The following is a 56,400-nucleotide window of genomic DNA, read 5'->3' as shown; positions in this document are numbered from 1 at the left end:
TCGAACCAGTGCCCGGTGCGCCCCACACCCGTCTGGACCTCGTCGAGCACCAGGAGGGTGCCGGTCGAGCGGGTGATCTCGCGCGCCGCTTCGAGATATCCCCTGGGCGGGACGACGACGCCGTTCTCCCCCTGGATGGGCTCGACGACCAGCAGCGCGGTCTCCTCGGTGACGGCGGCCCTGAGCGCGTCGGCGTCACCGTACGGGACGTGGGTGACCTCACCGGGCAGGGGCGCGAACGGCTCCCGCTTGCCCGGCTGGCCGGTCAGCGCGAGCGCGCCCATCGTGCGGCCGTGGAAGCCGCCGTCGGTGGCGACCATGTGACGGCGGCCGGTGAGCCGGCCGATCTTGAACGCGGCCTCGTTCGCCTCGGCGCCGGAGTTGCAGAAGAAGACCCGGCCGGGGCGGTCGGCGAGGGCGATGAGCCGCTCGGCGAGGGCGACGGGCGGGGCCGCGACGTACAGGTTCGACACATGCCCGAGGGAGGCGATCTGCCGGGAGACGGCCTCGACGACGGCGGGGTGCGCGTGTCCGAGGGCGTTCACGGCGATACCGGCGACGAAGTCGGTGTACGCGGTGCCGTCGGCGTCCCAGACGGTGGCCCCGTCGCCGCGCACCAGGGAGAGCGGCGGGGTGCCGTAGTTGTCGGCCATGACGTGCCGCCAGCGCCGCGTGAGCTCCTGGTTGCTGTCGCCGGTCATGACGCCTCCCCTTCCGTGAGCGGTACGGACCCGGCCGGTTCGGCCCGCTCCCGGCCGTCCGGGACGACCATCGTGCCGATGCCCTCGTCGGTGAAGATCTCCAGCAGGATCGAGTGCGGTACGCGGCCGTCGAGCACGCGGGCGGTGTTGACCCCGTTGCGTACGGCGAACAGGCAGCCCTTCATCTTGGGCACCATGCCGCTGGACAGCTCGGGCAGCAGCTTCTCCAGCTCGGTCGCGGTGAGCCTGCTGATGACGTCGTCGTTGTTCGGCCAGTCCTCGTACAGGCCCTCGACGTCGGTGAGGACCATCAGCGTCTCGGCCCCGAGCGCCGCGGCGAGCGCGGCGGCGGCGGTGTCGGCGTTGACGTTGTAGACGTGTCCGTCGTCGGCGCTGCGCGCGACGGAGGAGATGACGGGGATACGGCCGTCGGCGAGCAGTGCCTCGATGGCGCCCGTGTCGATCGCGGTGATCTCGCCGACGCGCCCGATGTCCACGAACTCGCCGTCGATACGCGGCCGGTGCCGGGTCGCCGAGATGGTGTGGGCGTCCTCGCCGGTCATGCCGACGGCGAGCGGGCCGTGCTGGTTGAGCAGTCCGACCAGTTCACGCTGGACCTGTCCGGCGAGCACCATCCGTACGACGTCCATGGCCTCGGGCGTGGTGACCCGCAGCCCGGCCTTGAACTCGCTGACCAGCCCGTGCCGGTCGAGCTGGGCGCTGATCTGGGGGCCGCCGCCGTGCACGACGACCGGCTTGAGACCGGCGTGGCGCAGGAAGACGACGTCCTGGGCGAAGGCGGCCTTGAGGTCCTCGTCCACCATGGCGTTGCCGCCGAACTTGATGACGACGATCCTGCCGTTGTGGCGGGTGAGCCAGGGCAGCGCCTCGATGAGGATCTGCGCCTTGGGCAGGGCGGTGTGCTTGCGCGCGGTCATGAGCTGTACGCGCTGTTCTCGTGGACGTAGTCGGCGGTGAGGTCGTTGGTCCAGATGACCGCGGACTCCGGGCCGGCCGCGAGGTCGGCGGTGATCCGTACCTCCCGGAAGCGCATGTCGACGAGGTCGCGGTCGTCGCCGACCGAGCCGTTCCGGCAGACCCAGACGTCGTTGATGGCGACGTTGAGCCGGTCGGGGTCGAAGGCGGCGGAGGTCGTACCGATCGCGGAGAGCACCCGGCCCCAGTTGGGGTCCTCGCCGTGCAGTGCGCACTTCAGGAGGTTGTTGCGGGCGATGGAGCGGCCCACCTCGACGGCGTCGTCCTCGGTCGCCGCGTTGATCACCTCGACGCGGATGTCCTTGCTGGCGCCCTCGGCGTCGCCGATGAGCTGGCGGCCGAGGTCGTCGCAGACGGAGCGGACGGCTTCGGCGAACTCCTCCTGGCCGGGCGTCACATGAGAGGCGCCGGAGGCGAGGAGGAGCACGGTGTCGTTCGTGGACATGCAGCCGTCGGAGTCGACCCGGTCGAAGGTGGTGCGGGTGGCGGCGCGCAGGGCCGAGTCGAGCGCGGGGCTGTCGACGTCGGCGTCGGTGGTGAGTACGACGAGCATGGTGGCCAGACCGGGGGCGAGCATGCCCGCGCCCTTGGCCATGCCGCCGACGGTCCAGCCGTCGCCGCTCACCACGGCCGTCTTGTGCACGCTGTCGGTGGTCTTGATGGCGATGGCGGCCTTCTCGCCGCCGTGCGCGGAGAGTTCGGCCGCCGCCTTCTCGATGCCGGGCAGGAGCTTGTCCATCGGGAGGTTGATGCCGATGAGCCCGGTGGAGGCCACGGCGATCTCGCCGGGGCTGTGGGTGTCGCGGCCGGACCCGTTCAGCACCTCGGCGGCCTTCTCGGCGGTGGCGTGGGTGTCCTGGAAGCCCCGGGGGCCCGTACAGGCGTTGGCGCCACCGGAGTTGAGGACGACGGCGGAGATCCGGCCGCCCTTGACCACCTGCTCGGACCAGAGGACGGGGGCGGCCTTGACGCGGTTGGAGGTGAAGACGCCGGCGGCGGCGCGGCGCGGGCCGGTGTTGACCACGAGGGCCAGGTCCGGGGTGCCGCTGTCCTTGATCCCGGCGGTGATGCCCGCCGCCGTGAATCCGCCTGCTGCCGTGACGCTCACTGCATCTCCTTGTTCGTGACGGGTGGGTGGGTGGCCTGGTTCACGGCGCGACGCCGGTGGCCGGGAGCCCGGTCTCCTCGGGCAGGCCGAGCGCGATGTTCATGCTCTGCACGGCGCCGCCCGCGGTGCCCTTGGTGAGATTGTCGATGGCGCTGACGGCGATGACGCGGCGGGCGCTCTCGTCGAGGACGACCTGGACGTGCACGGCGTTGGAGCCGTACACGGACGCGGTCGCCGGCCACTGGCCCTCGGGCAGGAGCCGGACGAACGGCTCGTCGGCGAAGGCCTTCTCGTACGCGCCGCGTACGTCGGCCGCGTTCACGTCCGGCCCCGCCTTCGCCGAGCAGGTGGCGAGGATGCCGCGTGACATGGGGGCGAGCGTGGGCGTGAAGGAGACGCCGACGCGCTCCCCGGCCGCCGCGCTGAGGTTCTGGATCATCTCGGGGGTGTGCCGGTGTCCGCCGCCGACGCCGTACGGGCTCATGGAGCCCATCACCTCGGAGCCGAGCAGATGGGGCTTGACCGCTTTGCCCGCCCCGGAGGTCCCGGTGGCGGCGGTGATGACGGCCTCGGGCTCGACGAGCCCGGCGCCGTACGCGGGAAAGAGCGCGAGCGAGACGGCCGTCGGATAGCAGCCGGGCACCGCGACGCGCCTGGACCCCGCCAACGCGGCGCGCGCGCCCGGCAGTTCGGGAAGCCCGTAGGGCCAGGTGCCGGCGTGGGGGGAGCCGTAGAACGCCTCCCAGTCGGCGGCGTCCGCCAGCCGGAAGTCCGCGCCCATGTCGACGACGAGCACGTCGTCGCCGAGCCGCTCGGCGACGGCGGCGGACTGCCCGTGCGGCAGCGCCAGGAAGACCACGTCGTGCCCGGCGAGGACCTCGGTGGTGGTGGGCTCCAGCACGCGGTCGGCCAGCGGCCCGAGGTGGGGCTGGAGGGCACCGAGAGGCTGACCGGCGTTAGAGTTGCCGGTCAGGGCGCCGATCTCGACTCCGGGGTGCCCCAGGAGCAGCCGGAGCAATTCCCCGCCGGCGTATCCACTGGCTCCCGCCACCGCTGCACGTACCGCCATCGAAGCCCTCCTCGTCGATGGCATGACTATACGTAGCTCCGCAGCTTTATGCAATGACTTTCTTGCCGGAGGCAGTGCCGGGGCGGCGTACGAGACGGATTCCCGGGGCGGCGTACGCGAGCACGCGAAGGCCCCCGGGCGGGCGGCGCGGCTCCGGGCGCTCTCCGCCGGACTCACGGGCGTCGACCCGTTCGCGGCGAGGGGCCGAGCGGTCCGGAGGTGACCGGCGGCTCGGAGGGCCGCGCCGACAAGCGGCCCGGGTCACGACGCCCGCGCGTCCAGGCGCAGGCTCCAGCGACCCGGACTTCCCATGAGGGTGACCGTGGACAGGGGGCGGACGTCCACCTTCCAGAAGGCCGGGGCGGGGGCGTGCAGGGCGTACACGAGCGCCGCCCTGATGACGGCCGGTTCGGCGACGGCCACGATGGCGGAGATGTCGTCGGCCGGCCGCGTGTCCAGCCAGCCGCCTATCCGGGAGATGAACGTCAGCAGTGGTTCGCCGCCGTGCGGGGCCGAGCGCGGGTCGGCGAGCCAGGCGTCCACGGCGGCCGGTTCACGGGAGGCGACGTCCGCGAAGGTGCGACCGCGCCAGCGGCCCATGTCGCAGTCCCGCAGGGCCGGCTGGACCAGGGGCGCGTAGCCCAGGGCCTCCCCGGTGGCACGGCTGCGCGCGGTGGGCGAGCAGTAGCGCAGATCGGCGGCGGCGAGTGGCACGAGCGCGTGCGCGAGGAGTTGCACCTCGTGCCAGCCGGCCTGGTCGAGGGGACGGTCGTCGTCGAAACGTTCGGCAAGTGGGGCTGAGCTGCGCGCGGCGGCGACCAACGTGACCCGAACACTCATGCCGGGATCGTGAGCCCGAAAGCCGCACGGGTCAAGAGGGCGGCCGAAGGTCCAGAGTCATCCACATCAGGGGGTTTTCGAGCGGTGTGAACCCCACCCTCGCGTAGACGCCGTGGGCGTCTTCCGTGGCCAGCATCACGCGCCGCAGCCCCAGTGTGGCGAGGTGGTCGCGGGCGGCGGTGGCCAGTTCCGTGCCGAGCCCCCTGCCACGGGCGACCGGGGCGACGTACACGTCGCAGAGCCAGGCGAAGGTGGCGTGGTCGGTGACGACGCGGGCGTAGGCGATCTGTTCGCCCGACGCGGTGTCGTAGGCGCCGAAGTTGAGCGATCCGGCGATCGCCCTGTCCTGGACGTCGCGGTCCCGGCCGAGCGCCCAGTAGGCGTCCGTCGACAGCCAGCGGTGGATCCGCCCGGCGTCGAGACGCCCGGGGTCGGTGGAGATCTCGTACGCGGCGGGGGTCGTCGTCTCGGTCATGGCGGAAGGCTGCCAGCCGGGGCACCGGTTGTCAGTGGTGGGTGCCACGATCGCCTCATGTGGTCAGCCGAGCACTTCGTCGCAGGCGGTACGCAGCCGCCGCACGCCGTCGGCGATCTCCTGCGGTCCCGCGACGGCCGCGTAGCCCAGCCGCAGATGACCGGCGGAGGGTTCGGCGCAGAAATACGGGCGGCCGGGGGTGACGGCGACCCCGGCGCGCAGGGCGGCGGAGGTGAGGGCCTGTTCGTCGGTGCCGTCGGGCAGGCGCAGCCACAGGTGGTAGCCGCCGGGCGGGATGTAAGGGAGCGCCAGTTCGGGGAGGTGCCGGCGGACGGCGGCGGCCATGGTGTCCCTGCGGTTCTTCAACTCCCTTGAGATGGACCGCAGATGGCGGTTCCAGGCGGAGGATCCGACCAGTTCGAGCGCCGCTTCCTGGAGGGGGCGGGCGACGAAGAAGCAGTCGACGACATGGATGGCGCGCAGCCGCTCCAGTACGGGGCCGCGGGCTGCCAGCACCCCCACCCGGAGGCTGGGTGAGGTGGCTTTGGTGAGGGAGCAGACGTGGACGACGACTCCGTCGGGGTCGTCGGCGGCGAGGGGGCCGGGCAGCGGGCCCGCGTCCTCGTGGACGAGACGGCGTACGAAGTCGTCCTCGACGACGAAGGCCCCAGCCTCGCGGGCGATCCGCAGAACCTCGGGCCGCCGGGCGGTGGAGAGGATCGCCCCGGTGGGGTTCTGGATGAGGGGCTGGCAGACGAACACCCGTGCTCCGGTGGCGCGGAAGGCGGAGGCGAGGAGTTCGGGGCGTACGCCTTCGGGGTCGACGGGGACGGGGACCGGGCGCAGTCCGGAGGCCCGCGCGATGGCGAGCATGCCGGGATAGGTGGGCGATTCGACGAGGACGGGCGCGCCGGGCGGGGCGAGCGCGCGCAGGGCGGTGGTCAGCGCGCTCTGGCCGCCGGAGGTGACGAGCACGTCGGCGGCCGTCCAGGTGTCGCCGATGCCCCGGGCGAACCACTCGCGGAGTTCGGGGAGCCCGTCGGTGGGCGGGCGGCTCCAGGCGCCGGGACGTCTGCCGGCGCGGGCCAGGGCGGCGGCCATGGCCCGCTCGGGCTGGAGGGAGGAGTGCAGATAGCCGCCGTTGAACTCGATCACTCCGGGGGCGGGCGCGGCGAGGGTGGTCAGGACGGCGGACGAGTCGACGCTGCGCGGGACGAGTTCGGTGGCGGCGTCGGCGCTGAGCGCGACCTCCTGCCAGGAGGTGTCACCGGCTCGCGGGGTGCCGGGCCTGGCCGGTGCGCGGAAGGCTCCGGCGCCGGGGCGGGTGACGACCAGCCCTTCGGCGGAGAGCTGGGCCAGTGCGCGGGAGACGGTCACCGGGGAGACCCGATGGCGCTCGACCAGCTCCCTGCTGGACGGCAGCTTTCCACCTGGCGAGTAGCGGTCGAGCTCCCGGCGCAGAGATTTCACCAACTCGGCCACGCTGCTACGCTCTTGCATGACAGCACAGGATAGCGCTACTCACCCGGTACCGATAGCGGTCACCGGTGGCACCCTACTCGCGTCGGCGGGTGTCCTCGCCTTCTCCCTCACCTTTCCGGCGACGGTCTGGGGACTGGAGAGTTTCGGTCCCTGGTCGCTGGTCGCGGTGCGCAGCGTGCTCGCCGCGCTGATCGCGGGCGGCTTCCTGCTGGCGATGCGCGTACCGCTCCCGGAGCGCCGGCACTGGGGCGCCGTCGCGGTGGTGGCGGGCGGTGTGGTGCTCGGCTTCCCGATGCTCACGACCCTGGCCCTCCGGACGTCGACCACGGCGCACGCGGCCGTGGTCGTGGGGCTGCTGCCGCTGAGCACCGCCGCGTTCTCGGCGCTGCGTACCGGCAGGCGCCCGTCGGTCACGTTCTGGTGCGCGGCCGTCGCGGGCGCCGCCGTGGTGATCGCCTTCACCCTCCAGCAGAGCGGCGGGGCCGTCTCGACGGGCGATCTGTATCTCTTCGGCGCGCTGCTGGTCTGCGCGGCCGGGTACACGGAGGGCGGCAGGCTGGCCCGGCTGATGCCCGGCTGGCAGGTGATCGGCTGGGCGCTGGTGGCGTGCCTGCCGCTCAACCTGGCCGTCTCGGCGGTCGCCCTGTCCGTCGAGCCGGTACGGCTGACGGCCCAGGGGGTGACCGGCCTGGTGTGGGTGGCGGCGGGGTCGACGTTCTTCGGGCTCTACGTCTGGTACCGGGGCATGGCGTCGATCGGGGTCGAGCGGGCCAGTCAGTTGCAGCTCGCCCAGCCGCTGCTGACGCTGGTCTGGGCGGTGCTGCTGCTCGGGGAGCGACTGGCGACCGCCGCGCCGCTGGCGGCCGTCGCCGTACTGCTGTGCATCGCGGTCACCCAGCGCGCCCGCGCGTAGGGCGTGTGGCGCAGGCCCCGTCCGGCTCACGACGCCCGGCACGCATGCCGCGGGCCGGACCGGGACCGCCGAGGGGCGGGCCGACCCGTGGACCGGGCGAGCGCCGCGGGGCGGGCCTAGGCGGTGTCTGACAAATCCCGCCTGGCCCGCGGCGCCTGGTACGGCACCTCGCCGCGTTGCCGGACCCGGCCGAGTACGCCCGGTACGAGTCCGATCCTCCGCCTCGCGACGCACCGCACCAGCCGCCGCGAGCCCCGCCCTACGGGCGGACGGCGCCATTCGTCAGACACCGCCTAGCCCTGGCGGGGCGGGCGCACCCGGGACTGGTAGTGGTCGGCCACGGCCCTCGCGAACGCGCCGTTCCTGTCGTTCACACACTCCAGCGCGGAGAAGTAGCAGTGTCCCCGCACCTCCGGGTACTGCTTGGCGAAGGTCAGATGGCGGGACACCTCCGCCACGTCCTGCCACGGCGCGGGCTGGGCCGGGTCGCCTGCCTTGTAGAGGGCCTCACCGATGTAGAGGCCGACGCCGGTCCCCCTCACCACCTCGCTCCACCAGGGCACGAGCTTGGCGTAGTCGGCGGCGGCGAAGCCGATGTTCCAGTAGACCTGGGGGGTGATGTAGTCGATCCAGCCCTCCTTGACCCACTTCCTGGTGTCGGCGTACAGGTCGTCGTAGGTCTGCACGCCGGCCTTGGTGTCGGAGCCGGTCGGGTCGGTGGCGATGTTGCGCCACACGCCGAACGGGCTGATGCCGAAGGCGACGTGCTTCTTGATCTGCTTGATCCGCTGCGACATCTCGCGCACCAGCCGGTCGGTGTTGTCCCGCCGCCAGGACGCCTTGTCCGGGAAGCCGGCGCCGTACCGCTCGTACTGCGCGTCGTCGTCGAAGACCTGACCGGCCACCGGGTACGGATAGAAGTAGTCGTCCCAGTGCACGGCGTCGATGTCGTAGCGCCGCACGGCGTCGAGCATCGCGTCCTGCACGAACTTCCTGACCTCCGGGATGCCCGGGTTGTAGTACAGCTTTCCGCCGTACGGGAGGACCCACTCCGGGTGCTTGCGCGCCGGGTGGCCCGGGACCAGCCGGGAGGGGTCGGTGTGATTGGCCACGCGGTACGGGTTGAACCAGGCGTGCAGTTCCAGACCGCGCTTGTGGGCCTCCTTCACCGCCGTGCCCAGCGGGTCCCACCCCGGGTCCTTGCCCTGCACGCCGGTCAGGCACTCGGCCCAGGGCTCCAGCGGCGAGGGCCACAGCGCGTCGGCCGTGGGCCGCACCTGGAAGACGACGGTGTTCAGCTTCCGGGCGACCGCGGTGTCCAGGAACTTGAGCAGTTCGGCCCGCTGTTCGGCCACCGGCAGTCCGGGCTTCGACGGCCAGTCCCGGTTGACGACCGTCGCGAGCCACATGCCGCGGTGCTCACCGTGTGCGCTGTGCCGGCCTCCGGAACCCCCGGCGGCCCCCGCACCCGCCGCCGCTCCGGACCCACCGGTCGTCCCGGCCGGCCGCGCCGCCCCCGGCGCGGCGACGGCGTCGCCCGCCATCGCCAGTGATGTGAGCGCGCCCGTCGTGACCGCCACGAACCCTCTTCTACCGATTTGCCGCATGTACTGACCTCTCACAGGTGAAATTCGGACTGGCGTTGCCGCAGAGCATGCCCGCCCCGGCCCACGGTGCACACACCTGCGCGGAGTAACGTCGAGGGCCGTAGCGGGTACCGGAATCACACGGCGCCCCGCAGAACCGGGACCAGCGAAAGGCACGATGTGACCGACATCGAACGCGTCGGAGTGGTGGGCTGCGGCCAGATGGGCGCAGGCATCGCGGAGGTGTGCGCCCGAAGCGGCCTTGAGGTGATGGTCGCCGAAACCACCGGCGAGGCACTGGAGATAGGGCGTACCCGCCTCTACAACTCCCTCTCGAAGGCGGCCGAACGCGGCAAGATCACCGAGGAGGACCGCGACGCGACGCTCGGCAGGCTCAGCTTCACCACCGACCTCGGGGAGTTCGCCGACCGCGATCTGGTCATCGAGGCCGTCGTCGAGAACGAGCAGGTCAAGACGGAGATCTTCCAGGTCCTCGACCAGGTCGTGACGCGCACCGACGCGATCCTGTCCTCCAACACCTCCTCCATTCCGCTGGTGAAGCTGGCCGTCGCGACGTCCCGTCCCGACCAGGTCATCGGCATCCACTTCTTCAACCCGGCACCGGTCCAGCAGCTCGTCGAACTGATCCCGGCGCTGACCACGTCGGACGACACGGTCAAGCGCGCCGAGGCCGTCGTCCGGGACGTGCTGGGCAAGCACGCGATCCGCGCCCAGGACCGGTCCGGTTTCGTGGTGAACGCCCTGCTCATCCCCTATCTGCTCTCGGCGATCCGGATGTTCGAGTCCGGTATCGCCAGCCGTGAGGACATCGACAACGGCATGGAGATGGGCTGCGCCCACCCGATGGGCCCGCTCAAGCTCGCCGATCTGATCGGTCTGGACACGGTGGCCTCGGTCGCCGATTCGATGTACGCCGAGTACAAGGAGCCCCTGTACGCCGCTCCCCCGTTGCTTCAGCGCATGGTGGACGCGGGGCGCCTGGGCCGTAAGTCGGGCTCGGGCTTCTACCCGTACGGCTGAGTCCTCGGAGACCGGGCTCGTCCGGGCGCTACGCGGCGCCGCCCAGTCGCAGGTGATGGAGCATCAGCAGTCCGGCCGCCATGTTGGCGGCCGGCACCTGGCCGCGCGCGATCATCCCCGGGACCCGTTCGAGCGGAATCCACTCCCGGCGCGAGGACTCGAAGTCGTCCTCGGGGTGGCCGGTGTAGGTGGCCGCGTCGGACCAGTACAGATGGTGCCGGGAGTCGGTCAGGCCGTTGGACGGCTCGACGGTGAGCAGGTGGCGGAGGCGGCCGGGGCGCCAGCCGGTCTCCTCCTCCATCTCCCGCGCCGCCGCGCTCTCGACGGACTCGCCGTCCTCGACGACGCCCGCGGCCAGTTCCCAGCCCCAGCTGTCGGTGATGAAGCGGTGCCTCCAGAGCATCAGCACCTCGTTGGCCTCGTTGACCGCCGTCGCGACGGCGACCGGGCGGAGCCGGATGAGGAAGTGGTCCAGATGCCTGCCGTCGGGAAGTTCGACGTCCGCCAGGTTCACCCGGAACCAGCGATTCTCATACACGGTCTGTTCGCTTAAGTTCGCCCACTGCACGGTAATGCCACCTTCCGGTTGGGAGTTGGCAATATGGCAGCAGGCGCCTCCTCACAGGGGAACGCGCAGGGCCCGTGCGACGTATCCCGCCGCTTCCGTCGCCTCCGCGCTGCCGCTCTCCATCAGACCCACCCGCACCGCGCCCATCCGGTCCCTGAGCCGCAGCGACTCCATTCCCCGGGCCCGCTCGGCCATCTGCCGAGCCGTACCCGCCGCCCGGTCCGCGTCGCCCTGCCGCAGCTCGATCTGGCTGAGCATCGCGAGCCGGTGCACCCGCCCCCGCTCGTGCGCCGGAGCGTCCACGGCCTCGGCCGCGTGCGTCCGCGCGGCCGACAGATCGCCGAGGCCGAACAGGGCCTCGGCCACCTGCACATTGACCAGACCCGGCTCCACGTAGCCGGTCTCCTCCGGCTCCTGGCCCGGGGTGATCCGGTCGGCCTCGGCCTCCGCCCGCCCGATGCACACCCGCGCCGCGCGCCCGTCACCGAGCAGGGCGTACGACTTGGCCTGCATCGCGTACAGGTCCGCGGCCAGCGCCGGGGTGATCGCCCGCCCCGCCGTACGGAGGGCGGCCTCGGCGAAGGCCACCGCCTGCCGGTACTCGCCCATGAACAGCGACTGGTTGACGAGCAGCGCGATGGCGTACGCGCCCAGCCCCGTGTCCCCGCTGGCCTTCGCCAGCCGCAGCGCCTGGTGGAAGTAGCGCTGCGCGAGACCCTGCGCGTCGGAGTCGTACGCGCAGATACCGGCCACCGCGACCAGTCCGCCGGTGGCACGGTGCAATTGGCGGCCCATCGCGTCGCTGTAGCCGCCGCGCAGCATGGGCGCCGTCTCGGCGTTCAGGAAGCCGACGACCCGCGCGTGGGTGGCGAGACCGCCGGCCCGGCGATACATCAGCTCGTAGTGCGTCCTGGCGGTCCGCAGCAGCTCGATGTCCGCCGGGCCGACGCGGCTGTGGCCGACGCGTGAGACGTCCGCGTCCTGCGGCGGGTTCTCCCACTCCCAGACGGGCATCACGGCGTGCGTACCGGTGACGGCGGGCGCCGCCACGACATGGCCCCGCTGCTGCTGGTCGGAGCGCCACAGCGCGGTGGCACGCTCCACGAAGACCGACAGGGTGGCGTCACGGCTCGGCGCTCCGGGGGCCGGGCCCAGGCCGATGTCGTCCAGGGTGAGGGTGCGCCCCAGCCGGTCGCCGAGCACCTGACAGATCAGCTCGGGCACCGGGCCACGCGGTCGCTGCCCCCGCAACCACCTGAGCACCGAGGTGTGTTCGTACCGCAGACCGAGTCCGCGCGCCTGTCCCGCCCGGTTGACCCGGGCGGCGAAACCGGCGTGGGACATGCCCGCCTCGTCGATCAGTGAATCCAGCTGGGTGTTGGGCTGCATGTGCCCCTCCGGAAGGTAGGGAGCGTCTTGCCGATCCTGCCGGGGCGTGCGCCCCGGTGCCGCGCGGCGGGCGCTCCCTGTACGGCCTGGTCGACGAGACAGCCCCTGGGCAGCCTCAGATTAGTGGCGCAACGCACGGGGTGTGAACGTAATGCCCGGATCGATCCGTTGTGCGCCCTGCCGCGCAGGTCACCGCACCGGTTGACTGGGTCGCCTCGCAAGGAGCGGCCGGGCCGCCGCACTCCCCCTCGTGCGGTACGGCGGCCCACACCCCGTCGTCCGTCCCGTCCACCTGCCGGACACTCCGCGGGCGGGACGGACGACACGGCCGCACGACCCTATGCCGGCAGCGGCGAACAGGAGGTTGCGAGGCGGATCTACGGCGCAGTGTTCGCCCCCCGGCCTGCGCCGTATCCGCGTTTTCCCCCTGCGCGACCCGACGTGAGCCGATGAGACCGGCGTACGGACACGGCCGAGGGGCGGGCCCGGACCTGAATCCGGACGCGCCCCTCGGTCGTTCGGCTTTCCCGCGCACGGGTCTCACGCCGCACGGCTGTCCCGCGGCCCGGCCTCCCGGGCGCCGGGCGCCGGGCGCGCCCGGCCGCGCTCACGCCCCGCGCAGCACCGCCCCGGTGCGCTCGGCGGCCAGCGCCACCGCGGTGTCGCGCGCGGCGGACGCCTCCTCCACGGTCAGCGTCCGGTCCGCGGCGCGGAACCGCAGCGCGTACGCCAGGGACTTCCTGCCCTCGCCGAGCTGCTCGCCGGTGAAGACGTCGAACAGCCGGATGGACTCCAGCAGTTCACCCGCGCCCTCGTGCAGCGCCCGCTCCACGTCCGCGGCCGGCACGTCCTCGGCGACGACCAGCGCCACGTCCTGGGTGGCGACGGGGAAGGTCGAGATCCGCGGCGCCGTCAGCGCGCCGGTGCCCGCCCGCTCCACGAGATCCAGTTCGATCTCCATGGCGCAGGTGCGATCCGGCAGGCCGTACGCCTTGATGACCCGCGGGTGCAGCTCGCCCGCGTGACCGACGAGGGTCCGCCCGCCGTCCACGGTGGCGTACAGCGCCGCACAGCGGCCCGGGTGCCACGGCGCGTGCTGGTCGGCCTCCACCGCCAGCTCGACGCCCGCCTCGGCGGCGACCGTACGGGCCGCCTCGACGGCGTCCGCCCAGTCGGCCGGGCGGCCCTTGCCCCACCAGCCGGCCTGCTCGCGCGCACCGGCGAGGACGACGGCGGCCCGGCGCGGCTGCCGGGGCAGCGCCGCGTCGAGCGTGGCGATCTCCTCGTCCGTGGGCCGCCGGTCGACGGGCAGCCTGACCGGCGCGCTCTCCTCGCCCGTGGGCCGGAAGACGAGCCCCGTCTCGAACAGCGCCAGATCGTGCGAGCCGCGGCCGTCGTTACGGCGCAGCGCGCCGAGGAGACCGGGCAGCAGTGTCGTGCGCATCGCGGGCTCGGTGTCGGCCAGCGGGTTGGCGAGCGTGACCGTACGGCGCCGGTCGTCGTCCGCGGCCAGTCCGAGCTGGTCGAGCTGTGCCTCGCCTACGAACGGGTAGTTCGGCGCCTCGACGTAGCCCGCGCCGGCCAGCGCCCGGCCGACCCTGCGGTGCAGCCTCTGCCGCCCGGTGAGCCCGCGCCCGGACGCGGGCCGGGGCAGCGTGGACGGCAGGTTCTCGTAGCCTTCGAGCCGGATGACCTCTTCGGCGAGGTCGTTGATCTCGCGGAGGTCGGGCCGCCAGCTCGGGACGGTGACGATCAGCTCGTCCTGCCCGGAGACGTCGCAGCCGATCTCCTGGAGACGGCGTACGACGGTCTCCCTGCCGTATCCGACACCGGCCACCCGGTCGGGGTGGCCCGCGGCCATGGTGATGGTGTGCGGTCCGGACGGCGCGACGACCTCGGTGACGCCGGCCTCCGCGGATCCGCCCGCGAGCAGCACCAGCAGATCGACGGTGCGCTGCGCCGCCGCCGCCGCGGCGTGCGGGTCGACGCCGCGCTCGAAGCGCCGGGACGCCTCGGACGACAGCTTGTGCCTGCGTGCGGTGCGGGCCACGCTGACCGGGTCGAAGTGCGCGGCCTCCACGACGACCTCGGTGGTGCCGCGCGCCGCGCGGTCGGCGGCTGACGAGGAGAGCGGGCTCGCCACGATCTCGCCGTCGGCGATCTCGGTGTCGGCGCCGCCCATCACACCCGCGAGACCGATCGGCCCGCGCTCGTCGGTGATGACGAGGTCGGCCGTGTCCAGGACGCGCTTGACGCCGTCGAGGGTGATCAGCTCCTCGCCCTCCTCGGCGCGGCGCACGCCGATGGTGCCGTCCACGAGCTTGCGGTCGTAGGCGTGCAGCGGCTGGCCGATCTCCAGCATCACGTAGTTGGTGATGTCGACGGCCAGCGAGATGGGGCGCATCCCGGCCTTCTGGAGCCTGCGCTTGAGCCAGATCGGGGAGCGCGCCTCGGGGTCGAGCCCGGTGACGGTGCGCATGGTGAAGTGGTCGCAGCCGACCGGGTCGGCGACCCGCACGCGGTGGCCGAAGGAGTTCGGCGCCGGGACGTCGATCAGCGCCGGGTCGCGGAGCGGGAGCCCGTACGAGATGGCGGTCTCGCGCGCGATGCCGCGCATCGAGAGGCAGTAGCCGCGGTCGGGTGTGACGGCGATGTCGAGGACCTCGTCGACGAGCTGGAGCAGCTCGACGGCGTCCGTGCCGACCTCGTGCTCGGGCGGCAGGACGATGATGCCGCCGCTGCCGTCGTCGCCCATGCCCAGCTCGGCGCTGGAGCAGATCATGCCGTGCGAGGTCCTGCCGTACGTCTCGCGCGCGGAGATCTCGAAACCGCCGGCCAGCACGGCGCCGGGCAGGACGACGACGACCTTGTCACCGACGGAGAAGTTCCGGGCACCGCAGATGACCTCCTGCGGCTCGCCGGTCCCGCCCCCGGAGCCTCCGGCCCGGGAAGTGGCCCCCGCGTCGCCGATGTCGAGGGTGACGAAGCGGATGGGCTTCTTGAACCCGGTCAGCTCCTCGATGGTGAGGACCTTGCCGACGACGAGGGGGCCCTTGATGCCGGCGCCGACCTGTTCGACGGTCTCGACCTCCAGACCGGCCGAGATGAGTCTGGCCTGCACGTCGCGACCGGTCTCGGTGGCCGGCAGCTCGACGTACTCGCGCAGCCAGGAAAGCGGGGCGCGCATCAGATCTCCATCCCGAACGGCCGGGTGAACCGGACGTCACCCTCGACCATGTCTCGCATGTCCTCTACGTTGTGCCGGAACATCAGCATCCGTTCGATGCCGAAGCCGAAGGCGAATCCGCTGTACCTCTCCGGGTCCACACCGCAGGCGACGAGCACCTTCGGGTTGACCATGCCGCAGCCGCCGAGCTCGATCCAGCCCTCGCTGCCGCAGGTGCGGCAGGGCCGGTCGGGGTTGCCGACGGACTCGCCGCGGCACACGTAGCAGACCATGTCCATCTCGGCGGACGGCTCGGTGAAGGGGAAGAAGTTCGGCCGCAGCCGGGTCTTCATGCCCTCGCCGCCGAACAGCGCCTGGACCATGTGGTCGAGGGTGCCCTTGAGGTCGGCCATGGTGAGGCCCTCGTCGACGGCGAGCAGTTCGACCTGGTGGAAGACGGGGGTGTGCGTGGCGTCCAGCTCGTCCGTGCGGTAGACGCGCCCGGGGCAGATCACATAGACGGGCAGCTCACGGCCGAGCAGGGCGCGGGCCTGCACCGGCGAGGTGTGCGTACGCAGGACGAGGCCGGAGCCGTCGTCCGCGCCGTCCGCGCCCGCGCCGGTCTCGACGAAGAAGGTGTCGTGCTCGCCCCGGGCCGGGTGGTCCGGGCCCATGTTCAGCGCGTCGAAGTTGAACCACTCGGTCTCGATCTCGGGACCCTCGGCCACCTCGTAGCCCATGGCCACGAAGATGTCCTCGATGCGCTCCGAGAGCGTGGTGAGCGGGTGCCGGGCGCCGGGGGGCGTGCGGTCGTGGGGCAGCGTGACGTCCACCGCCTCCTCGACCAGCACCCGCGCGTCCCGCTCCGCCTCCAGCTCCGTCTGCCGGGCCGCGAGCGCCTTGTTCACGGCGCCGCGGGCCTGGCCCACGCGCTTGCCGGCCTCGGCCTTGGCCTGCGGCGGCAGTGCGCCGATCTCGCGGTTGGCGAGCGAGAGGGGCGAGGTGCCACCGGCGTGCGCCGTCTTCGCGTGAGCGAGTGCGTCGAGGTCGCCCGCGGCGGCGAAGGCGGCGAGCGCCTCGTCCCGCATGCGCTCGATCTCTTCCGGTTTCAGCGCCTCGACCTCGACTGGGTCGTACGACTTGTTGGGTGCCGACATCTGTTCCCGTGCTTCCGGTTGGCTGGGTCCATTTCAGGTCGGTCCTCGCGGGCCCGCGAAGACCGATCGGACAGGGCCCAGGCGAAAACGACCCCGCTCGATGGCCGAGGACGCGAAGGTGCCAAGGGTCGAGTCTAAAGGCCGTACGGACTGGAGAAGCCCGTGGGCGGTCAGGCCAGGTAGGCCGGGGCGCCGACGGGCAGGATAAATCGGAACTGGGCCCCGCCGCCGGGTCCGCGGCCCACGGTGATGGTCCCGCCGTGCGCCTCGACGATGCCCTTGACGATGTACAGCCCGAGGCCGGTCCCACCGCGCTTGCTCCCCCGCCAGAAGCGGGTGAAGACACGGCCCATCGACTCCTCGGGGATGCCGGGGCCTTCGTCGCTCACGGTGACCGCCGTTCCTTTCGCGCCGCCGTCTGCGTGGGTGTGCTCCGCGCCGGGGCGCTCCGCGTGCCCGCCGTCGGCATGTTTGACATGGGCGGGTGCCACTTCGATGGTGACGGTTCCCTCGCCGTGGCGCACCGCGTTTTCCAGCAGGTTGCCGAGTATCTGGTCGATCTTGTCGGGATCGGCCCACAGTGCGGGCAGCGGCTGCTGGATCCGTACCAGGAAACGGTCCGGGGACTGCCCGGAGGCGGTGAACGACTGGACGTGGCGTCCGACGGCGGTACCGATGTCGACCGGCTGACGGCGCAGTTCGAGTCGGCCGGAGTCGATCCTGGAGATGTCGAGCAGCTCGGCGATCAGCCGGGTCACGCGGTTGGCGTCGGCGTCGACGGTCTCCAGCATGAGCCGCTTCTGGTCGTCGGTGAAGCGTTCCCACTTGGCGAGCAGCGTCGCGGTGAACCCCTTCACCGAGGTGAGCGGGGAGCGCAGCTCGTGCGCGACCGTCGCGATCAGCTCGGCGTGGCTGCGTTCGGTACGGCGGCGGGCCTCGGTGCCGCGGATGCTGACGACGAGCCTGCGTACGGGCCCCTGGGGGGACGTGCGCACGTAGCGGGCGGAGACCAGGACCTCACGGCCGCCGGGCAGCAGCAGATTGCGCTCGGGCTGGCCGAAGCGGGTGCGCAGGCCGCCGTACGGGTCGGTGAGCGCCCACCAGCGGCGGCCTTCGAGGTCTTCGAGGGGCAGCGCGCGCTCCAGCGGGCTGCCGAGGGCCTCGGCGGCGGTGACGGCGGTGATCCGGGCGGCGGCTGCGTTGAAGCAGATCACCCGGCCCGTCTCGTCGGCGACGACGAGCCCGTCGGGGAGGTCGTCGGGATCGATTCCGAAGTCCTGCCCGAGGTCCCCTCCGGGGCTGCTCGTGGGGCCACCGGGGCCGCCGGGGGCGGATTCGCCGGGACCGGGCCTGACGGGTCCCCGTGTGATGGCCGACCCGCTCGCCCCGACCGTCATGCCCGCATCCCACCTCTTCCGAAGAGCACAGTGGGCCCCCGAGTTTCCGCTCACCCTACTAGCTCTCATCGCTCAAGGTGACTGCGCGGACCCCCTCAGCTCGCGGTGCGGACGCGCTGCGCCCGAGCCGAGGCGTAGAGACATACGGCCGCGGCGGTCGCCAGGTTCAGACTCTCGGCCCTGCCGTGGATCGGCACGCGGACGACGGCGTCCGCCAGTGCCCGTGTCTCGGCGGGCAGCCCCCATGCCTCGTTGCCGAAGATCCAGGCGGTGGGGCCGCCCATGGTGCCCGCGTCGAGTTCGTCGTCGAGGTCGTCCTCGCCCGCGCCGTCGGCGGCCAGCACCCGTACTCCCGCTCCCCGCAGGCCCGCCACGGCCTCCTCGACGGGGACGCCGACGGCGACCGGCAGATGGAAGAGCGAACCGACCGACGCCCGGACCGACTTGGGGTTGTAGAGGTCGACGGACGCGTCGGTGAGGACGACCGCGTCGGCGCCCGCCGCGTCAGCGCAGCGCAGCACGGTGCCGGCGTTGCCCGGATCGCGTACGTGCGCCAGGACGGCGACGAGACGGGGCCCGGTCCGCAGGATCGACTCGAACGGCGAGTCCAGGAAGCGGCAGACGCCGAGCAGGCCCTGCGGGGTGACGGTCTGCGAGAGGTCGGCGACGACCTCGGCTCCCGCGTGGTGCACCCGTGCCCCGGCGGCGCGGGCGGCCGTCACGATGTCGGCGTGGCGCTCGGCCGCCTCGGCGGTGGTGAACAGCTCGACCAGCGTCGGGGCACCGTCCTCGCCCCGGTGCTCGACCGCCTCGCGCACGGCCTGCGGTCCCTCGGCGATGAACCGGCGTTCCTTGCCGCGGAAGGCCCGTCTGGCGAGCCGCCGGGCGGCGACGACGCGCGGGGAACGCGGAGAGATCAGCTCGGGGGTGCCCATGGGCGGCGGCTCGCTTCTCGTGCGGACGTGGGCGTGCGCGGAATGACGCGCGCGGTCACGTGCTTGCGTGTACGGGTGGAACGCGCCGGACCCGCAGGCTCTGTGCCTGCGGGTCCGGCGGGAAGTGTCGCGATCCGTGATCCGGCTGGGGATCAGGCGGCGGCCTTCGGGGCGTTGACGTCGCTCGGGAGCGCCTTCTGGGCGACCTCGACGAGCGCGGCGAACGCGTTGGCGTCGTTGACCGCGAGCTCGGCCAGGATCTTGCGGTCCACCTCGATGTTGGCGGCGTTGAGACCCTGGATGAGGCGGTTGTACGTCATGCCGTTCTGGCGGGCGGCGGCGTTGATCCGCTGGATCCACAGCCGGCGGAAGTCGCCCTTGCGCTTCTTGCGGTCGTTGTAGTTGTAGACCAGGGAGTGGGTGACCTGCTCCTTGGCCTTGCGGTACAGGCGTGAGCGCTGGCCGCGGTATCCCTTGGCCTGCTCGAGGATCGCCCGGCGCTTCTTGTGGGCATTCACTGCCCGCTTGACGCGTGCCACTTCTTAACTCCTTGTAGCTGGGTCACGGGCGTTGACGTGACCCGAGAACGGCGTGGTCGGTATGGCGGCTGGGCCCCGCCCGGCGGGGCTCGCGCCTACAGGCCGAGAAGCTTCTTGGCCTTCGCGGAGTCACCGGGAGCAAGCTCCACCGTGCCGGCGAGACGGCGCGTCAGGGTGGACGGCTTGTGCTCCAGGTAGTGGCGACGGCCCGCACGCTGGCGAAGGATCTTGCCGGAGCCGGTCACCCGAAAGCGCTTCTTCGCACCGCTGTGCGTCTTGTTCTTCGGCATAGCGCCGTTCTCCTCATCAGTGGCACTCCCCGGCCGGCCGGAACCGGCGCACGGGAGCGTCAGATTGCTGTGTATGAAATCCGGGGCGGGATTCCGGGGGCCGCCTGGCCGGCGGCCCGTGGACCACACCTCGGAGAGCTACTCGGCCGGAGCCTCGGCGTCGGCGTCCGTGCGATCCGCGGCGCCCGCGGACGTGTTCGCGCCGTCGTCGGCCGTGTGCCCCTGGCGCTCCGCCTTGCGGGCCGCCTGGGCCTCACGGGCCTCTGCCATGGCTTCGGTCTTCTTCTTGTGCGGGCCGAGCACCATGATCATGTTCCGGCCGTCCTGCTTCGGGTTCGACTCGATGAAGCCGAGCTCCTCGACGTCCGAAGCGAGCCGCTGGAGCAGCCTGAAGCCCAGTTCCGGGCGGGACTGCTCACGACCACGGAACATGATCGTGATCTTGACCTTGTCACCCTGCTTGAGGAACCGGACGACGTGACCCTTTTTGGTGTCGTAGTCATGCGGGTCGATCTTCGGCCGGAGCTTCATCTCCTTGATGACCGTGTGCGCCTGGTTCTTGCGCGCCTCACGGGCCTTCATGGCCGACTCGTACTTGAACTTCCCGTAGTCCATGAGCTTGCACACGGGCGGACGGGCGGTCGCCGCGACCTCGACCAGGTCCAGGTCGTACTCCTGCGCGAGCTCCAGGGCCTTCGCAAGCGGCACGATGCCGACCTGCTCGCCGCTGGGGCCGACAAGGCGGACCTCGGGAACACGAATCCGGTCGTTAATGCGGGGCTCAGCGCTGATGGATCCTCCTCGGTAGCACCACACGGCTGTCTGGCAGGCAGCCGCGTAACGTCTGTTTCCTCAGACCAACCGCGCGGAGAATCGAAAAATGCCCCGGACGGGACACAGGCGGGAGCTCCATGAATACCGGAACACCGCCGCGTCGAACCGCGGGGCGAATCGGGCGGCTCCATCGTCCGTACGGAACGATGGGGACCGCCTGACCGGTGACCCGCCACCCCGAGGGGCGGCCAGGTGGGAGAACGGAGCCTCCACTTGCGGGTCGGGCACACACGTGTCCGACCGGTCGTTACACAAGGTTAGCAGCTCCGGTCCGCGTGGGCTAACCAGCTGTCCCCTCCTTCCGCGCCTGGGCATATCGTGTGCCGAATGAGCGACACGACCTCCCCCCAGGAACCAGCCGACTTCGACGCCATGACCCGCGACATCGCGGAGGTACCGGCCGTCGAAGTGATCGTCACGGTCGCCGTCAATCTGATGAGCGCCGCCGCGGTGAAGCTCGGTCTCACGGAGGACGGCGACGCCCACAAGGACCTGGACGAGGCCCGCAAGCTGGTGCACGCGCTGGCCGGGCTGCTCGACGCGAGCACGACGGAGATCAGCTCCTTCCACGCGGCTCCGCTGCGCGACGGGCTGAAGTCGCTCCAGCTGGCCTTCCGCGAGGCGTCGCTGGTCCCGGACGGGCCGGGGCAGGGGCCCGGCGAGAAGTACACGGGCCCGGTGTACGGCTGATCCGGGGCCTGGTCCAGACGCCGGGCCGGGCCGTGTCTGACAAATCCCGCCTGGCCCGCGGCGCCTGGTACGGCACCTCGCCGCGTTGCCGGACTCGGCCGAGTACGCCCGGTACGAGTCCGATCCTCCGCCTCGCGACGCACCGCACCAGCCACCCATCACCCGCGTCAAGAACCCTGCGGGTCAATACACCTAGGGACGTTCCCGTACGAAGAGGGGCTCGCCCGGGGGTGTGGCGCCGGCCGGCAGCAGTGCCAGGTCGAGACCGCGCACCAGGCGGGCCCTCAGCACGTCGTGCGCCGCCAGCGCGCCGGCGATCCGCCGCACGGTGTCCGCGGGGGCCGCGTCCGGCAGCAGGACCAGCGCGAGGGTGCCGTCGGCCTCCCCCGGACCGAGATGGGCTCTCAGTACGGAGGGCTCGGCGGCGGCCACCTCCCTCACCGCCGCGACGACGGCCGGGTCACCGAGCGGGTCCGTGCTGGTGCGGCCCTCGGCGAGCGCGAAGAGGGCCGGTCCCGCGAGTTCGTACGGCACCGGCCCCGCGAGGTCGATGACGACCGTGTCGGCCTTCTCGTGCGCCGCCGCGCTCAGTGCCTGGTGCAGCGGTACGGCGACGGGGCGCGCGGCGGGGTCCCAGCGGGCCAGCGAGGCGGTGGAGGTGAAGGCGGGCAGGGCGCGCCGGCCCCCGGCGCGAAGCGTGGGGACGGCCATGTCGCTGTTCTTCTCGCGCCGCAGCCCCCGCTCGTCCTCCTCGGTCTCACCGAGCACGGCGACGACGGGAACGAGCAGCCGGGCGTCCTTGAGCGCGGCGAGCACGCGCGGCTCGGCGGTCCGATCGGCCGACCAGGCGGCGAGTGCGTCCATGAGGACGGGGTCGGCGGCGCCGTCGTCGTCGGAGAAACCGGAATCGGGAATGTTCTTGAGAGCCACGGGGCGAGCCTAGTGGGCGGGCCGGCCCCACCCGCCGGGCGGGCGAGGCGTCAGCGGGGCCGGCGGCCCACGACCGGTCCGCCGCGCCAGAGCACCACCGCGCCGGCCAGCAGCAGTGCGCCGAGGCCGCCCGCGACCGGGGCGAGCCAGGCGGCGGGCTCGGAGGCGCCCCGGGTGCTGTCGGGGCCGCGGCCGAAGTACTGCTTGGTGTAGCCGGCCGCCTTGTCGTCCGGCTCGCCCTTGCTGGTGCCCACCCGGCCGCCCGCCTTGATCGCGGCGGCCGGATCGACGATGCCGTAACCGGTGGCGTCGTCGCGGCCGTCGCCGGGGGCGTCGCGCGCGGTGTCGGTGAGGAGCTTCTTGATCTGGGCGGGCCGCAGGTCGGGGTGGGCCGCGCGGACGAGGGCGACGGCGCCGGAGACGAACGCGGAGGCGGCGCTGGTGCCCCAGCCTTCGTAGTAGCGGCGGTCGGGGTCCGCTATCACCACGTCGACACCGGGCGCGCTCACGGTGGCGTACCAGCGGCGGGTGGAGAAGGCCGCGTGCGTGCCGTAGCGGTCGACGGCCGTCACGGCGATCACGCCGGGGTACGCGGCCGGGTAGGAGATGCGGTCGCCCTTCTCGCCGCCGTTGCCGGCCGACGCGACGACGGCGGCGCCCTTGGCGAGCGCGTACTGGACGGCGGCGTCCTCGCCGGGCTCCGGGTGGGCGGACTCGCTGTCGTCGCCGAGCGAGAGGTTGATGACGTCGGCGCCGTTGTCGGCGGCCCAGCGGATGCCGTCGGCGAGTGAACCGCCGCGTGACTTGCGGGCCTTGGCCCGGTCCGGGTCGGTGCCTTCGAGGATCACGCGGACCGGCAGGATCTTGGCCTCGGGGGCGATGCCGAGGACTCCGTCCTCCCGGCCGGGGCCGTGTCCCCGGCCCGCGATGATGCCCGCCATGGCCGTGCCGTGACGGGCCCAGGCGCGGTCGCCGCTCTTGGCACCGAAGCCGATGAGGTCCTTGCCGGACAGGACCTGCCCCGCGAGGTCGGGGTGGGTCGGGTCGACGCCCGTGTCGAGTACGGCGACGGTGATGCCCTCGCCCTTGGTGGTGCGCCACGCCTCGTCGGTGTGCATCGCTTCCAGGGCCCACTGCTGGGCGCGGATGACGTCCGCGTGCGCGGGTGTCGCCGAGACGGCGAGCAGGAGGGAGGCGGCGGCGAGCGTGGCCGCGAAGGGGTGGGAGAGGGACCGGAGGAGTCGTGGCGTCCGTGCTGCCGGGGCCGGTCCCGCCGCCGCTGTCGCCACCGGCGCCACTGCCGCTGCCGCTTCCGGTGCCGCTTCGGGGGGCGTCGTCATCGGGGCTTCTCCGTTGCCATGCTGACTGTCGTACGAAGACCGCGTTCCACCCGGTCGGCGATGCCCTTGGCGTCGTGGCCGAGCCCCGACTGCGCGGCGGCCGTCTTGGCGCCCTCGGCGGTGGCCCTGGCGACCGGCTGCGGGTCGGCGACCGCGCGGCCGTCGGCGAAGCCGGAGACGGCGTACACGACGACGGGGGCCTCGGTGAGGACGTTCACGGTCCAGCTCGCGCGCTGTCCGTCGCCGAAGCCCGCCGCCACGGTGCCCTTCACCGGGTAGGTGCGGGGCATGAGGTCGCCGCGCCCGGTCAGCTTCTCCTCGGTGAAGCGGTTGCCGAGCGCCTCCATGGCCGACGGCTCGCCTTCGGTGAAGACGAGGCCGACGGTGGTGACGGTGCTGCCGGTGGCATCGGCGTAGGTCGCCCGCAGGACCCGCTCGCAGCCGACGGGGCGCAGCGTCTTCAGGAGGAGCGGGTCGAGCGCGCCCGCGCAGTCGGTCTCCGGTGACACGGCGACCCGGGCCCAGGTGCGGTCGGCGCCGCCGGGGCCCGCGCCGTCGCCCTTGAGCGTGCCCGGGAAGAAGGTGTCGACGGGGGTGCTGTGCCAGAGCGCCCGCAGCGGTGCGTAGCCGCCGCCCGAGGCGGCGGTGGCGGACGAGTCGCCGGTCAGATAGCTGCCGGTGACGGCGCCGCCGATGAGACCGAGACCGAGGACGACACAGACGACCGCGGCGGCCGTCCTGCCGGGGTGACGGGCGGGTGCGGGGTGCGGGCCGGTGGCCGTCCCGGCCGGGAACCCGGCGGGCTCGGCCGGGAAGCGGTACGACGGAGGGGCCGGGGGCGGTCCGCCGGGCGGTGTCGGGCCGGGTCCAGCGGTGCCGGGTCCAGCGGTGCCGGGTACCCGGTGAGCAGGGGCGGGCGGGGCGTCCGGGCGGCGCGGGGCGTCGTGGGCGACTTCGTAACCGGGAGGGGGTGGCGGCAGCCGGGTGACGGTCCCCGTGGACGTGAAGGTGGGCGCCGTGGGCGGTGGCGGGGCCTGGGCCCCGGTGGGCCGGGGCGGGGCCGTACCGGCGGGCGGGGCCGGGGGGACGGGACGGAGGCGGGCGGTGTCCTCGTCGGGGGGCACGGTGGAGCGCGGTGCCGGGGGTGGAGCCGTTCGCCGGGGAGGGGGTCCGGCCGGGCGCGGGGGTATGCCCGGTTTCCCGCCGGACGACCGGCCCGCCGTCCCGCCGGGCGGGGTGGCGGGCGTCGCGGGCGTGACGGCCGGTGATCGCGCCGGCGGCTCGGTGGTCCGGCTCTCCGGGGGCCGGGGCGGCTTCGTGGCCGGGGGGCCTGGCGGGGGTCCCGCCTCCGTACCGGCGGCTGTCGCGTTCCCGTCGCCGTGGCCCTCGTGGTCGGCGGGTGCGGGCCCGGTGTTCCGGGCGGGGTCCGCGTGGGGCGGCGCGGGGGGCTGTGCGTTCGGGAAGCCCGGCGGTGGGGGCGGGGGTGGGCCCGCGGGCCGGGGTGGTACGGGCGCGCGCCGCGCTTCGGTACTCATCCGCCCCCCTGTGATCATGGCCGTGTCCACGCCGGATCGCCGTCCGGGGCAGGCCCGTTCGTCGCCGCGTGGGCGTCACTCTACGGGCTGGGGAGCGCACCGCGGGAACAGGTCCGCAGGTCGGCGGCGGATCTGACCAGAACATCCCCCTACCGTCGGGTAAGCCCGTCTGGCAAGCTCGGACGATGACTCCCCGCGCCGCCGACCGGGCCCGTTACGACCGGGCCACCGCACATCTCGACGCTCCGCTGGCCGTGGTCGATCTCGGCGCGTTCGACGCGAACGCCGACGACCTCGTCCGCCGGGCCGGGGGCAAACCGATCCGGGTCGCGAGCAAATCGGTGCGCTGCCGCGCCCTGCTGGAGCGGGTCCTGGCGCGCGAGGGATTCGCGGGCGTGATGTCGTTCACCCTGGCCGAGTCGCTGTGGCTGGCCCGTGCCGGTTTCGAGGACGTGCTGCTGGCCTATCCGTCGGTGGACCGGGGTGCGTACGCCGAACTCGCCGCCGATCCGAAGCTGGCGGCGGCCGTGACGGTGATGGTCGACGATCCGGCTCAGCTGGATCTCGTCGATCTCGCGCGGGCGGGCGGCAGGGAGGAGATCCGGGTCTGTCTGGAGCTGGACACCGCGTTGCACCTGCTCGGCGGACGGGTGCGGATCGGGGCCAGGCGCTCGCCGCTGCGTGAGCCGGCCCAACTGGCCGAGCTGGCCCGGTCGATCGCCCGCAGGCCGGGTTTCCGGCTGGTGGGGCTGATGGCGTACGAGGGGCATGTGGCCGGTGTCGGCGACTCCGTCGCGGGACGGCCGCTGCGCTCGCGTGCGGTGCGGCTGATGCAGTCGGCGGCGCGCGGGGAGCTGGCGGAGCGGCGCCGGGCCGTGGTGCGCGCGGTGCGGCTGGTGGCGCCGGAGCTGGAGTTCGTCAACGGTGGTGGCACGGGCAGTGTGCAGCACACGGCGGCCGAGGACTCGGTGACGGAGATCGCCGCCGGTTCGGGGCTGTACATGCCGCGGCTGTTCGACAACTACACGTCGTTCAGGGGCCGTCCGGCCGCGCTGTTCGCGCAGCCGGTGGTGCGCAGGCCGGGCGTCGGCGTGGTGACCGTCCTCGGCGGCGGCTATCCGGCGTCGGGCGCCGCGGGCCGGGACCGGCTGCCGGAGCCGTATCTGCCGGAGGGGCTGCGCTACGACTCCCAGGAGGGCGCCGGGGAGGTGCAGACACCGCTGCTGGGGTCCGCCGCCGACGATCTGCTGATCGGCGACCGGGTGTGGTTCCGGCACGCCAAGGCCGGTGAACTGTGCGAGCGCTTCGACGAGTTGCTGCTGGTCGAGGGCGACCGGGTGACGGCGACGGTGCCGACGTACCGGGGCGAGGGCCGTACGTACCTCTGAGGACGTGCCTCCGGGAGCCCTGCCGGGGTCGGGACCCGGGCGGTCTCAGGAGGGGCCGATGGAGCTGCCGACGCCGCCCGTCGTGTCGCCGATCGCGCGAATGCCCTTGGTGATCGTGTCCATACCGCCGAGCGGCGGTCCCTCGGGCCCGGCGTCGAAGGCGAACCGGATGACGACCAGGGATTCGGCGCCGATGGTCGAGGGGAAGGCCAGCGACTGGACGTGACCGCCGGGGCCCGAGCCCGTCTCGACCTTCCAGCGCACGAGATAGCCGGTGCGTCCGGCGACGGTGACCGCCCCGGACTTGACGACGGTGTGCGACTTGACGCCTCCGTAGTAGGAGTTGCCGATGGAGTCCTCGTCGTACAGGGCGTCGGACGCGTCCTGGATGTCCTCCTTGGCGAGGGCTTCCGCGGTGGCCGCGTCGGTCTGGGTGGCGGTGGCGGAGGTGACCCGGCCGTAGTGGCAGTACCGGCTGGTCTGGCCCGGGCACTCGTAGTCCGCCACCGTCGTCATGGTGACCGCGCGGTCGACCATGCTGTCCGACTTCTCCCAGTCGTCGGGGATGGGCAGGGTGATGCCGTTGAGCTGGTCGACGAGCACGTCCGGGTCGGCGCCCGGCTCGGCGGTGGGACTCTCCTCGCCGTCGCCGTCACCATCGGCGGCGGGGCCGGAGGCGGGCTCCCCGGTGGTCGGCGCGGACCGGGGCACGGTCCGCGGCTCCTCGTCGCCGAACAGCGTGACGCCGGCGACGACCGTGGCGACGAGCACGAGCCCGGCGGCGACGCCCCCGAGGACCACACTCCGGCGGCGGGTCGCCGGCTCCGGCCGCCCGGTTGCCGGTCGGTACGGCGGCTGCTGACCCTGCTGGTGGGCGGCGGTGGCGGCGAACGGCCGGGTGTGCGCGGTCCAGCCGTTCCCGTCCCACCACCGTTCGCTCCCGGGCACACCCGGATCCGCGTACCAGCCGGGCGGGGTAGTCATGCTCATCCCGCCACCCTAAGCGGCGCCTCGGACACCCGCACACGAGTTCGCCGCCCGGTCCCTTCCCGGGCGCGTCCTACAGCGGTGTCACGTACGCCCCTCCGATGCCGCCGTCCACCATGAAGTCCGTCGCGTTGACGAACGACGCGTCGTCGCTGGCGAGGAAGGCGACCGCCGCCGCGATCTCGTCCGCCTCGGCGAAGCGCCCGCCCGGGATGTGGACGAGGCGCCGTGCCGCGCGCTCGGGGTCGCTCGCGAACAGTTCGCGGAGCAGGGGGGTGTTGACCGGACCGGGGCAGAGCGCGTTGACCCGGATGCCCTCGCGGGCGAACTGGACGCCCAGCTCGCGTGACATCGCGAGCACGCCTCCTTTGGAGGCGGTGTAGGAGATCTGGCTGGTGGCCGCGCCCATGGTCGCGACGAACGACGCGGTGTTGATGATCGAGCCGCGCCGCTGCTGCCGCATGTAGGGGATGACGGCCTTGCAGCAGAGGTACACGGAGGTGAGGTTGACCTCCTGGACCCGGCGCCAGGCGTCGATGCCGGTGGTGAGGATCGAGTCGTCCTCCGGGGGTGAGATGCCGGCGTTGTTGAAGGCGATGTCGATGCTGCCGTAGGTGTCGAACGCCTTCTTGAAGAGGGCGTCGACCTGTTCCGCGTCGGTGACGTCGACCCGTACGGAGATGCCGCCGACCTCGTCGGCCACCGCCTTGCCCGCCGTCTCGTCGATGTCGCCGCAGACGACGTGCGCGCCCTCGGAGGCGAGCCGGCGCGCGGTGGCGAGACCGATGCCGCTGCCCGCGCCGGTGACGACGGCGGTGCGGCCGACCAGCCGGCGGCAGACGGGCGCCTCGGCGTTCTGGTTGATCGGGTCGGGCATGGGTCAGACCTCCGTACTGATGAAGACGTTCTTGGTCTCGGTGAACGCGGTGAGGGCGTCGGGCCCCAGCTCGCGGCCGACGCCGGACTGCTTGTAGCCGCCGAAGGGGGTCGAGTAGCGCACGCTGCTGTGGGAGTTGACCGACAGGTTGCCGGCGGCGACGGCGCGCGAGACGCGCAGCGCGCGGCCGAGGTCGCGGGTCCACAGGGAGCCGGAGAGCCCGTACTCGGTGTCGTTGGCGAGGCGGATCGCGTCCGCCTCGTCGTCGAAGGGGATCACGACGGCGACCGGGCCGAAGATCTCCTCGGTCACGGCGGGGTCGTCGGCGGGGACGTCGGTCAGGACGGTCGGCGGGAACCAGAAGCCGGGTCCTTCGGGGGCGGTGCCCCGTACGGCCGCGCGGCCTTCGGGGACGTATCCGCGCACGCGCTCCAGTTGGGCGCGCGAGATGAGCGGACCCATCTGGGTCCGTTCGTCCGACGGGTCGCCGACGACGACCGACCGCACGGCGGGGGCGAGGAGTTCGAGGAACCGGTCGTACACGGTGCGCTGGACGAGGATGCGGGTACGGGCGCAGCAGTCCTGTCCGGCGTTGTCGAGATAGGCCATGGGCGCCTCGGCGGCGGCTCGTTCGACGTCGGCGTCGGCGAAGACGATGTTGGGGCTCTTGCCGCCGAGTTCGAGGGTCACGCGTTTCATCCGCCGCGCGCCGCTGGCCATGATCTCCCTGCCGACCCGCGTGGAGCCGGTGAAGACGATCTTGGCGACGCCGGGGTGGTCGACCAGGGCCTGGCCCGTGACGCCCCCGGCGCCCGGCAGCACCTGGAGGAGATGCTCGGGAAGCCCCGCCTCCAGGGCGAGTTCGGCCAGTCGCAGCGCGGTCAGCGGGGTGGTCTCGGCGGGTTTGAGGAGTACGGCGTTGCCCGCCGCCAGGGCCGGTGCGGCGCCCCAGGCGGCGATGGGCATGGGGAAGTTCCAGGGGGCGATGACCCCGACGACGCCGAGCGGTTCGAGGAGGGTGATGTCGAGGCCGCCGGCGACCGGGATCTGACGACCCGTCAGACGCTCCACTCCCCCGGCCGCGTAGTCGAGGAGGTCGCGGACGTTGCCCGCCTCCCAGCGGGCGTTGCCCAGGGTGTGGCCCGCCTCCCGGACCTCCAGCCGGGCGAGTTCGTCGAGGTGTCCGTCGACCGTGGCGGCGAACCGGCGCAGCAGCCGCGCGCGGTCGGCGGGGGCGGCCCGCGACCACCGGCGCTGGGCGGCCCCGGCCCGTACGACGGCGGTCTCGACCTCGGCCGCGCTCGTCGCCGGGACGGTCGCGACGACCTCCTCGGTCGCCGGGTTGAGGATCTGGTGGGCGTGGGGCTGGTCGGGCACGGCTGGGTTCCTCACATGCGTTCGAAGGAGCGGCGCAGCTCCCAGTCGGTCACGGCGGCGTCGTAGGCGGCCAGTTCCACCCGGGCCAGGTTGAGGTAGTGGGCGACGACCTCGTCCCCGAAGGCGGCCTGGGCGATGGCGCTCTGTTCCCAGAGGTCGGCGGCCTCGCGCAGGGTGGTGGGGACCTGCTCGTAGTCGGAGGTGTAGGCGTTCCCGGTGCAGACCTCGGGGAGTTCGAGCTCGTGCTCGATGCCGTACAGGCCCGCCGCGACCAGCCCCGCGACGGCGAGGTGGGGGTTGACGTCGCCGCCGGGCAGCCGGTTCTCGAAGCGCATGGAGCGGCCGTGGCCGACGACCCGCAGGGCGCAGGTGCGGTTGTCGTTGCCCCACGCGACGGCGGTCGGGGCGAAGGAGCCGGGGGCGAAGCGTTTGTAGGAGTTGATGTTCGGCGCGTACAGCAGGGAGAACTCGCGCAGCGCGGCCAGCTGTCCCGCCAGGAAGTGGCGCATCACCGGCGACATGCCGTGGGCGTCGTCGCCCGCCATGACGTTCGTGCCGGGTTCGTCGGCGGACTGGAGCGAGAGATGGATGTGGCAGGAATTGCCCTCGCGCTCGTTGTACTTGGCCATGAAGGTGAGCGAGACGCCTTCCTGGGAGGCGATCTCCTTGGCGCCGGTCTTGTAGATGGCGTGCTGGTCGCAGGTGAGCAGGGCCTCGTCGTAACGGAAGACGATCTCGTGCTGGCCCGGATTGCACTCGCCCTTGGCGGACTCGACGGTCAGTCCGGCGGCGGTCATGTCGTTGCGGATCCGGCGCAGCAGGGGCTCGATACGGCCGGTGCCGAGGACGGAGTAGTCGATGTTGTACTGGTTGGCGGGGGTGAGGCCGCGGTAGCCGCTGTCCCATGCCTGCTCGTAGGTGTCCTTGAAGACGATGAACTCCAGCTCCGTGCCGACGTGCGCGGTGTAGCCGTGGTCGGCGAGGCGGTCGAGCTGGCGGCGCAGGATCTGGCGGGGCGCGGCGACGACCGGGGAGCCGTCGTTCCAGGCGAGGTCGGCGATGAGCATGGCCGTCCCCTCGTTCCAGGGGACGCGGCGCAGGGTCGCGAGGTCGGGGTGCATGGCGAAGTCGCCGTAGCCGTGTTCCCAGGAGGACATCGCGTAGCCGTCGACGGTGTTCAGCTCGACGTCGACGGCGAGGAGGTAGTTGCAGCCCTCGGTGCCGTGTTCGAGCACGTCCTCCAGGAAGAACGGCGCGGCGAACCGCTTGCCCTGGAGTCTGCCCTGCATGTCGGGGAAGGCCAGGACCACGGTGTCGATCTCGCCGTTCGCCACGAGGGCGCGCAACTCCTCGACGGAGAGCGGGGGTGTGCGGTCTGCCACGGGACAACTCCTCCATCGGCCAGCCTGGGACCTTAAGGTATTCCGGGAGACCTTTGCTTGGGAAGGGGAAACGGCGACGTGGCGGAGAAGGATGCGGCGAGGAGAAGTGGGCCGGGCGACCGGCTGACGCCCGTCCTGCGTCCCGTGCGGGCGGGCAACGGTTTCGAGGAGGCGCTGGAGCAGATCCTTCAGGTGCTGCGCCTGGGTCTGGTCGCGGGCGGTGAACGGCTGCCCGCCGAGCGCGAACTGGCGGAGCGGCTGCGGATCAGCCGGGTCACGCTGCGCGAGGTGCTGAAGGTCCTCGCCGACCAGGGGCTGGTGGAGAGCCGGCGGGGGCGTTACGGCGGCACGTTCGTCCTGCCCCGGCCCGACACCCCGTCGCACGGGGCCGGGGAGGAGCTGCGCCGCCGGGTCTCGGAGGTGGACATCGAGGACGTGCTGCGCTTCCGCGAGGTGCTGGAGGTGGGGGCGGCGGAGCTGTGCGCGGCGCACGGCCTGCCGGAGGCGGCGGCGTCCCGGCTGCGTACGGCGCTCGCGGCGACGCAGGACGCCCCGCTGGGCGACTACCGCCGGCTCGACACGCTGCTGCATCTGACGCTCGTGGAGCTGTCGGGCTCGGCGCGGCTCACCGAGCAGTACGCGGCGGTCCGGGCGAGCGTGAACGACCTGCTGGACTGCATCCCGCTGCTGGTGCGGAACCTGGAGCACTCGCAGCAGCAGCACACGGCGCTGGTCGAGGCGGTGCTGGCCGGTGACGCGGACGTGGCGCGCGCGGTGATGCGCGAGCACTGCGGCGGGACGGCGGCGCTGCTGCGGGGATTTCTGGCCTGAGAGCGGGTACCGGGGCCGGTGGGACCGCGGGCGGTCACGAGAGCGCCCCTCCCCGTACGGCCGGGCCGGTGCCGGTCGTCCGTAACAGCCGCTTAACGCAGAGGGCTTGCGCACGGAGGTTTCCGGCCGCAATGGTGTGGCCCCACACCTTTACCCGAGGCAGGAGCGGCTCATGGCCGAAGGCACGGAATCCCGTATCCCACCAGCCGATCCGCCGGGTCCTGGCGGTCCGGCCGCACCCGGGCGGGAGGGCTCCCCGGCGGTTCCCGGACAGGGCGGCTCCGCCGACGACGCGGACTATCTGCGGCGCCGTACGCTCAAGCGCGGCAGCGCGGGGTGGCTGCTGCTGACCGGCCTCGGTGTCGCCTACGTCGTCTCCGGGGACTTCTCCGGCTGGAACATCGGGCTCTCGGAGGGCGGCTTCGGCGGACTCGCCATCGCGACGCTCCTGATGGGCGCCATGTACGCCTGTCTCGTCTTCTCGCTCGCCGAGCTGTCCGCGATCCTGCCCACGGCGGGCGGCGGTTACGGCTTCGCCCGCCGGGCTCTCGGCACCTGGGGCGGCTTCCTGACCGGCACGGCCATCCTCATCGAGTACATCCTGGCGCCGGCCGCGATATCGATCTTCATCGGTGACTACGTCGAGTCCCTGAACCTCTTCGGCCTCGAAGCGGGGTGGCCGGTCTATCTCGCCTGCTTCGCCGTCTTCATCGGCATCCACCTCTGGGGTGTCGGCGAGGCACTGCGCTTCAGCCTGGTCGTGACGGCCGTCGCCGTCGCCGCGCTGCTGATCTTCGCCGTGGGCGCCTTCACCGAGTTCGACAGCGGCGGCCTCGACGACATCCCCGTCCAGGAGGACGCCTTCGGGTCCAACTCCTGGCTGCCGTACGGTCTGCTGGGCATCTGGGCCGCGTTCCCGTTCGGCATGTGGTTCTTCCTCGGCGTCGAGGGTGTGCCACTGGCCGCCGAGGAGGCCAAGGACCCGGTGCGCTCGATGCCGAAGGCGCTGTCGATCTCGATGGGCGTCCTCGTCCTGCTGGCGCTGATCACGTTCTTCGCCGCGACCGGCGCCCGCGGCTCGGCAGCCGTGCAGGAGGCGGGCAATCCGCTGGTCGTCGCGCTCCAGGGGGACGGTGAGCCGACGGCGCTCAGCCGGTTCGTCAACTACGCGGGCCTCGCCGGTCTGGTCGCGTCCTTCTTCTCACTGATCTACGCCGGTTCCCGGCAGCTGTTCGCGCTCTCCCGCGCCGGCTATCTGCCCCGCTTCCTCTCACTGACCAGCAGCCGCAAGGCGCCGTATCTCGGTCTGCTGATCCCCGGCGCGATCGGCTTCGCCCTCGCAGCGGGCAGCGGGAACGGGGGCCGGATGCTGAACGTCGCGGTCTTCGGCGCCACGATCTCCTACTCCCTGATGGCCCTGTCGCACCTGGTGCTGCGCCGCCGCGAGCCGGATCTGCACCGTCCGTACCGGACGCCGGGCGGCATGCTGACCTCCGGCGTAGCGTTCGTCCTGGCCCTGTCGGCGCTGGTGGCGACGTTCCTCGTGGACAAGGACGCGGCGTTCATCGCCCTCGGCGTCTACGTCGTGGCTCTGGCCTACTTCGCCTTCTACAGTCGGCACCGGCTGGTGGCCGCCGCGCCCGAGGAGGAGTTCGCGGCGCTCGCGGAGGCGGAGGACGAGCTGAAACGGGGCTGAGCCGCGAGCACCCCGCCTGCCGCGTCACCACAGCACCGCCCGCACCGCAGCACCACTCGCACCGCCCGAACCACAGCACCATCGCACCACCGCACAGCACCACATCGGAGGAACGTTCAGTGAAGCCGCTCATCGGCGTCAGCACCTATCTGGAGACGTCGGCCAGGTGGGGCGTCTGGGACCTGCCCGCCGCCCTGCTGCCCATGGCTTACCCCCGGCTCGTCCAGCGCGCGGGCGGCGTCGCCGTCATGCTCCCGCCGGACGAGCCGGCCACCGCCGCCTCGCTGGTCGCCCGGCTCGACGGACTGGTCGTCTCGGGCGGGCCGGACGTGGAGCCCGTCCGGTACGGGGCCGAGCCGGACCCCCGCACGGGACCGCCCGCCCGTGAGCGGGACGACTGGGAACTGGCGCTCATCGACGCCGCGCTGGCGTCCGGTACGCCGCTGCTCGCGATCTGCCGGGGCATGCAGCTCCTGAACGTCGCGCTGGGCGGCACGCTGATCCAGCATCTGGAGGGCCACACCGCCGCGACCCTCGGCGTCTTCGGCGAACACCCGGTGAAGCCGGTACCGGGCACGCGGTACGGAACCGCCGTCCCGGAGGAGTCCGACGTCCCCTCCTCGCACCACCAGGCGGTGGACCGCCTGGGCAAGGGCCTGCTCGTCTCGGCGTACGCGGGCGACGGCACGGTGGAGGCGGTGGAGCTGATGGACGAGCGTTGGGTGCTGGGGGTGCAGTGGCATCCGGAGATGGGCGAGGACCTGCGGGTGATGTCGGCACTGGTGTCGGCGTCCTCGCGCGGGGCCCCGGCCGCCGTGGCGGGGGGTGCCAGGGTCTGAGCGGTCGGGCCCCCTCCGGCCGTCGCGGTGTCCGGCTCGGGCGTGGGCACCGCGGCACGGAGCGGAGGGCCCCGGAGCGTGCCGGTGGGGCTCCCGTGCGCGGCCGGCACGCGCCGTCTCATCACGCCGAGCGGTCCGCTCCCAGGGTGGTGCGGGTCAGCGACAGCAGGTCGCGGGCCGGCCCGGTCGGGCGGTGGCCCGACGGCCAGACCGCGCGCAGGTCGCGGCGCAGTGACATCCCGGACACCCGCACCTCCACCAGCCGGCGCGACGCCAGTTCCTCGCCCACGGCCAGTTCACTCAGTACGGAGGGGCCCGCGCCGCTCACCACCGACGCCTTGACCGCTGTCGTCGAGGAGAGTTCCAGCAGTGGTGTGGCGGGGCCTCCGTAGGAGGCGAGGGCCGCGTCGAGTACCTGGCGGGTGCCCGAGCCCTCCTCACGGAGGATCAGCGGGGCGGCGGCCAGTTCCTCGGGTGTCAGGGACGTACGCCGCCCCCACGCGTGCGCCGGGGCGACCACGACCACCAGCCGGTCGCGGCCGATCACCGTGCCGTCCAGCCCGGCCGGTACGGCGAGCCCCTCCACGAAGCCGAGGTCCGCCCCTCCGTCGGTCAGCCGCGCGGCCACGGCGACCGAGTTGCCGGCGTGGAGCGAGACGGCCGTGTCCGGCCGGGCGGCGCGGAGGGCGATGAGCCAGCCGGGGAGCAGATACTCGGCGATGGTCATGCTCGCGGCGACCCGCAGCCGTGAGTCGCGCCGGTCGCGCAGCGCCTGCGCACCCGCGTCGAACGCCTCGGCCGCCTCCATGATCCGCCGCGCCCAGTCGGTGACGAGCGCCCCGGCGCCGGTGAGCCGGGACCCGCCCGGCGACCGGTCGAAGAGGCGGACGCCGAGCTGCCGCTCGACGGACCGTATCCGGCTGCTGGCCGCGGGCTGGCTGATGCCCAGCTCCCGGGCCGCCCCGCCCATGCTGCCGTGCCGGGCGACGGCGATCAGCAGCTCCAGCGCGCCCAGCTCGGGCACCCGGTGGGCGAGGGACACGGCGGGCTCGTCAGTCATACGTTCAGGTTATGGCCTCATAGCGCCGAGGCATCTGGTGAGGAGGGCGCGGACCGGCCAGGGTGCGAGCATGGCCGCCCCCGCCCCGACCGCCCGCACCTCTCCGTTCGCCGACATCCCCACTCCGCCGCCGCCCGCCCGCCCCACGGCCCGGCTCGCGGTCCTGCGCCACACCGGCCCCAACTGGTACGCGAGCGTCATGGGGACCGCGATCGTCGCGAGCGCGGGCGCGGCCCTGCCGATGGAGCAGCTCGGCCTCGCGCGCCCGATGGACGTGCTCGTGGCGCGTGCCGCCTGTGTCATCGTCTGGGCGCTGTCGGCGGTGATGCTCCTCCTCCTGCTGACGGCCCGCGCCGGCCACTGGCTCCACCACCGCGACCGGGCACGGGCCCAGCTGCTCGATCCCTCGGTGGCACCGTTCTACGGATGCCTGGCGATGGCGCTGCTCGCGGTCGGCGGCGCCACCCTCACCGTGGGCCGGCACGTGATCGGCGAGAACGCCGCCGTGGCCGTGGACGCGGCGCTCTACACCGCGGGCACGCTCGTCGGGCTCACGGCGGCCGTGGCCGTGCCGTATCTGATGGTGGTGCGCCACCGGGTGCGCCCCGAGGACGCGTCTCCGGTCTGGCTGCTGCCGGTGGTGGCTCCGATGGTGTCGGCGGCGCTCGGCCCGGGGCTGATCCCCTACCTGCCCGCCGGTCAGTGGCGCGAGGCGCTTCTGCTGGCCTGCTACGCCATGTTCGGCCTGAGCCTGCTCGCCACCCTCACCCTGCTGCCGCTGATCCTCGGCAGGCTGCTCACCCACGGACCACTGCCCCTGGCCCTGACGCCCGCGCTCTTCCTCGTCCTCGGCCCGCTGGGGCAGTCCACGACGGCCGTCGGCCATCTCGCGCATGCCGCACCCGGCGCGCTCGTCCCCGCGCCAGACGGCACGGCCCCCGCGTACGCCTCCGCCCTGGACGCCTTCGCGGTGCTGTACGGCGTCCCGGTACTGGGCTTCGCGCTGCTGTGGCTGGCGCTGGCGGGCGCGATGGTCGTGCGGGCGGTACGGCGCGGGATGACGTTCTCGATGACGTGGTGGGCCTTCACCTTCCCGGTCGGTACGTGTGCGACCGGCGCCGCGGGACTCGCCGGAGCCACCGGGCTCACCGCCCTGGCCTGGCTGTCACTGGCGCTGTTCGTCCTGCTGACGGCCGCCTGGGCGGTCGCCTGGACCCGTACCGCGCACGGCCTGGTCAGCGGAGCGCTGCCCGCAGCGCCGCCGGCGCCCGGACCAGCGACGGCCCGTACCAGGTGAGGCTGCGCCCGTCGACCAGCGCCGCGGGCAGCCCGGGAAACGCCTCGGGGCCGTCGTCGGCGGTGAAGCGGTACGGCTCGTCGGGCAGGACGACCAGCTCCGCCCCGGAGGCCCGCAGCCGGTCCAGGGGGATACGCGGATAGCGCTCGGCCAGGTCGCCGTACACGTTCCGCACACCGAGCCTGGCGAGCAGGTCCCCCGCGAAGGTGTCACCGCCGAGCACCATCCAGGGCCTGCGCCAGATCGGTACGACCGCCGGCCGCCCGCCTCCGTACGGAGGGGGCACCGCCGCCCAGTACTCGCGGGCCTCGTCCAGCCAGCGCGGCGCGCTGAGCCCGCAGCCCGTCACCAGCATCCGCTCCAGCTCGGCGAACGCCTGGTCGAGGTCGCGGACCTCGGTGACCAGGACCTCGATGCCCGCGGCCCGCAGCGCGGCCAGATCCGGCTCGCGGTTCTCCTCCTCGTTGGCCACCACGAGGTCGGGGCGGAGCGCGACGACGGCGTCGATATCGGGGTTCTTGGTGCCGCCGACGCGTACGACGTCGAGACCGGCGGGACGGGTGCACCAGTCGGTCGCGCCGACCAGGAGTCCGGGCGCGGTGACCGCCACGGCCTCGGTGAGCGAGGGCACCAGCGAGACGACCCGGCTCACGGCCGCCCGCGCTCCGGCCCGTGCGGCGGTCACGGCCCCCGTCCCCGGCCCTCAGCGCCGGGTGTCGAACGTCGCGTCGATGTGCTCGGCGACGGCGACGACCAGGATGCGGGTACCGGGCTCGGTGGCGCGCCAGCGGTGCCTGACCCCGCCGGAGAGGTACAGCGTGTCGCCGCGCTCCAGGCGGTACGCGCGGCCTTCGGCCTCAACCTCCACCGAGCCGTCGGCGATGTACATCACCTCGTCGTTGCGGTGCTGGTACTCGCGCCCGGTGTCCTGCTCGCCGGTGTACTCCTTGGCGTGCAGCTGGTGTCCGCCGCGGGCCACCCTGCGGACGCCGGGCCCGCCGTCACCGGCCCGTACGACGTCGACCGTGCGCGCCGAGTCCGCGGCGGCGTGCAGCACGGGGATGGTGGTCTCCAGGGCGTCGGCCACCCGTTCGAGCGAACGGGCGCTCGGCCGGGCGCGTTCGTTCTCGATCTGGCTGAGGAAGGGTACGGAAAGCCCGCTGCGGTCGGCGACTGCCGCCAGTGTGAGGCCGAGGGACCTGCGCCGCCTGCGGACGGCGGCGCCCACCCTGAGCGCTTCCTTGTCGTCCATGTCTGGGCTCCCTCCCGGCCGGATCGTCATCTTCTCAGAGTTGACGGCCGCGCAAAGGCGGTCTGCCGCACCCGGGGTGGCAGGCGCCACGGTGAACACCGCGGAAACCGCCGGTACCGGTGAGGACGACGACGACCGGTCGACAGACCTCCATCCTCCGGCCGCGGGGCCCTTCCCACCACTGGGTGGGGCCCGAGCCGGCGGCGGCGGGCACCACCCCTGGCGGTGCCCGCCTCCTTACGGCTACCGGGGAGCGATCTCGTCGCCGATGCCCGGATTCTTCTCCATCCAGGCCGCCACCGCCTCTTCCTCATGCCCCGTACCGCGCTTCTGGATCTCGTTCTCCAGGCCGGCGAGCTGTTCCTCGCTCAGCTTGAAGTCCTTGAACCACTTGGTGAGCTGCGGGTAGTTCTTCGGGAAGTCCTTGTTGCCGACGGTGCGGATCTGGTCTCCCTCGCCGAAGGCCTTCCGCGGGTCCTTCAGCTTGGTCAGCTCGTACTCGCTGTAGGCCCAGTGCGGGGTCCAGAGCATGACCGCGATGGGTTCCTTCTTGGCGTACGAGCGCTCCAGCTCGGCCAGCATGCCGGGGGTGGAGCTGTCGACGACCTTGTAGCCGCCGTCCAGGCCGTAGCCCGGCAGGACCTTGTTCTTGAGGATGTTCATGGTCTCGGTGCCGGGCTCGATGCCGACGATCCGGCCCTTGAACTCGTCCTCGCGGCCCTTCAGGTCCGCCAGCGATTCGACGCCCTTCACATAGGAGGGCACGGCGATCTCCAGTGACGTCGGTCCGTACCAGGCGCCGAGGTCGGAGAGTTTGTCGCCGTACTTGTCCCAGTACTTCTTCTGGGTGTTGGGCAGCCAGCCGTCGAACTGGACGTCGATCTGCCCCCGGGAGAGGGCCGTGTACATCGGGCCCACCTCGAACTGCTTGAGGTTCATCTTGTAGCCCCGGTCCTCCAGCACCGCCTTCCACAGATACGTGGCGGCGATGTCCTCCTCCCAGGGGAACCAGGCGACCTCGATGGGCCGTTCGCGCTCGTCCTTGCCGTTCGCGCCCTTGCTGACACCGGAGACCGGGGTCCACTCGTCGGCCAGCTCGGGGTTGTCCTTCAGCCAGGCGCGTACGGCGTCCTGCTCCTTGCCCTTGCCCGCGCCCTGGATCTCCGCCTCCAGGCTGGTGAGCTGGTCCTCGGTCATCGTGAAGTCCTTGAGCCACTTCGCGACGCCGGGGTTGTCGGCGGAGAAGCCCTTGCGCGCCAGCGTGTGCACGCCGTCGCCCGCGCCCCAGGTGCCCTTGGGGTCCTTGAGCTTCTTGAGGTCGTAGGTGTTGTACGCCCAGTGCGGGGACCAGAGCGTGACGACGACCGGTTCCTTCTTCTCGTACGCGCGCTTCAGCTCGGCCAGCATGCCGGGCGTGGAGCCGTCGACGACCTTGTACTCGCCTTCGAGGCCGTACTCCTTGAGGATCTTGTCCTTGAGGATGCCCATCTCGCCGGCGCTGGGCTCGATACCGATGATCCGGCCCTTGAACCGGCTCGCCTGGCCCTTGAGATCCGCGAGGGAGTCGATGCCCTTCACGTACGAGGGGACGGTCAGCTCCAGGGACGTCTCGTCGTACCAGGAGCCCATGTCCTCCAGCTTGTCCTGGTACTTGTCCCAGTAGCTGGCGTGGGTGGTCGGCAGCCAGGAATCGGTCTGGATGTCGATCTGGCCGTTCGCCTGGCCGGTGTAGAGCGCCCCGGCCTCGTACTGGGTGGCCTCGACCTCGTAGCCGCGCCGCTCCAGCATCTCCTTCCAGAGGAAGGTGGAGGCGATGCCCTCGTCCCAGGGGATGTAGCCGATGCTGATCTTCTTGCCCTGGCCGACGTCCCCCTCGCCGGCGACCGTCTCGCTCTTGCCGCCGCCGAAGACGCTCATGCCGCCCGCGACGAGCGCGAGGACGATCACGCCGACCACGGCGACCGAGGGCCGCGGACGGTGCTCCCAGATCTTGAACGAACCGCTCATCGCCTGCGCCTTGGCCAGCGCGCGGCGGCCCAGCGGAGAGACCTGCCGGCCGAGCGCGCCGGTCAGCCGGTCCAGGTACATCGCCAGGATCACGATGGAGACGCCCGCCTCGAAGCCGAGGCCGATGTCGACGTTGCCGATGGCGCGGTAGACGGCGCCGCCGAGGCCGCCGCCGCCGACCATGCCCGCGATGACGACCATCGACAGGCCCAGCATGATCACCTGGTTGATACCGGCCATGATCGTCGGGAGCGCCAGCGGGAGCTGGACGCGCAGCAGGGTGTTGCGCGGGCTGGTGCCGAACGCCTCGGCCGCCTCGACCAGCTCGGCGTCGACCTGCCGGATGCCCAGCTCCGTCATACGGACGCCGGGCGGCAGGGCGAAGATGATCGTGGCGATGATGCCGGGGACCACGCCGACGCCGAAGAAGATGATGCCGGGGATCAGATAGACCATCGCGGGCATCGTCTGCATGAAGTCGAGCACCGGCCGGATGACGGCGCTGACGGTGGCCGAGCGCGAGGCCCAGACGCCGAGCGGCACCGCGATGACCAGGATGACGATCGTGGCGACGAGGACCAGCGAGAGCGTGGACATCGCCAGTTCCCACAGCTCGATCGAGTCGATGAGGGCGAAACCGACGAAGGCGAGACCGGCCGCGAGCAGACCGCGCAGCCACCAGGCGAGCACGGCCAGGATGCCGGCGAGGAGGAGTGGTTCGGGGCCGTTCAGGACGGCGTCCACGACGTCGTACATGCCGGTGACGAGCGAGCTGATCGCGTCGAACAGCCAGGACAGATGGCGCTGGAGGAAGTCGACTCCGCTGTCGACCCACTCACCGAGCGGGAGCCTAGGCACTGGCCGCCTCCTTGTCGACGGAGAGTGCCGCCGGGCCGGCGTCGGTCACCGGCACGGGCGGGCCGGCGGCCTCGTCGGCGGGCGTCATCGGCTCGCCGAGTACGGCCAGCAGCCGGGCGCGCGGGACGACGCCGACGAGCTTCCCCTCGTCGTCGGTGACCGCGACCGGGGCCTGGCTGGTCGAGCAGGGGGTGAACAGCTCGATGATCGGGGTGCTCACGGAGACGGTGGCGGGCGCGGCCGCGAGCACGTCCTTCGCCGTGCGCAGCTCCTTGCCGTCGTCCGTACGGGTGCCATGGGCGGTGTCGGCGTCCGCCATGATCGCCCCGGCGGTCAGCACGCGCGAGCGGTCGACGTCCTGGGTGAAGGAGGCGACGTAGTCGTTGGCCGGGGTGACGAGGATGTCCTCGGCGGTGCCGAGCTGGACTATCTCGCCATCGCGCATCACGGCGATGCGGTCGCCGAGCCGCATGGCCTCGTTGAGGTCGTGGGTGATGAAGACGATGGTCTTCTTCAGCCGCTTCTGGAGTTCCAGGAGCTGGTCCTGCATGTCACGGCGGATCAGCGGGTCGAGCGCGCTGAACGACTCGTCCATGAGCAGCAGGTCCGCGTCGGTGGCGAGCGCGCGGGCCAGGCCCACACGCTGCTGCATACCGCCCGAGAGCTCGTCGGGCCAGGACTTCTCCCAGCCGGCCAGCCCCGCGAGCTCAAGGGCCTCCGCGGCCCGTCTGTCACGCTCCGCGCGCGGGACGCCCTGGACCTCCAGGCCGTATCCCGCGTTCTCCAGCACACTGCGGTGCGGGAAGAGCGCGAAGTGCTGGAACACCATGCTGATCTTGGTGGAGCGTACGGTGCGCAGTTCGGCCGGGCTCAGGGCGGTCAGGTCCTGGCCGTCGAAGAGCACGCGCCCGGCCGTCGGCTCCAGCAGTCCGTTGAGCATGCGCAGCAGGGTGGACTTGCCAGAGCCGGAGAGGCCCATCACGACGAAAATCTGACCGGGGTCGACGGAGAACGAGGCGTCGATCACCGCTGCGGTCGTACCGTCGGCGCGCAACTCCTCGCGGTCCGTGCCGCTTTCGAGCTTCCTCACCGCTTCTTCGGGTCGTGCGCCGAATACCTTGTACAGGTGTTCCGCCTGCAGCCTGGACACATAAACCTCACGCCGTCGAAATGAGAAACGGCCCGCCACCCCCGCCGGCGGGCCGTGGAGCGGTACGGGGTCTGCCCGCGCGGCCGGCCGGCGGTCTGAGAACAGTCCGCGCCCGGGTTCGCTCCGGGTGCGCGCCTGCCCTCCCTTGCATGGACCAAACATTTATGTGGTCCACACCACTCGGGGCGCTGCCGCGCAGGTCGGAGGGGCACCGGCGGTGGCCCGCCCCTGGTCCGCGGCCACTGTCGGTGGGATGGGGCATCATCAGGGATGTGACGCGACGCCTGATGCTCCTCGACACCGCTTCCCTCTACTTCCGGGCCTATTTCGGGGTCCCCGACTCGGTGCGCGCTCCCGACGGCACACCCGTCAACGCGGTCCGGGGCCTGCTCGACTTCGTCACCCGGCTCGTCCAGGACCACCACCCGGACGATCTCGTGGCGTGCTGGGACGCGGACTGGCGGCCGCAGTGGCGGGTGGATCTGATCCCGTCGTACAAGGCGCACCGCGTGGCGGTGGAGACGCCGGAGGGGCCCGACGAGGAGGAGACCCCGGACACCCTGGCTCCGCAGGTGCCGATCATCGAGGCCGTGCTGGACGCGCTGGGTATCGCCCGGGTCGGTGTGGCGGGGTACGAGGCGGACGACGTGATCGGCACCCTCACCGGCGCCGCGACCGGCCCGGTCGACATCGTCACCGGCGACCGCGACCTCTACCAGCTGGTGGACGACGCCCGTGGGGTACGGGTGCTGTATCCGCTCAAGGGCGTCGGATCGCTCCAGCTGACGGACGAGGCGTGGCTGCGCGAGAAGTACGGGGTGACCGGCTCCGGCTATGTCGACCTGGCGCTGCTGCGGGGCGATCCGAGCGACGGGCTGCCCGGTGTGCCCGGGATCGGCGAGAAGACGGCGGCCAAGCTGCTGGACGCCTTCGGCGATCTGGCGGGGATCATGGCGGCGGTCGACGATCCGCGTTCGGGGCTGACGCCCTCGCAGCGCAAGCGGCTGGACGTGGCCAGGGACTATGTGGCTGTCGCGCCGACGGTGGTGCGGGTCGCCGGGGACGTCCCGCTGCCGGACTTCGACCCGGCGCTGCCCGCCGAGCCGCTCGATCCGGAGACGCTGGACGCGCTGGCGGCGCGCTGGGGGCTGAACAACGCGCTGCACCGGCTGCTCACCGTGCTCGGAAAGTGACGGCGCCGGGGGTGCGTCCGGCGACGGGATGTTAAGTTAGGTAAGCCTAAGCATCGCTCGCCCGTCCGGGGGCGGCCGCATCAGTCAAGGGAGACCGCCGTGGCAGCACAGCAGGCCCGCAAGTCACCGAAGGTCCGCGAGGCGCGGGTGATACGCACCCAGCGCATCACTCCACACATGGTGCGACTGGTCCTCGGCGGCGACGGGCCGGCCGGGCTCGACGCGGGCGAGTTCACCGACCACTACGTGAAGCTGCTGTTCGCGCCCGAGGGTGTCAGCTATCCCGAGCCGTTCGACATGGACCGCGTCCGCGAGGACTTCCCGCGTGAGCAGTGGCCCACCAGCCGGACGTACACGGTGCGCGAGTGGGACCCGGCGGCCGGGGAGATCACCATCGACTTCGTGGTGCACGGCGACGAGGGCCTGGCGGGACCGTGGGCCGCCGCCGCACGGCCCGGTGACCCGGTGCGGTTCCTGGGCCCCGGCGGGTCGTACGCCCCGGACCCGGCCGCCGACCGCCATCTGTTCGTGGGGGACGAGAGCGCGTTGCCCGCCATCGCCGCGTCGATCGAGCGGGCCCCCGAGGACGCCGTGATCCACGCGTTCATCGAGGTCGAAGGGGTCGAGGAGGAGCAGAAGATCGCCGCCCCGGCCGGGGCCGAGATCGTCTGGCTGCACCGCGGGAGCCGTCCCGTCGGCGAGGCGCTGGTCGCCGCCGTACGGGCACTGGACCTCCCCTCCGGCGACGACGTGCACGCGTTCGTGCACGGCGAGGCCGGTTTCGTGAAGGAGCTGCGCCGCCATCTGCGGCACGACCGGAAGATCCCGCGCGAGCGGCTGTCGATCTCCGGTTACTGGCGGCTGGGCCAGAACGACGAGGCGTGGCGCGCCGTCAAGCGCGAGTGGAACGAGCAGGTGGAGCGCGAACAGGAGAGCGCGGCGGGCTGAGCGCCCCGGGGGCGGGACTCCGGACCCGTCCGGCGCGGGCGAGGCGCGCGGCGACGGCGCGGGCCCGTCGTGCGCCCGGGCACCGTGCCACTCCGCGGACGGCGATCCGCATCTCACACGCGGCGGCGGCGGTCACGAACAGGCATGGCACGATCGGACAGGGAGCGGACCAATCCGCCGCGCACCCCGCTCCGAATGCCCGGTGAAGCCGTCCGCTGCGCCGGGCGGCGTGCCAGCCCGCCCGCACCGTGAAGGAACAGCCGCGTGAAACAAGCCGTACATATCGGCGGCCCCGCTTCTGCGGGGCCGGACCTGCAGGAATTGCTGGGCCTGGTGGCCCGGGGCGACCAGGACGCCTTCGCCCGTGTGTACGACATCGTCTGCGGGCCCGTACTCGGGCTCGTCCGCTCCGTCCTGCGCGACCCCGCCCAGTCCGAGGAGGTCACGCAGGAGGTCCTGCTGGAGGTCTGGCGCAGCGCACCGCGCTTCCAGGCCTCCCGCGGCAGCGGGATGACCTGGGTGCTGACCCTCGCGCACCGGCGCGCGGTGGACAGGGTCCGCTCGGCCCAGGCCTCCAGCGACCGCGAGCACCGCGCGGCACTGCTGGACCGGACACCGGCCTTCGACGAGGTCACCGAGCAGGTCGAGTCCAGCCTGGAGCGCGAGCAGGTACGACGCTGTGTCCGTACCCTCACCGAACTCCAGCGCGAGTCGGTCACGCTCGCCTACTACCAGGGGCTCGCGTACCGGGAGGTCGCCGAACTGCTCTCCGTGCCGCTCGGCACGGTCAAGACACGCCTGCGCGACGGTCTGATCCGGCTGCGCGACTGCCTGGGGGTGAGCGCATGAGCATCGCTGAACTGCACACGCTGACCGGCGCCTACGCGCTGCACGCTCTGGACGCCGATGAGCGCGCCGAGTTCGAGCGGCATCTTCAGGCCTGCGCGGCCTGCGCCCAGGAGGTCGCCGAACTGGCCGCCACCACCACGCGGTTGGGAATGGCCGTGGCGGTCACCCCGCCGGAGGAGCTGAAGGCGCGGGTGCTGCGGCGGATCGCCACCGAGCGCCAGGAGCCGCCCAAGGTGACACCGCAGTCCCGTGGCGCCGGTGGCGGGGCCGGGGCCGTCAGGGGGCGCGCGCTGTCGCGCTTCGCGCTGGCCGCCTGCCTCGCGGCGGCGGCCGGTTTCGGCGGGATCGCCGTCTGGCAGCACCAGGAGGCCCAGGAGGCCGGCGAGCGTGCGTCGGCCTCGCAGCAGCGGGCGGAGGCTCTGGCCGTCGTGCTCGCCGCGCCCGACGCCAAGGTCAGCACGGGTGAGCTGGCCGACGGCGCGACCGGCACGGTCGTCGTGTCGCGCGCCCAGGACAAGGCGGCGTTCATCACCTCCGGCATGCCGAAGCCGCCGGGCGGCAAGGTCTACCAGCTCTGGTTCAACGACAAGGGCGCGATGCGGGACGCGGGTCTGATGGACCCCTCCGCCACGTCGGGCTCGGTGCTGATGGCCGGTTCCATCGGGTCGGCCTCGGGGATGGGTATCACGGTCGAACCGACGGGCGGCTCGGAGCACCCGACCTCCGACCCCGTGGCGCTGATGAACTTCCCGACCTGAGCGGCGGAACACAGCCGTACGGCCCGCACCCGATGACAAGGGGCGCGGGCCGTACGGCTGTTCAGGGCGGGCGGCTACTCGTTCTCCGTCAGCCCGCCTTGCGCGGCGGAAGCGGGAAGAAACCGCTGGTACGGGCGGCGTACTCCGCGAAGCCCGGCCGCCGCGCCATGTGCCGCTCCAGCAGCCGCTTCCCGCTGCCGCCCACCAGCAGATAGCTCATCACCAGCGGACTCACCAGTGTGGCCGCGGCGACCACCGGATCGTCGCAGACGATCAGGAACAGTCCCCACCACACACAGAAGTCACCGAAGTAGTTCGGATGCCGGGTCCAGCTCCACAGCCCGCGGTCCATGATCCTGCCCTTGTTGGCGGGGTCGGCCTTGAACCTGGCGAGCTGGGCGTCGCCCACCGCCTCGAAGAGCAGACCGACGAGCCAGATCGCGGCACCGGCGAACGCGACCGGGCCGAGGCCGCCGGGGATGTACTGCGCGGCCTGCACGGGCAGCGACACCAGCACGACCAGCAGCCCCTGCAACAGATAGACCATGCGCAGCGCGTACAGGTTCCGGTTGCCGGGCGCCTTGTCGAGCATCGCCTCGTACCTTGGGTCCTCGCCGTGCCCCCGCCCGCGCCGGGCGATGTGGACGGCGAGCCGCAGCCCCCAGACGGCGGTCAGCACGGTGACGAGGAGCCGGCGCGCGTCGTCCCCCTCCCCCGCCGACACCAGATAACCGGTCACGGCCACCGCCGTGAAACCGATCCCCCAGGCGATGTCGACGATCCGGTGCAGGCCCTTGGCCACGGCGATCGCGAAGGTCACGAGCATGACCGCGAGCGCGGCGAGCGCAGCGAAGCCGATGCCCTGGCCGAAGGCGCCCCAGGGATACCCGTTCACCGCGGATCACCTTCCTCGTACCAGTGCCGCAGGGTGGGCGGCATACCGCTGTCCCCGCGCCTGTCGGGACGTACGGCCAGGATCTGGTCCACGCCCATCCGTCGTTCCTCGAACGCGAGGGCGCTGCCCACCAGGTAGAGCCGCCAGACGCGGGCGGTCTCCTCCCCCACCAGGGCGCGGAACTCCGCCCAGCGTTCCTCCAGGGTGCGGTGCCAGGCCCGGATCGTCAGCGTGTAGTGCTCGCGCATCGACTCCATGGCCCGCACCTCCAGCCCCGCGCCCTCCAGCAGCGAGACGGTGTCGCCGAGCGGGCGCATGTGCATGTCGGGCGCGATGTACGACTCGATGAACGCCCCGCCTCCCGGCGCCACCGCGCCCCGTGACATCTGCTGCACCAGCACCCTTCCACCGGGCCGCAGCATCCGGTGGAGCGTGGCGGTGAATCCGGGGTACTCGGCGTCGCCGACGTGCTCGCCCATCTCGATGGTCGACACCGCGTCGTACGGACCCGCCGCGATCTCACGGTAGTCCGAGTGCCGTACCTCGACCAGCTCCGCCAGGCCCCGCGCGTTGACCTGTTCGGTCACGTACCGCGCCTGTTCGGCGGCCAGCGTCACGGCGGTGACCCGTGTCTTGTACGTCTGCGCGGCGTACAGGGCGAGGGACCCCCAGCCGCAGCCGATGTCCAGCAGCGTCGAGCCGGGGCCGAGACCGAGCTTGCGGCAGACCAGCTCCAGCTTGTCGCGCTGGGCGTCGGCGGGGCCGTAGCCCTCGTCGTTGCGACCCTCGTGCTCCTCCCGTGTCCAGTAGCCGCAGGAGTACGCCATGGTCTCGTCCAGCAGCAGGGCGTAGAAGTCGTTGGACAGGTCGTAGTGGTGGCTGATCGCCGCCCGGTCACGCGCCTTGCTGTGCAGGGCGCCGCCGAGCCTGGCCTGGGAGGACGGCACGGGCGGGCGCGGCCCGACCGCGCCGAGCCGCACCATGGTGCCGACGGCCCGTGCCCGGTCGGCCAGGGTGAGCCTCGGCGGGCGCAGCCCCCGCTCGCGGGCCGCGCCCCACACGGTGCGCAGCCCGTCGGTGAGGTCGCCGTCGATGTCGAGCTCACCGGTGATGTACGCCTGGGCCAGGCCGAGTTCGTCGGGCTGCCGGACCAGTCGGCGCAGCGCGCGGCGTGAGCGCAGGACGACGACCGGGGCGCCGTCGGGGCCCGCGGTGCTGCCGTCCCAGGCCCGCAGCCGCAACGGCAGCGGGGCGCCGAGGAGTTGTTCGGCGAGCGGCAGGAGCCGGTGGGCGGCGCCCCCGGTGGTGCGCGGTCGTGGCAGCCGGGCGGGCGGGTTGCCCGTCGCCGGTCGGATTCCCGTCATCGGGTCGTTCCCTCCCTGGCCAGCACCATCTGCTGGACGTCGAGATAGCCGGAGCGGAAACCCGCCTCGGAGTAGGCGAGATAGAAGGTCCACATGCGCCGGAACGTCGCGTCGAACCCCAACGCGTCGACCCGCGCCTCCTGTTCGGTGAACCGCTCGCGCCACAGCCGGAGCGTCTGCGCGTAGTGCGGACCGAAGCCGTCCCGCTCGACCACCCGCAACGACGTGTGCTCGGCGGTCAGTTGCTCCATCACCTCGACCGACGGGATGAGTCCGCCGGGGAAGATGTACTTGCCGATCCAGGTGTGGGTGGTACGTGACACGAGCAACCGGTCGTGCGGCATGGTGATCGCCTGGAGCGCGATCCGGCCGCCGGGGGCGAGCAGCCGGTCCAGCGTGCTGAAGTACTCGGGCCAGAACTCCTCGCCCACCGCCTCGATCATCTCCACGCTGACCACGGCGTCGTAGGTGCCCCGGACGTCGCGGTAGTCGCAGAGCCGCACCGTCACCAGGTCCTCCACGCCGGCCGCCCTGATCCGCCGCTCCGCCAGGTCGAGCTGCTCGTGGGAGAGCGTGACGGTGACGACGTGCGCGCCGCGCAGCGCCGCGCGGATCGCCAGCTCGCCCCAGCCGGTGCCGATTTCGAGCAGTCGCGTACCGGGCCCCACCCCCGCCTGGTCGAGGAGCCGGTCGATCTTGCGGTGCTGCGCGGCGGGGAGCAGTGACGCGTCGGCGGGGAATCCGCGGAAGAGGGCGGAGGAGTACGAGAGGGTCTCGTCCAGGAACAGCGCGAACAGCTCGTTCGACAGGTCGTAGTGGTGGCTGATGTTGTCGCGCGAACCCTCGGGGGTGTTGCGCTGCGCGTCGGGCCGCTGCAACGCCCATATGCGGCGCAGCCGTTGGAGAGTGGCGGGCACGAGCACGCCCGCGTTCTCGGCGAGGACGGTCAGGACGCCGACGAGATCGTCGGCCTCCCACTCGCCCGCCATGTACGACTCGCCGAAGCCGATCAGGCCGGTGGCGCCGATCCGCCGGAAGAACGCCCGCGGATCGTTCACGACCATCAGCGGTCCGCCGCGGCCCAGGGTCTCGCTCTCCCCGAGCCGGACCCGCAGGTCGAGCCGGGCCAGTGCGCGGCGGACGACGCGCTCGGCGATCGCGGTCCGCGGCCACGAGGCGCGGGGCGGCCGGGCCACGTCCGGCCAGCGGTCCGCGTCGACGGCCGCCGGCGTCGCGGTGGCGGCGGCTCCCGCCGCCGGACCGGCCGGGTCGGCCGCCGCGGTCACCGGGGGCTCCGGTGAGGCCGGCGACGGCGGTGAGACGTGCACGCTCATTTCACACCCTCCTGGGGGCGGTGTAGGGGACGGGGCCGCACAGGAAGGCCGCGCAGATACAGTCGGATGCCGTGGTAGCGGATGCCGGCGGAGACGACGGCGGTGGACAGCGGGTGGCGCAGCGCGGTGCGCAGCACCGCCCACGGGGTGGCCGCACGCCGCACGCCTCGTACGGTCGCGGTGAACGGCCTGCCCCCCTCGCGTTCCAGATGGACCGTCAGCTCCAGCCGCTCCCCCGGTTCGGGCAGCCGCATCCGGTAGCCGCCGTCGACGGGGAAGAAGGGCGAGACGTACAGCTCCTTGTCCGTCCGGAAGGTGTGCTCATCCGCTCCCCGGGCCCGGTCGCCGGGTCCGAGGAGGTAGCAGTGCCGCTCGCCGTAGGTGTTGTGCACCTCGGCCACGACACAGAGGGGTTCGCCGCCCGGCCCGTGGCACCAGTAGAGGGTCAGCGGGTTGAAGACGTACCCGAGGACGCGGGCGTGCGCGAGCATCACCACCCGCCCGTCGCCCAGCTCCACACCGCGCGACGCGAGGAACGTCCGCAGTCCCTCGCGGATGGTCGGCGCGGTGCCGCCGAAGTGGTCGCGGGTGTCGAAGCGGGCCAGTGGCCGCAGCGGGCGGGGCAGCCGGGGCGGCCGGTCGGGGTCGATCAGCCACATGTAGGTGCGCAGCCGCAGGTCGTAGCGGCGTGGCGCGGTCCGCACATGGGTGACGGCGCACGGGTAGAGCGCGGGAGCGGTGGCGGGCGCGCGGGTGCCGGTGCTCACCACTCGGCCCCCAGCGCGGCGGCGGCCTCGACACCCGAGCGGCAGCCGTCCTCGTGGAACCCCCACCCGTGGTAGGCGCCCGCGTAGGCCGTGACGGGCCCGCCCAGTCCGGGCAGCAGGCGCTGGGCGGCCACCGACTCCGGTGTGTAGACGGGGTGTTCGTACGTCATCCGGGCGAGCACGCGGTCCTCGCCGACGCGGTCGGCGGCGTTGAGCGACACCACGAAGTTCTCGGGGGCGTCCAGGCGTTGCAGCCGGTTCATGTCGTAACTGACCCGTACGCGGCCGGAGTCCGCCTCGCAGGACGGCATGGTCAGGTTCCAGGAGGCGCGGGCCCGGCCGCTGCGGGGCAGCACGCTGGTGTCGGTGTGCAGCACGGTGGCGTTGCGCGAGTACCGGAAGGCGCCGAGCACCCGTCTCTCGTCGTCGGTCGGGTCGGCGAGCAGCCGCAGCGCCTGGTCGGGGTGGACGGCGATGACGACCGAGTCGTACCGGCGGGTGGAGCCGTCCTCGGTGGTGACCTCGACCCCGCCCCGGCCGCGCCGTACGGAGCGGACCGGGGCTCCGGTGTGCACGGCGTCGAGCTGCTTCCCGACGCGTTCGACGTACTCGCGCGAGCCGCCGCTGACCGTGCGCCAGACCGGTGAGCCGCTGATGGACAGCAGACCGTGGTGGTCCAGGAAGCGGAACAGATAGCGGGCCGGGTAGCGCAGGGCCGTTCCGGCGTCGCACGACCAGACGGCCGAGACCAGCGGCGTCAGGAAGTGGGAGACGAAGTACGGTGAGAACCGGCCGTCCGCGACGAAACGCCCCAGCGTCATGGTCTCGTCGGCACGGGCCACGGACCCGTTGCCCGGCCCGTCGGCGCCCTCCCGGTCGTCGGCGAGCAGCCGCCGGGCCCGGCGGTGGAAGGCGGGCACCTCGGTCAGCAGCCGCAGATACCTTCCCCGCAGGACATGGCCGGGGCGCGGGAAGAGGCCGGACGGCCCCCGGGCACCGGCGTACTCCAGCCCGCAGCCGTCGCACCGCACGGACATGCTCATCTCCGACTCCTGGGTGGTGACGCCCAGTTCACGGAAGAGCCGCAGCAACAGCGGGTAGGTGCGCTCGTTGTGGACGATGAAGCCGGAGTCGACGCTGTGGGTCCGGCCGTCGGACGACACGAGGTCATGGGTGTGGGCGTGGCCGCCGAGGCGCTCGTCCGCCTCGTACAGCGACACCTCGTGCGAGCGCCGCAGCACGTACGCGGCGGTGAGTCCGGCGACTCCGCCACCCACGACCGCCGTACGCCGGCGCGGCCCTTCCCCGCTCATACGGTTCCCTTCGATCCGGCTTCGGGCACAGCCCCTCGTGGAGGATTCGAGCCACGGCGGCCGATGGATTGGTCTCGGAGCGATCTTTCTTCAATCCGGTCCTACTTTTAATTCCTTCGGGTGATGGACCAATCCGCCTTGCATCTCGCACCGAATGGCCGGTGTGAGCGAAGATCAGAAAGATCCGATGAGCGGGGCGGGCCATGAGGCGCGCGGCGCACGACTGGTGCGTCGCGCCCTGGCCGCGCTCAGTGGATTGATCGCCGGGCTCGTGGCGCTCTGCGTCGCCGAGCTGGTTTCGGCGGCCGTGAGGCCCGAGGCGGGTCCCGTCACCGCGGTCGGCGGTGCGGTCATCGACCGCACCCCGGCACCGGTGAAGGACTTCGCCGTCCGCAACTTCGGCAACGACGACAAGCTGGTGCTGCAACTGGGCATCCTGGCCCTCCTGGCGGTCTTCGCCATGGCGGTCGGAGTGGCCTCGCTGCGGTACCGGAAGGTCGGTTCGGCGGCGGTCCTGGTCTTCGGCGCGATCGGGGCGGCGGCGGCACTGGAGCGGCCCGACGGCCGCCTCACCGACGCCCTGCCCTCGGTCGTGGGCGGTCTGACGGCCTGTGCGGTGCTGTATCTGCTGGCCGGCAGGCTGACCTCCCGTCCGTCCCTCCAGGGGGATCGGGGGGCGGACGGGACGACCGGGGACACCGAGGGCGCCGGGAAGCCCGCGGAGTCGGCAGGCGCCGAGACGACCGACACGGAAACGGACGGCGCGGAAACGGCGGACACCGGCCACGGCACCTTCGACCGGCGCGGCTTCGTCATCGCCGCGACGGCCGCCGCCGCGGCGTCGGCCGGAGCCGGTCTCCTCGGACGGCGGCTCAACGCCACCGGGGCGGCCGAGGCCGCTGCCTCACGCCGCACCGTCACCCTGCCCGCCCCGTCCTCACCGGCCAAGCCGGTCCCGGCCGGCGCGGATCTGGGTATCCGCGGCGTGACTCCCTTCACCACGCCCAACAAGGAGTTCTACCGGGTGGACACCGCCCTGGTCGTGCCGCGGGTGGACGCCGACAGCTGGCGTCTGCGCATCCACGGCAAGGGCGTCTCCCGCCCGCTCACCGTCAGCTTCCAGGATCTCCTACGGAGGAAGCTGATCGAACGGGACATCACACTGACGTGTGTCTCCAACCAGGTCGGCGGCCCCTACGTGGGCAACGCCCGCTGGATCGGCGTCCCGCTGGCCGATCTGCTGCGCGAGGCCGGTGTGAAACCGCCGTCGAAGGGCGGGCCGGCCGACCAGTTGGTGTCCCGCTCCGTGGACGGCATGACCATCGGCACCCCGGTCGAGACGGTCATGGACGGACGCGACGCGATACTCGCGGTGGGCATGAACGGCGAGCCGCTGCCGTTCGACCACGGCTTCCCGGTCCGGATGGTCGTCCCCGGCCTCTACGGATACGTGTCGGCGTGCAAGTGGCTGGAGGACATCGAACTCACCACGTTCGACGAGTACGACGCGTACTGGGTCAAGCGTGACTGGTCCCGTGAGGCACCCATCAAGACCCAGTCGCGGATCGACACGCCGCGCCCCTTCGCCTCACCCAAGGCGGGCACGGTGCCCGTCGCCGGAGTCGCCTGGGCGCAGCACCGCGGTATCGAGCGGGTCGAGGTGCGCGTGGACGGCGGCGAGTGGAACCCGGCGAAGCTCGCCGCCGAGGACAGCGCGGACACCTGGCGCCAGTGGACGTGGGAGTGGCCCGCCACCTCCGGCAACCACACGCTCGAGGTCCGCGCGACCGACCGGAACGGCGACACACAGACCGACAAGCGCGTGGGGACCGTACCCAACGGCGCGACCGGCTGGCACTCGGTGGTGGTCGCCGTCGACTGAGCCCTCACACCGAGTACCGCAAGCCCGTCGGACCCCGGCACATCCGTGCCGTCCCCTGCATGAACAGCACCGTTTTCCAAGGAGATTGACATGAAGATCACCCGTTTCCAGCGTGCCGCCGTCACCGTCGTCGCCGCCGTCGCCCTTCCGCTGGCGCTCACCTCCTGCTCCAGCGACGACAAGGACAGCAAGGCGGAGTCCTCCTCGGCGGCCGAGGACACGGCCGCCCCGGAGGAGACGGCCGACGACGCGGCGGGCGACACGGCCGCCGGTCCGTTCGGTCCGGCCTGTGCGTCGGTGCCGAAGACCGGACCGGGCAGCTTCGAGGGCATGGGCCAGGACCCGGTCGCGACCGCCGCGTCCAACAACCCGGAGCTCTCCACCCTGGTCACCGCGGTGAAGAAGGCCGGCCTCGTCGACACGCTCAACTCGGCCGAGAACATCACGGTGTTCGCGCCCACCAACGACGCCTTCGCCAAGATCCCGAAGGCCGACCTGGACGCCGTCCTCGCCGACAAGGAGATGCTCACCAAGATCCTCACCTACCACGTCGTGGGCGAGAAGCTGGCCAAGAAGCAGCTGGAGAGCGGCACGTACGACACCCTCCAGAAGAGCACGCTGACCACGGCGGGCTCCGGCGACTCGTACAAGGTGAACGACTCGGCGGCCGTCGTCTGCGGTGACGTCCCCACGGCCAACGCCACGGTGCACATCATCGACACGGTGCTGATGCCGAAGTAGTCCCCCGTCCACGGTTGTTGTCCGGCCTGCCTATGCTGGCCGGATGACTTCCGTGGACCAGCCGCCCTCCCCGGACGGCGCGGCTCGACGTGACCGGGTGCTCGGAGCGGTCGTCGGCTCGGCCGTCGGCGACGCGCTCGGGGCACCCTTCGAGTTCGGCCCGGCCGGCGCGTTCACCGCCCGCTTCCCGGACGGTTCGGGCGAGCTGTGCGGAGGCGGCGGCTGGGAGCCGGGCGAGGCGACCGACGACACGCAGATGGCGGTGCTGATCGGCGAGTCCCTGCTGGAGTGCGGGGGTCTCGACCTGCCGGACGTCTTCGACCGGTTCCGCCGCTGGGCGGCGGCCGGCCCCAAGGACATCGGGCTCCAGACCGAAGAGGTCCTGATGAGCGGCGACCCGTGGGACCTCGCCGCCCCGATCCACTTCCAGCGCTCCGGGCGGGCCGCCGGCAACGGCTCGTTGATGCGCGCCGCCACCCCCGCCGTGCACTTCGCGGCGGCGGGCCGCGAGGCCACCATGTCGGCCGCCCGGCGTATCGCGGCCCTCACCCACGGCGACGCCGCGGCCTGGGAGGGCACCGCCGTCCTGCACGAGCTGATCCGGGTCGCACTCGACGGCGGCGACCCGCTCCCCGCCGTCCCCGGCGTCCTCGACGACGTGAGCGAGGAGCACCGTCCGCGCTGGGCCACCGTGCTCGCCCCCGGCTGGCACCCCGACGACGCTACGGAGTTCAACGGAGCCGTCTGGCCATGTCTCGGCTCGGCCCTCTGGGCGCTGCGGACGACCGGCTCGTACGAGGACTCGCTGGCGGCGGCGATCGATCTGGGCGGCGACACGGACACGGTCGCGGCCGTCACCGGCGCGCTCGCCGGCGCCGTGTACGGCTTCGGCGCGATCCCCCGCCGCTGGACCGACCCGCTCCATGTGCCTCTGCCCGGATACGGCGACCGGGTGCTGCGTACGCCCGAGCTGGCGCGGCTCGCCGAGCTGCTGACGGCCTGACACCGAACGGCCCCGGCACGCGGGAGGGTCCGGACGCCATGGCGTCCGGACCCTCCGGCGAATCAGCGGCTCGGGGACCCGGCGTCAGCAGGTGCGGCCGACGTACCACGCGTCACTGACCTTGCTCTTCGAGCCGAGCCAGGTGACGCCGGGGCCCACGCACTGCTCGTAGTTCCAGCCCGACACCTCCACCTCGATGACGACGCGTGAGCCGTCACTGGTGCAGTGGTTGTAGTAGGAGTCGCTGGACGTCGAGTAGTACCCGCACGGGGTCGCGGCGGCCGACGGCGCGGCGGACGCGGCGGTGGACATGCCCAGGACCATGGCGACAGCGCCGACGAGGGCGGGGAGGGACTGACGAACGCGCATGCGGCTGCTCCTTGTTGAGTGCGTGGAACCCGGACACCGGAATCGGTGCACACGGTGAGTCTCGCATCAACTACCTTGAGTAACCGACCTGTTCACTCGCACGTGGCCGTCAGATCACTGGACTGGACGACTCCCCGCCCGCCGTCACCTCACCGGCGGGCCGGTCCCGGCAGGCGCGCCCCGTCACCCCACCGAGCTGTACGCCACCACCCCGCGCAGCACCCCGTCGACCGCCTTGCGCGCGTTCTTCGCGACCGTGCTGTTCTCGCGGGGCGCCGCCGCGGCGATCTGTCCGAGGACGTCGATCACCTGCTTGCACCAGCGGACGAAGTCACCCGCCGGCATCTCGGCGTCCCGCAGCACCTCGTCGAGGCCCTTGCCCGACGCCCACATGTGCACGGCCCAGGCGAAGCCGAGATCGGGCTCACGCTGCCCGACCCCCTCCGCCTGATTGATCTTGAAGTCCTCCTCAAGCGCGTCCAGCCGGCCCCAGATACGGACCATCTCGCCGAGCGCCGTCTTCGCCGCGCCGCTGGGCAGCCTCGGCGCCACCGCGTCGTCCGCCTGCCGTGCCTCGAAGACCAGCGCCGAGACGCACGCGGCCAGTTCCGCCGGGGAGAGCCCCTCCCACACACCCTCGCGCAGGCACTCGCTGGCGAGCAGATCCAGCTCGCCGTAGAGCCGCGCGAGCCGCTTCCCGTTGCCCGTGACCTCGTCACCCCGCAGATAGTCCATCTCCGTGAGGAGGGCGACGATCCGGTCGAAGGTGCGGGCGATGGTGTTCGTACGGCCCTCGATCCGCCGCTCCAGCTGACGGGTGTCCCGTTGCAGCCGGTGGTAGCGCTCGGCCCAGCGCGCGTGGTCCTCGCGCTCGTCGCAGCCGTGGCAGGGGTGCGCGCGCAGAGCGGTGCGCAGCCTGGCGATCTCACGGTCGTCGGCCGCCGGCGCGCGCCCTCTGCGGTGCCGCCCCGGGACGACATGACCGGCCTTCGTGCGCAGCGC

51 protein-coding genes (2 of these 51 only partly in view) are annotated in these 56,400 nt (G+C 72.4%); 15 read left to right on the top strand and 36 right to left on the bottom strand.

Annotated elements, in window-relative coordinates:
* The 7 genes from ACZ61E_RS08945 to ACZ61E_RS08915 form a co-directional block, all read right to left on the bottom strand.
* Positions 1 to 701, bottom strand: the 5' portion of a protein-coding gene (locus tag ACZ61E_RS08945; protein WP_469698848.1) for an acetylornithine transaminase. 514 nt of this gene lie to the left of the window's left edge; the window shows 701 of its 1,215 coding nt (coding positions 1-701); the start codon lies at positions 699 to 701; its stop codon lies beyond the left edge, outside the window.
* Entirely contained in the window at positions 698 to 1,639 is a 942-nt protein-coding gene (argB, locus tag ACZ61E_RS08940) for an acetylglutamate kinase (RefSeq protein WP_469698846.1), read from the bottom strand. The genes ACZ61E_RS08945 and argB overlap by 4 nt, the downstream gene beginning before the upstream one ends.
* The gene (argJ, locus tag ACZ61E_RS08935) at positions 1,636 to 2,805 is read right to left on the bottom strand and encodes a bifunctional glutamate N-acetyltransferase/amino-acid acetyltransferase ArgJ (protein WP_469698845.1); all 1,170 of its coding nucleotides are present in this window, start codon (positions 2,803 to 2,805) and stop codon (positions 1,636 to 1,638) included. Before argJ ends, argB begins: the two co-directional genes overlap by 4 nt.
* 40 nt (positions 2,806 to 2,845) lie before the next feature.
* Positions 2,846 to 3,874 carry an N-acetyl-gamma-glutamyl-phosphate reductase gene (gene argC / locus ACZ61E_RS08930; RefSeq protein WP_469698844.1) on the bottom strand — a complete coding sequence of 343 codons (1,029 nt, stop codon included), beginning with the start codon at positions 3,872 to 3,874 and terminating at the stop codon, positions 2,846 to 2,848.
* A 261-nt stretch (positions 3,875 to 4,135) separates the two neighbouring features.
* Positions 4,136 to 4,714: a histidine phosphatase family protein gene (locus tag ACZ61E_RS08925; RefSeq protein WP_469698842.1), complete on the bottom strand. Its 579-nt coding sequence runs from the start codon at positions 4,712 to 4,714 to the stop codon at positions 4,136 to 4,138.
* A 31-nt stretch (positions 4,715 to 4,745) separates the two neighbouring features.
* Positions 4,746 to 5,189, bottom strand: a complete 444-nt coding sequence (locus ACZ61E_RS08920) for a GNAT family N-acetyltransferase (protein ID WP_469698841.1) — start codon at positions 5,187 to 5,189, stop codon at positions 4,746 to 4,748.
* 63 nt (positions 5,190 to 5,252) lie between these two features.
* A complete protein-coding gene (locus ACZ61E_RS08915; RefSeq protein WP_469698840.1) occupies positions 5,253 to 6,689 on the bottom strand; it encodes an aminotransferase-like domain-containing protein in 1,437 nt (478 codons plus the stop codon).
* Here ACZ61E_RS08915 and ACZ61E_RS08910 point away from each other — a divergent pair.
* Positions 6,688 to 7,584 (top strand): DMT family transporter, encoded by an 897-nt coding sequence (locus ACZ61E_RS08910; protein WP_469698838.1) that lies wholly within the window; start codon positions 6,688 to 6,690, stop codon positions 7,582 to 7,584. The two genes, ACZ61E_RS08915 and ACZ61E_RS08910, sit on opposite strands and share 2 nt — an antisense overlap.
* Before the next feature lie 293 nt (positions 7,585 to 7,877).
* Here the strand turns inward: ACZ61E_RS08910 and ACZ61E_RS08905 are convergent, their stop codons facing one another.
* Positions 7,878 to 9,191: a glycoside hydrolase family 10-like protein gene (locus tag ACZ61E_RS08905; protein WP_469698836.1), complete on the bottom strand. Its 1,314-nt coding sequence runs from the start codon at positions 9,189 to 9,191 to the stop codon at positions 7,878 to 7,880.
* A 159-nt stretch (positions 9,192 to 9,350) separates the two neighbouring features.
* Between ACZ61E_RS08905 and ACZ61E_RS08900 the strand changes: the two genes are divergently transcribed.
* Positions 9,351 to 10,211: a 3-hydroxybutyryl-CoA dehydrogenase gene (locus tag ACZ61E_RS08900; protein ID WP_147877320.1), complete on the top strand. Its 861-nt coding sequence runs from the start codon at positions 9,351 to 9,353 to the stop codon at positions 10,209 to 10,211.
* Positions 10,212 to 10,239: 28 nt separating this feature from the next.
* Here the strand turns inward: ACZ61E_RS08900 and ACZ61E_RS08895 are convergent, their stop codons facing one another.
* From ACZ61E_RS08895 to infC, 9 genes are all read right to left on the bottom strand, one after another.
* Positions 10,240 to 10,779, bottom strand: coding sequence for an NUDIX hydrolase (locus tag ACZ61E_RS08895; protein ID WP_469698834.1), 540 nt, complete (start codon positions 10,777 to 10,779; stop codon positions 10,240 to 10,242).
* A gap of 51 nt (positions 10,780 to 10,830) precedes the next feature.
* Positions 10,831 to 12,168 (bottom strand): transcriptional regulator, encoded by a 1,338-nt coding sequence (locus ACZ61E_RS08890; RefSeq protein WP_469698833.1) that lies wholly within the window; start codon positions 12,166 to 12,168, stop codon positions 10,831 to 10,833.
* 607 nt (positions 12,169 to 12,775) lie between these two features.
* Positions 12,776 to 15,355 carry a phenylalanine--tRNA ligase subunit beta gene (pheT, locus tag ACZ61E_RS08885; RefSeq protein ID WP_469698832.1) on the bottom strand — a complete coding sequence of 860 codons (2,580 nt, stop codon included), beginning with the start codon at positions 15,353 to 15,355 and terminating at the stop codon, positions 12,776 to 12,778.
* A complete protein-coding gene (gene pheS / locus ACZ61E_RS08880) occupies positions 15,355 to 16,491 on the bottom strand; it encodes a phenylalanine--tRNA ligase subunit alpha (RefSeq protein ID WP_469698831.1) in 1,137 nt (378 codons plus the stop codon). The genes pheT and pheS overlap by 1 nt, the downstream gene beginning before the upstream one ends.
* Positions 16,492 to 16,661: 170 nt before the next feature.
* Positions 16,662 to 17,888 carry a sensor histidine kinase gene (locus ACZ61E_RS08875; protein WP_469698830.1) on the bottom strand — a complete coding sequence of 409 codons (1,227 nt, stop codon included), beginning with the start codon at positions 17,886 to 17,888 and terminating at the stop codon, positions 16,662 to 16,664.
* A 95-nt stretch (positions 17,889 to 17,983) separates the two neighbouring features.
* A complete protein-coding gene (locus tag ACZ61E_RS08870) occupies positions 17,984 to 18,823 on the bottom strand; it encodes a TrmH family RNA methyltransferase (RefSeq protein WP_469698828.1) in 840 nt (279 codons plus the stop codon).
* 152 nt (positions 18,824 to 18,975) lie between these two features.
* Complete coding sequence (gene rplT / locus ACZ61E_RS08865) at positions 18,976 to 19,362, bottom strand: 50S ribosomal protein L20 (protein ID WP_023542860.1); 387 nt, start codon at positions 19,360 to 19,362, stop codon at positions 18,976 to 18,978.
* Positions 19,363 to 19,457: 95 nt separating this feature from the next.
* On the bottom strand, positions 19,458 to 19,652 hold the full coding sequence (gene rpmI / locus ACZ61E_RS08860) for a 50S ribosomal protein L35 (protein ID WP_469698826.1): 195 nt from the start codon (positions 19,650 to 19,652) through the stop codon (positions 19,458 to 19,460).
* 138 nt (positions 19,653 to 19,790) lie between these two features.
* Positions 19,791 to 20,468: a translation initiation factor IF-3 gene (infC, locus tag ACZ61E_RS08855; RefSeq protein ID WP_469698825.1), complete on the bottom strand. Its 678-nt coding sequence runs from the start codon at positions 20,466 to 20,468 to the stop codon at positions 19,791 to 19,793.
* Positions 20,469 to 20,813: 345 nt separating this feature from the next.
* Here infC and ACZ61E_RS08850 point away from each other — a divergent pair, with 345 nt between their 5' ends.
* Complete coding sequence (locus ACZ61E_RS08850) at positions 20,814 to 21,176, top strand: DUF1844 domain-containing protein (protein WP_469698823.1); 363 nt, start codon at positions 20,814 to 20,816, stop codon at positions 21,174 to 21,176.
* A 192-nt stretch (positions 21,177 to 21,368) separates the two neighbouring features.
* Here ACZ61E_RS08850 and ACZ61E_RS08845 read toward each other — a convergent pair whose 3' ends face one another.
* From ACZ61E_RS08845 to ACZ61E_RS08835, 3 genes are read right to left on the bottom strand one after another with little or no spacing between them, the layout of a single operon-like run.
* Positions 21,369 to 22,106 (bottom strand): SseB family protein, encoded by a 738-nt coding sequence (locus ACZ61E_RS08845; RefSeq protein ID WP_469698822.1) that lies wholly within the window; start codon positions 22,104 to 22,106, stop codon positions 21,369 to 21,371.
* 50 nt (positions 22,107 to 22,156) lie between these two features.
* On the bottom strand, positions 22,157 to 23,446 hold the full coding sequence (mycP, locus tag ACZ61E_RS08840; protein WP_469698820.1) for a type VII secretion-associated serine protease mycosin: 1,290 nt from the start codon (positions 23,444 to 23,446) through the stop codon (positions 22,157 to 22,159).
* The gene (locus tag ACZ61E_RS08835) at positions 23,443 to 24,570 is read right to left on the bottom strand and encodes a hypothetical protein (protein ID WP_469698819.1); all 1,128 of its coding nucleotides are present in this window, start codon (positions 24,568 to 24,570) and stop codon (positions 23,443 to 23,445) included. Before ACZ61E_RS08835 ends, mycP begins: the two co-directional genes overlap by 4 nt.
* A 596-nt stretch (positions 24,571 to 25,166) precedes the next feature.
* Between ACZ61E_RS08835 and ACZ61E_RS08830 the strand changes: the two genes are divergently transcribed.
* Complete coding sequence (locus ACZ61E_RS08830; protein WP_469698818.1) at positions 25,167 to 26,369, top strand: amino acid deaminase/aldolase; 1,203 nt, start codon at positions 25,167 to 25,169, stop codon at positions 26,367 to 26,369.
* A 45-nt stretch (positions 26,370 to 26,414) separates the two neighbouring features.
* On the opposite strand, the gene ACZ61E_RS08825 is transcribed toward ACZ61E_RS08830, so the two are convergent.
* The 4 genes from ACZ61E_RS08825 to ACZ61E_RS08810 all read right to left on the bottom strand — a co-directional run bounded on the left by ACZ61E_RS08825 (position 26,415) and on the right by ACZ61E_RS08810 (position 30,992).
* Entirely contained in the window at positions 26,415 to 27,359 is a 945-nt protein-coding gene (locus ACZ61E_RS08825) for a DUF2510 domain-containing protein (RefSeq protein ID WP_469698817.1), read from the bottom strand.
* Between the two features lie 70 nt (positions 27,360 to 27,429).
* Entirely contained in the window at positions 27,430 to 28,233 is an 804-nt protein-coding gene (locus ACZ61E_RS08820; protein WP_469698816.1) for a 3-oxoacyl-ACP reductase, read from the bottom strand.
* A 3-nt stretch (positions 28,234 to 28,236) separates the two neighbouring features.
* On the bottom strand, positions 28,237 to 29,610 hold the full coding sequence (locus ACZ61E_RS08815) for an aldehyde dehydrogenase family protein (protein ID WP_469698814.1): 1,374 nt from the start codon (positions 29,608 to 29,610) through the stop codon (positions 28,237 to 28,239).
* Positions 29,611 to 29,621: 11 nt separating this feature from the next.
* A complete protein-coding gene (locus ACZ61E_RS08810) occupies positions 29,622 to 30,992 on the bottom strand; it encodes a glutamine synthetase family protein (RefSeq protein ID WP_469698813.1) in 1,371 nt (456 codons plus the stop codon).
* A 78-nt stretch (positions 30,993 to 31,070) separates the two neighbouring features.
* Between ACZ61E_RS08810 and ACZ61E_RS08805 the strand changes: the two genes are divergently transcribed.
* From ACZ61E_RS08805 to ACZ61E_RS08795, 3 genes are all read left to right on the top strand, one after another.
* Positions 31,071 to 31,823, top strand: a complete 753-nt coding sequence (locus ACZ61E_RS08805) for a FadR/GntR family transcriptional regulator (protein ID WP_469698811.1) — start codon at positions 31,071 to 31,073, stop codon at positions 31,821 to 31,823.
* Positions 31,824 to 31,995: 172 nt separating this feature from the next.
* On the top strand, positions 31,996 to 33,519 hold the full coding sequence (gene eat / locus ACZ61E_RS08800; protein ID WP_469698810.1) for an ethanolamine permease: 1,524 nt from the start codon (positions 31,996 to 31,998) through the stop codon (positions 33,517 to 33,519).
* Positions 33,520 to 33,638: 119 nt separating this feature from the next.
* The gene (locus ACZ61E_RS08795) at positions 33,639 to 34,358 is read left to right on the top strand and encodes a gamma-glutamyl-gamma-aminobutyrate hydrolase family protein (protein WP_469698809.1); all 720 of its coding nucleotides are present in this window, start codon (positions 33,639 to 33,641) and stop codon (positions 34,356 to 34,358) included.
* A gap of 121 nt (positions 34,359 to 34,479) precedes the next feature.
* On the opposite strand, the gene ACZ61E_RS08790 is transcribed toward ACZ61E_RS08795, so the two are convergent.
* On the bottom strand, positions 34,480 to 35,418 hold the full coding sequence (locus ACZ61E_RS08790) for a LysR family transcriptional regulator (protein WP_469698808.1): 939 nt from the start codon (positions 35,416 to 35,418) through the stop codon (positions 34,480 to 34,482).
* Positions 35,419 to 35,488: 70 nt separating this feature from the next.
* Here ACZ61E_RS08790 and ACZ61E_RS08785 point away from each other — a divergent pair, with 70 nt between their 5' ends.
* Positions 35,489 to 36,715, top strand: a complete 1,227-nt coding sequence (locus ACZ61E_RS08785; RefSeq protein ID WP_469698806.1) for a TDT family transporter — start codon at positions 35,489 to 35,491, stop codon at positions 36,713 to 36,715.
* Here the strand turns inward: ACZ61E_RS08785 and ACZ61E_RS08780 are convergent.
* The 4 genes from ACZ61E_RS08780 to ACZ61E_RS08765 form a co-directional block, all read right to left on the bottom strand.
* A complete protein-coding gene (locus ACZ61E_RS08780) occupies positions 36,654 to 37,400 on the bottom strand; it encodes a helical backbone metal receptor (RefSeq protein ID WP_469698804.1) in 747 nt (248 codons plus the stop codon). The two genes, ACZ61E_RS08785 and ACZ61E_RS08780, sit on opposite strands and share 62 nt — an antisense overlap.
* Before the next feature lie 18 nt (positions 37,401 to 37,418).
* Positions 37,419 to 37,967, bottom strand: coding sequence for a helix-turn-helix domain-containing protein (locus ACZ61E_RS08775; RefSeq protein WP_469698802.1), 549 nt, complete (start codon positions 37,965 to 37,967; stop codon positions 37,419 to 37,421).
* Between the two features lie 243 nt (positions 37,968 to 38,210).
* A complete protein-coding gene (locus tag ACZ61E_RS08770; protein ID WP_469698800.1) occupies positions 38,211 to 40,832 on the bottom strand; it encodes an ABC transporter permease/substrate binding protein in 2,622 nt (873 codons plus the stop codon).
* On the bottom strand, positions 40,825 to 41,982 hold the full coding sequence (locus tag ACZ61E_RS08765) for a quaternary amine ABC transporter ATP-binding protein (protein ID WP_469698799.1): 1,158 nt from the start codon (positions 41,980 to 41,982) through the stop codon (positions 40,825 to 40,827). Before ACZ61E_RS08765 ends, ACZ61E_RS08770 begins: the two co-directional genes overlap by 8 nt.
* A gap of 287 nt (positions 41,983 to 42,269) precedes the next feature.
* Between ACZ61E_RS08765 and ACZ61E_RS08760 the strand changes: the two genes are divergently transcribed.
* The 4 genes from ACZ61E_RS08760 to ACZ61E_RS08745 all read left to right on the top strand — a co-directional run bounded on the left by ACZ61E_RS08760 (position 42,270) and on the right by ACZ61E_RS08745 (position 45,730).
* Positions 42,270 to 43,175 (top strand): 5'-3' exonuclease, encoded by a 906-nt coding sequence (locus ACZ61E_RS08760; RefSeq protein WP_469698938.1) that lies wholly within the window; start codon positions 42,270 to 42,272, stop codon positions 43,173 to 43,175.
* 99 nt (positions 43,176 to 43,274) lie between these two features.
* The gene (locus ACZ61E_RS08755) at positions 43,275 to 44,123 is read left to right on the top strand and encodes a siderophore-interacting protein (protein WP_469698797.1); all 849 of its coding nucleotides are present in this window, start codon (positions 43,275 to 43,277) and stop codon (positions 44,121 to 44,123) included.
* A gap of 264 nt (positions 44,124 to 44,387) precedes the next feature.
* Positions 44,388 to 44,972 carry a sigma-70 family RNA polymerase sigma factor gene (locus tag ACZ61E_RS08750; protein WP_469698796.1) on the top strand — a complete coding sequence of 195 codons (585 nt, stop codon included), beginning with the start codon at positions 44,388 to 44,390 and terminating at the stop codon, positions 44,970 to 44,972.
* Positions 44,969 to 45,730, top strand: a complete 762-nt coding sequence (locus tag ACZ61E_RS08745) for an anti-sigma factor (protein WP_469698794.1) — start codon at positions 44,969 to 44,971, stop codon at positions 45,728 to 45,730. Before ACZ61E_RS08750 ends, ACZ61E_RS08745 begins: the two co-directional genes overlap by 4 nt.
* Before the next feature lie 88 nt (positions 45,731 to 45,818).
* Here ACZ61E_RS08745 and ACZ61E_RS08740 read toward each other — a convergent pair whose 3' ends face one another.
* Genes ACZ61E_RS08740 through ACZ61E_RS08720 form a run of 5 tightly spaced genes read right to left on the bottom strand, consistent with a single transcriptional unit; the run spans position 45,819 to position 51,403 of the window.
* On the bottom strand, positions 45,819 to 46,625 hold the full coding sequence (locus ACZ61E_RS08740) for a DUF1295 domain-containing protein (RefSeq protein ID WP_469698792.1): 807 nt from the start codon (positions 46,623 to 46,625) through the stop codon (positions 45,819 to 45,821).
* Positions 46,622 to 47,989, bottom strand: coding sequence for a class I SAM-dependent methyltransferase (locus ACZ61E_RS08735; RefSeq protein ID WP_469698790.1), 1,368 nt, complete (start codon positions 47,987 to 47,989; stop codon positions 46,622 to 46,624). The genes ACZ61E_RS08740 and ACZ61E_RS08735 overlap by 4 nt, the downstream gene beginning before the upstream one ends.
* Positions 47,986 to 49,323: a class I SAM-dependent methyltransferase gene (locus ACZ61E_RS08730; protein WP_469698788.1), complete on the bottom strand. Its 1,338-nt coding sequence runs from the start codon at positions 49,321 to 49,323 to the stop codon at positions 47,986 to 47,988. The genes ACZ61E_RS08735 and ACZ61E_RS08730 overlap by 4 nt, the downstream gene beginning before the upstream one ends.
* Positions 49,320 to 50,090, bottom strand: a complete 771-nt coding sequence (locus ACZ61E_RS08725) for a DUF1365 domain-containing protein (RefSeq protein ID WP_469698786.1) — start codon at positions 50,088 to 50,090, stop codon at positions 49,320 to 49,322. The genes ACZ61E_RS08730 and ACZ61E_RS08725 overlap by 4 nt, the downstream gene beginning before the upstream one ends.
* Positions 50,087 to 51,403 carry an NAD(P)/FAD-dependent oxidoreductase gene (locus ACZ61E_RS08720; protein WP_469698784.1) on the bottom strand — a complete coding sequence of 439 codons (1,317 nt, stop codon included), beginning with the start codon at positions 51,401 to 51,403 and terminating at the stop codon, positions 50,087 to 50,089. The genes ACZ61E_RS08725 and ACZ61E_RS08720 overlap by 4 nt, the downstream gene beginning before the upstream one ends.
* Positions 51,404 to 51,590: 187 nt before the next feature.
* Here ACZ61E_RS08720 and ACZ61E_RS08715 point away from each other — a divergent pair, with 187 nt between their 5' ends.
* The 3 genes from ACZ61E_RS08715 (at position 51,591) to ACZ61E_RS08705 (ending at position 55,029) form a co-directional block, all read left to right on the top strand.
* Positions 51,591 to 53,285: a sulfite oxidase gene (locus ACZ61E_RS08715; protein WP_469698937.1), complete on the top strand. Its 1,695-nt coding sequence runs from the start codon at positions 51,591 to 51,593 to the stop codon at positions 53,283 to 53,285.
* A gap of 90 nt (positions 53,286 to 53,375) precedes the next feature.
* The gene (locus ACZ61E_RS08710; protein WP_469698783.1) at positions 53,376 to 54,026 is read left to right on the top strand and encodes a fasciclin domain-containing protein; all 651 of its coding nucleotides are present in this window, start codon (positions 53,376 to 53,378) and stop codon (positions 54,024 to 54,026) included.
* A gap of 43 nt (positions 54,027 to 54,069) precedes the next feature.
* Positions 54,070 to 55,029 (top strand): ADP-ribosylglycohydrolase family protein, encoded by a 960-nt coding sequence (locus ACZ61E_RS08705; RefSeq protein WP_469698782.1) that lies wholly within the window; start codon positions 54,070 to 54,072, stop codon positions 55,027 to 55,029.
* Positions 55,030 to 55,113: 84 nt separating this feature from the next.
* On the opposite strand, the gene ACZ61E_RS08700 is transcribed toward ACZ61E_RS08705, so the two are convergent.
* Together ACZ61E_RS08700 and ACZ61E_RS08695 are read right to left on the bottom strand one after the other, a co-directional pair.
* Positions 55,114 to 55,398 (bottom strand): DUF6355 family natural product biosynthesis protein, encoded by a 285-nt coding sequence (locus ACZ61E_RS08700; protein ID WP_469698781.1) that lies wholly within the window; start codon positions 55,396 to 55,398, stop codon positions 55,114 to 55,116.
* A 183-nt stretch (positions 55,399 to 55,581) separates the two neighbouring features.
* A protein-coding gene (locus ACZ61E_RS08695) for a DEAD/DEAH box helicase (RefSeq protein ID WP_469698936.1) crosses the window boundary here: on the bottom strand, positions 55,582 to 56,400 show its end. The gene runs 2,010 nt beyond the window's last position; the window shows 819 of its 2,829 coding nt (coding positions 2,011-2,829); its start codon lies beyond the right edge, outside the window; its stop codon occupies positions 55,582 to 55,584.

Source organism: Streptomyces sp. NPDC104581, from assembly GCF_055583685.1.
This window is presented reverse-complemented; position numbering and strand designations above follow the sequence as displayed.

Coding starts and splice junctions, on each gene's coding strand:
- ACZ61E_RS08745 (WP_469698794.1), top strand. CDS start 44,969: ATGAGCATCGCTGAACTGCACACGCTGACCGGCGCCTACGCGCTGCAC.
- argB (WP_469698846.1), bottom strand. CDS start 1,639: ATGACCGCGCGCAAGCACACCGCCCTGCCCAAGGCGCAGATCCTCATC.
- ACZ61E_RS08705 (WP_469698782.1), top strand. CDS start 54,070: ATGACTTCCGTGGACCAGCCGCCCTCCCCGGACGGCGCGGCTCGACGT.
- ACZ61E_RS08715 (WP_469698937.1), top strand. CDS start 51,591: ATGAGCGGGGCGGGCCATGAGGCGCGCGGCGCACGACTGGTGCGTCGC.
- ACZ61E_RS08875 (WP_469698830.1), bottom strand. CDS start 17,888: ATGACGGTCGGGGCGAGCGGGTCGGCCATCACACGGGGACCCGTCAGG.
- eat (WP_469698810.1), top strand. CDS start 31,996: ATGGCCGAAGGCACGGAATCCCGTATCCCACCAGCCGATCCGCCGGGT.
- ACZ61E_RS08850 (WP_469698823.1), top strand. CDS start 20,814: ATGAGCGACACGACCTCCCCCCAGGAACCAGCCGACTTCGACGCCATG.
- ACZ61E_RS08905 (WP_469698836.1), bottom strand. CDS start 9,191: ATGCGGCAAATCGGTAGAAGAGGGTTCGTGGCGGTCACGACGGGCGCG.
- ACZ61E_RS08760 (WP_469698938.1), top strand. CDS start 42,270: ATGCTCCTCGACACCGCTTCCCTCTACTTCCGGGCCTATTTCGGGGTC.
- ACZ61E_RS08890 (WP_469698833.1), bottom strand. CDS start 12,168: ATGCAGCCCAACACCCAGCTGGATTCACTGATCGACGAGGCGGGCATG.
- ACZ61E_RS08735 (WP_469698790.1), bottom strand. CDS start 47,989: ATGACGGGAATCCGACCGGCGACGGGCAACCCGCCCGCCCGGCTGCCA.
- ACZ61E_RS08820 (WP_469698816.1), bottom strand. CDS start 28,233: ATGCCCGACCCGATCAACCAGAACGCCGAGGCGCCCGTCTGCCGCCGG.
- ACZ61E_RS08775 (WP_469698802.1), bottom strand. CDS start 37,967: ATGGACGACAAGGAAGCGCTCAGGGTGGGCGCCGCCGTCCGCAGGCGG.
- ACZ61E_RS08830 (WP_469698818.1), top strand. CDS start 25,167: ATGACTCCCCGCGCCGCCGACCGGGCCCGTTACGACCGGGCCACCGCA.
- ACZ61E_RS08915 (WP_469698840.1), bottom strand. CDS start 6,689: ATGCAAGAGCGTAGCAGCGTGGCCGAGTTGGTGAAATCTCTGCGCCGG.
- ACZ61E_RS08825 (WP_469698817.1), bottom strand. CDS start 27,359: ATGAGCATGACTACCCCGCCCGGCTGGTACGCGGATCCGGGTGTGCCC.
- mycP (WP_469698820.1), bottom strand. CDS start 23,446: ATGACGACGCCCCCCGAAGCGGCACCGGAAGCGGCAGCGGCAGTGGCG.
- ACZ61E_RS08910 (WP_469698838.1), top strand. CDS start 6,688: ATGACAGCACAGGATAGCGCTACTCACCCGGTACCGATAGCGGTCACC.
- ACZ61E_RS08925 (WP_469698842.1), bottom strand. CDS start 4,714: ATGAGTGTTCGGGTCACGTTGGTCGCCGCCGCGCGCAGCTCAGCCCCA.
- pheT (WP_469698832.1), bottom strand. CDS start 15,355: ATGCGCGCCCCGCTTTCCTGGCTGCGCGAGTACGTCGAGCTGCCGGCC.
- ACZ61E_RS08870 (WP_469698828.1), bottom strand. CDS start 18,823: ATGGGCACCCCCGAGCTGATCTCTCCGCGTTCCCCGCGCGTCGTCGCC.
- ACZ61E_RS08920 (WP_469698841.1), bottom strand. CDS start 5,189: ATGACCGAGACGACGACCCCCGCCGCGTACGAGATCTCCACCGACCCC.
- ACZ61E_RS08710 (WP_469698783.1), top strand. CDS start 53,376: ATGAAGATCACCCGTTTCCAGCGTGCCGCCGTCACCGTCGTCGCCGCC.
- ACZ61E_RS08785 (WP_469698806.1), top strand. CDS start 35,489: ATGGCCGCCCCCGCCCCGACCGCCCGCACCTCTCCGTTCGCCGACATC.
- rpmI (WP_469698826.1), bottom strand. CDS start 19,652: ATGCCGAAGAACAAGACGCACAGCGGTGCGAAGAAGCGCTTTCGGGTG.
- pheS (WP_469698831.1), bottom strand. CDS start 16,491: ATGTCGGCACCCAACAAGTCGTACGACCCAGTCGAGGTCGAGGCGCTG.
- ACZ61E_RS08720 (WP_469698784.1), bottom strand. CDS start 51,403: ATGAGCGGGGAAGGGCCGCGCCGGCGTACGGCGGTCGTGGGTGGCGGA.
- ACZ61E_RS08730 (WP_469698788.1), bottom strand. CDS start 49,323: ATGAGCGTGCACGTCTCACCGCCGTCGCCGGCCTCACCGGAGCCCCCG.
- argC (WP_469698844.1), bottom strand. CDS start 3,874: ATGGCGGTACGTGCAGCGGTGGCGGGAGCCAGTGGATACGCCGGCGGG.
- ACZ61E_RS08790 (WP_469698808.1), bottom strand. CDS start 35,418: ATGACTGACGAGCCCGCCGTGTCCCTCGCCCACCGGGTGCCCGAGCTG.
- ACZ61E_RS08700 (WP_469698781.1), bottom strand. CDS start 55,398: ATGCGCGTTCGTCAGTCCCTCCCCGCCCTCGTCGGCGCTGTCGCCATG.